59 protein-coding genes and 2 tRNA genes (1 of these 61 running past the window's edge) are annotated in these 54,271 nt (G+C 61.4%); 42 read left to right on the top strand and 19 right to left on the bottom strand.

Annotated elements, in window-relative coordinates; all coding sequences use genetic code 11:
* The 32 genes from Q8O96_RS12225 to recX form a co-directional block, all read left to right on the top strand.
* Window positions 1–118, top strand: partial view of a phage tail sheath family protein gene (locus Q8O96_RS12225; RefSeq protein ID WP_207167144.1) — the final stretch only. It extends 1,049 nt beyond the left edge of the window; the window shows 118 of its 1,167 coding nt (coding positions 1,050–1,167); the start codon falls outside the window, past its left edge; it ends in the stop codon at window positions 116–118.
* 12 nt (window positions 119–130) lie between these two features.
* Entirely contained in the window at window positions 131–640 is a 510-nt protein-coding gene (locus Q8O96_RS12220) for a phage major tail tube protein (protein ID WP_016965333.1), read from the top strand.
* 12 nt (window positions 641–652) lie between these two features.
* Window positions 653–958, top strand: a complete 306-nt coding sequence (locus Q8O96_RS12215; protein ID WP_060842616.1) for a phage tail assembly protein — start codon at window positions 653–655, stop codon at window positions 956–958.
* A 141-nt stretch (window positions 959–1,099) separates the two neighbouring features.
* Window positions 1,100–3,724 carry a phage tail tape measure protein gene (locus Q8O96_RS12210; protein WP_305948854.1) on the top strand — a complete coding sequence of 875 codons (2,625 nt, stop codon included), beginning with the start codon at window positions 1,100–1,102 and terminating at the stop codon, window positions 3,722–3,724.
* Between the two features lie 9 nt (window positions 3,725–3,733).
* Window positions 3,734–4,579, top strand: a complete 846-nt coding sequence (locus Q8O96_RS12205; RefSeq protein WP_103741615.1) for a phage tail protein — start codon at window positions 3,734–3,736, stop codon at window positions 4,577–4,579.
* The gene (locus tag Q8O96_RS12200) at window positions 4,554–4,760 is read left to right on the top strand and encodes a tail protein X (protein ID WP_047302087.1); all 207 of its coding nucleotides are present in this window, start codon (window positions 4,554–4,556) and stop codon (window positions 4,758–4,760) included. Before Q8O96_RS12205 ends, Q8O96_RS12200 begins: the two co-directional genes overlap by 26 nt.
* A gap of 61 nt (window positions 4,761–4,821) precedes the next feature.
* Window positions 4,822–5,865, top strand: coding sequence for a phage late control D family protein (locus Q8O96_RS12195; protein ID WP_305948853.1), 1,044 nt, complete (start codon window positions 4,822–4,824; stop codon window positions 5,863–5,865).
* A gap of 104 nt (window positions 5,866–5,969) precedes the next feature.
* Window positions 5,970–7,121 (top strand): glycosyl hydrolase family 18 protein, encoded by a 1,152-nt coding sequence (locus Q8O96_RS12190; protein WP_305948852.1) that lies wholly within the window; start codon window positions 5,970–5,972, stop codon window positions 7,119–7,121.
* Between the two features lie 181 nt (window positions 7,122–7,302).
* Window positions 7,303–7,803: a fimbrial protein gene (locus Q8O96_RS12185; protein ID WP_305948851.1), complete on the top strand. Its 501-nt coding sequence runs from the start codon at window positions 7,303–7,305 to the stop codon at window positions 7,801–7,803.
* Window positions 7,804–8,000: 197 nt separating this feature from the next.
* Window positions 8,001–8,585: a hypothetical protein gene (locus Q8O96_RS12180; RefSeq protein WP_102861410.1), complete on the top strand. Its 585-nt coding sequence runs from the start codon at window positions 8,001–8,003 to the stop codon at window positions 8,583–8,585.
* Window positions 8,582–8,764: a DUF2635 domain-containing protein gene (locus Q8O96_RS12175; protein ID WP_047302105.1), complete on the top strand. Its 183-nt coding sequence runs from the start codon at window positions 8,582–8,584 to the stop codon at window positions 8,762–8,764. The genes Q8O96_RS12180 and Q8O96_RS12175 overlap by 4 nt, the downstream gene beginning before the upstream one ends.
* Window positions 8,764–10,260, top strand: a complete 1,497-nt coding sequence (locus Q8O96_RS12170) for a phage tail sheath subtilisin-like domain-containing protein (protein WP_305948850.1) — start codon at window positions 8,764–8,766, stop codon at window positions 10,258–10,260. The genes Q8O96_RS12175 and Q8O96_RS12170 overlap by 1 nt, the downstream gene beginning before the upstream one ends.
* 66 nt (window positions 10,261–10,326) lie before the next feature.
* Window positions 10,327–10,674, top strand: coding sequence for a phage tail tube protein (locus Q8O96_RS12165; protein ID WP_305948849.1), 348 nt, complete (start codon window positions 10,327–10,329; stop codon window positions 10,672–10,674).
* Complete coding sequence (locus Q8O96_RS12160) at window positions 10,671–10,967, top strand: phage tail assembly protein (RefSeq protein ID WP_102861412.1); 297 nt, start codon at window positions 10,671–10,673, stop codon at window positions 10,965–10,967. The genes Q8O96_RS12165 and Q8O96_RS12160 overlap by 4 nt, the downstream gene beginning before the upstream one ends.
* Before the next feature lie 130 nt (window positions 10,968–11,097).
* On the top strand, window positions 11,098–12,819 hold the full coding sequence (locus Q8O96_RS12155; RefSeq protein WP_115581717.1) for a phage tail protein: 1,722 nt from the start codon (window positions 11,098–11,100) through the stop codon (window positions 12,817–12,819).
* A complete protein-coding gene (locus Q8O96_RS12150) occupies window positions 12,809–14,053 on the top strand; it encodes a DNA circularization protein (RefSeq protein WP_305948848.1) in 1,245 nt (414 codons plus the stop codon). Before Q8O96_RS12155 ends, Q8O96_RS12150 begins: the two co-directional genes overlap by 11 nt.
* Window positions 14,054–14,056: 3 nt before the next feature.
* Complete coding sequence (locus Q8O96_RS12145) at window positions 14,057–15,097, top strand: phage baseplate assembly protein (protein WP_305948847.1); 1,041 nt, start codon at window positions 14,057–14,059, stop codon at window positions 15,095–15,097.
* Between the two features lie 108 nt (window positions 15,098–15,205).
* Window positions 15,206–15,712 carry a phage baseplate assembly protein V gene (locus tag Q8O96_RS12140; RefSeq protein WP_159896233.1) on the top strand — a complete coding sequence of 169 codons (507 nt, stop codon included), beginning with the start codon at window positions 15,206–15,208 and terminating at the stop codon, window positions 15,710–15,712.
* Window positions 15,713–15,714: 2 nt separating this feature from the next.
* Complete coding sequence (locus tag Q8O96_RS12135; protein ID WP_305948846.1) at window positions 15,715–16,113, top strand: phage GP46 family protein; 399 nt, start codon at window positions 15,715–15,717, stop codon at window positions 16,111–16,113.
* A complete protein-coding gene (locus Q8O96_RS12130; RefSeq protein WP_115581719.1) occupies window positions 16,103–17,143 on the top strand; it encodes a baseplate J/gp47 family protein in 1,041 nt (346 codons plus the stop codon). The genes Q8O96_RS12135 and Q8O96_RS12130 overlap by 11 nt, the downstream gene beginning before the upstream one ends.
* Window positions 17,131–17,730 carry a YmfQ family protein gene (locus tag Q8O96_RS12125; protein WP_016965876.1) on the top strand — a complete coding sequence of 200 codons (600 nt, stop codon included), beginning with the start codon at window positions 17,131–17,133 and terminating at the stop codon, window positions 17,728–17,730. Before Q8O96_RS12130 ends, Q8O96_RS12125 begins: the two co-directional genes overlap by 13 nt.
* A 15-nt stretch (window positions 17,731–17,745) precedes the next feature.
* Window positions 17,746–19,311 carry a phage tail protein gene (locus Q8O96_RS12120; RefSeq protein ID WP_305948845.1) on the top strand — a complete coding sequence of 522 codons (1,566 nt, stop codon included), beginning with the start codon at window positions 17,746–17,748 and terminating at the stop codon, window positions 19,309–19,311.
* Window positions 19,308–19,784, top strand: a complete 477-nt coding sequence (locus Q8O96_RS12115) for a DUF4376 domain-containing protein (protein ID WP_305948844.1) — start codon at window positions 19,308–19,310, stop codon at window positions 19,782–19,784. Before Q8O96_RS12120 ends, Q8O96_RS12115 begins: the two co-directional genes overlap by 4 nt.
* 331 nt (window positions 19,785–20,115) lie before the next feature.
* Entirely contained in the window at window positions 20,116–21,723 is a 1,608-nt protein-coding gene (locus tag Q8O96_RS12110; protein WP_305948843.1) for a phage tail protein, read from the top strand.
* The gene (locus Q8O96_RS12105; protein ID WP_305948842.1) at window positions 21,720–22,085 is read left to right on the top strand and encodes a phage tail assembly chaperone; all 366 of its coding nucleotides are present in this window, start codon (window positions 21,720–21,722) and stop codon (window positions 22,083–22,085) included. Before Q8O96_RS12110 ends, Q8O96_RS12105 begins: the two co-directional genes overlap by 4 nt.
* Window positions 22,086–22,135: 50 nt before the next feature.
* Window positions 22,136–22,699: a glycoside hydrolase family 19 protein gene (locus tag Q8O96_RS12100; protein ID WP_305948841.1), complete on the top strand. Its 564-nt coding sequence runs from the start codon at window positions 22,136–22,138 to the stop codon at window positions 22,697–22,699.
* Window positions 22,700–22,855: 156 nt separating this feature from the next.
* Window positions 22,856–23,362 (top strand): hypothetical protein, encoded by a 507-nt coding sequence (locus tag Q8O96_RS12095; protein WP_102861422.1) that lies wholly within the window; start codon window positions 22,856–22,858, stop codon window positions 23,360–23,362.
* Window positions 23,363–23,432: 70 nt separating this feature from the next.
* A complete protein-coding gene (locus Q8O96_RS12090) occupies window positions 23,433–23,621 on the top strand; it encodes a Com family DNA-binding transcriptional regulator (RefSeq protein WP_102861720.1) in 189 nt (62 codons plus the stop codon).
* A gap of 5 nt (window positions 23,622–23,626) precedes the next feature.
* Window positions 23,627–23,959, top strand: coding sequence for a hypothetical protein (locus Q8O96_RS12085; RefSeq protein ID WP_102861423.1), 333 nt, complete (start codon window positions 23,627–23,629; stop codon window positions 23,957–23,959).
* Between the two features lie 245 nt (window positions 23,960–24,204).
* A complete protein-coding gene (locus Q8O96_RS12080) occupies window positions 24,205–24,705 on the top strand; it encodes a CinA family protein (protein WP_102861424.1) in 501 nt (166 codons plus the stop codon).
* An 83-nt stretch (window positions 24,706–24,788) separates the two neighbouring features.
* A complete protein-coding gene (gene recA / locus Q8O96_RS12075; protein ID WP_011059579.1) occupies window positions 24,789–25,841 on the top strand; it encodes a recombinase RecA in 1,053 nt (350 codons plus the stop codon).
* A gap of 8 nt (window positions 25,842–25,849) precedes the next feature.
* A complete protein-coding gene (recX, locus tag Q8O96_RS12070) occupies window positions 25,850–26,317 on the top strand; it encodes a recombination regulator RecX (RefSeq protein WP_102861425.1) in 468 nt (155 codons plus the stop codon).
* Between the two features lie 40 nt (window positions 26,318–26,357).
* Here recX and Q8O96_RS12065 read toward each other — a convergent pair whose 3' ends face one another.
* The gene (locus tag Q8O96_RS12065) at window positions 26,358–27,476 is read right to left on the bottom strand and encodes an LOG family protein (RefSeq protein WP_305948840.1); all 1,119 of its coding nucleotides are present in this window, start codon (window positions 27,474–27,476) and stop codon (window positions 26,358–26,360) included.
* 452 nt (window positions 27,477–27,928) lie between these two features.
* Between Q8O96_RS12065 and Q8O96_RS12060 the strand changes: the two genes are divergently transcribed.
* Entirely contained in the window at window positions 27,929–28,123 is a 195-nt protein-coding gene (locus Q8O96_RS12060) for a hypothetical protein (RefSeq protein WP_102861427.1), read from the top strand.
* Between the two features lies 1 nt (window position 28,124).
* On the opposite strand, the gene Q8O96_RS12055 is transcribed toward Q8O96_RS12060, so the two are convergent.
* On the bottom strand, window positions 28,125–28,550 hold the full coding sequence (locus Q8O96_RS12055; RefSeq protein WP_102861428.1) for a quorum-sensing-regulated virulence factor family protein: 426 nt from the start codon (window positions 28,548–28,550) through the stop codon (window positions 28,125–28,127).
* 191 nt (window positions 28,551–28,741) lie between these two features.
* On the opposite strand from Q8O96_RS12055, the gene Q8O96_RS12050 reads away from it, so the two are divergent.
* Window positions 28,742–29,452, top strand: a complete 711-nt coding sequence (locus Q8O96_RS12050) for a tRNA-uridine aminocarboxypropyltransferase (protein ID WP_102861429.1) — start codon at window positions 28,742–28,744, stop codon at window positions 29,450–29,452.
* On the opposite strand, the gene Q8O96_RS12045 is transcribed toward Q8O96_RS12050, so the two are convergent.
* Window positions 29,436–30,344, bottom strand: a complete 909-nt coding sequence (locus Q8O96_RS12045; RefSeq protein ID WP_305948839.1) for a DMT family transporter — start codon at window positions 30,342–30,344, stop codon at window positions 29,436–29,438. The genes Q8O96_RS12050 and Q8O96_RS12045 overlap by 17 nt on opposite strands.
* A gap of 237 nt (window positions 30,345–30,581) precedes the next feature.
* Between Q8O96_RS12045 and erdR the strand changes: the two genes are divergently transcribed.
* On the top strand, window positions 30,582–31,232 hold the full coding sequence (erdR, locus tag Q8O96_RS12040) for a response regulator transcription factor ErdR (RefSeq protein WP_102861431.1): 651 nt from the start codon (window positions 30,582–30,584) through the stop codon (window positions 31,230–31,232).
* A 73-nt stretch (window positions 31,233–31,305) separates the two neighbouring features.
* Window positions 31,306–31,668 (top strand): diacylglycerol kinase, encoded by a 363-nt coding sequence (locus Q8O96_RS12035; protein WP_011059587.1) that lies wholly within the window; start codon window positions 31,306–31,308, stop codon window positions 31,666–31,668.
* Here Q8O96_RS12035 and Q8O96_RS12030 read toward each other — a convergent pair.
* On the bottom strand, window positions 31,665–32,591 hold the full coding sequence (locus Q8O96_RS12030) for a LysR family transcriptional regulator (RefSeq protein ID WP_102861432.1): 927 nt from the start codon (window positions 32,589–32,591) through the stop codon (window positions 31,665–31,667). The genes Q8O96_RS12035 and Q8O96_RS12030 overlap by 4 nt on opposite strands.
* 119 nt (window positions 32,592–32,710) lie before the next feature.
* Here Q8O96_RS12030 and fpr point away from each other — a divergent pair, with 119 nt between their 5' ends.
* A complete protein-coding gene (gene fpr, locus Q8O96_RS12025; protein ID WP_016966062.1) occupies window positions 32,711–33,490 on the top strand; it encodes a ferredoxin-NADP reductase in 780 nt (259 codons plus the stop codon).
* A 119-nt stretch (window positions 33,491–33,609) separates the two neighbouring features.
* Here the strand turns inward: fpr and tsaA are convergent, their stop codons facing one another.
* The 5 genes from tsaA to rimO all read right to left on the bottom strand — a co-directional run bounded on the left by tsaA (window position 33,610) and on the right by rimO (window position 37,611).
* Window positions 33,610–34,305 (bottom strand): tRNA (N6-threonylcarbamoyladenosine(37)-N6)-methyltransferase TrmO, encoded by a 696-nt coding sequence (gene tsaA / locus Q8O96_RS12020; RefSeq protein ID WP_207167158.1) that lies wholly within the window; start codon window positions 34,303–34,305, stop codon window positions 33,610–33,612.
* A 76-nt stretch (window positions 34,306–34,381) separates the two neighbouring features.
* Complete coding sequence (locus Q8O96_RS12015) at window positions 34,382–34,843, bottom strand: DUF1456 family protein (RefSeq protein WP_047284181.1); 462 nt, start codon at window positions 34,841–34,843, stop codon at window positions 34,382–34,384.
* A 66-nt stretch (window positions 34,844–34,909) separates the two neighbouring features.
* Entirely contained in the window at window positions 34,910–35,620 is a 711-nt protein-coding gene (locus Q8O96_RS12010) for an rRNA pseudouridine synthase (RefSeq protein WP_207167159.1), read from the bottom strand.
* Window positions 35,621–35,702: 82 nt separating this feature from the next.
* Window positions 35,703–36,176 (bottom strand): GNAT family N-acetyltransferase, encoded by a 474-nt coding sequence (locus Q8O96_RS12005; protein WP_207167160.1) that lies wholly within the window; start codon window positions 36,174–36,176, stop codon window positions 35,703–35,705.
* Between the two features lie 97 nt (window positions 36,177–36,273).
* Window positions 36,274–37,611, bottom strand: coding sequence for a 30S ribosomal protein S12 methylthiotransferase RimO (rimO, locus tag Q8O96_RS12000; protein ID WP_047284184.1), 1,338 nt, complete (start codon window positions 37,609–37,611; stop codon window positions 36,274–36,276).
* A gap of 381 nt (window positions 37,612–37,992) precedes the next feature.
* Here rimO and Q8O96_RS11995 point away from each other — a divergent pair, with 381 nt between their 5' ends.
* Window positions 37,993–39,834, top strand: a complete 1,842-nt coding sequence (locus Q8O96_RS11995) for a potassium transporter Kup (protein WP_371826180.1) — start codon at window positions 37,993–37,995, stop codon at window positions 39,832–39,834.
* A gap of 153 nt (window positions 39,835–39,987) precedes the next feature.
* Here the strand turns inward: Q8O96_RS11995 and Q8O96_RS11990 are convergent, their stop codons facing one another.
* The 5 genes from Q8O96_RS11990 to Q8O96_RS11970 form a co-directional block, all read right to left on the bottom strand.
* Complete coding sequence (locus Q8O96_RS11990) at window positions 39,988–40,263, bottom strand: DUF3077 domain-containing protein (protein WP_305948838.1); 276 nt, start codon at window positions 40,261–40,263, stop codon at window positions 39,988–39,990.
* Between the two features lie 437 nt (window positions 40,264–40,700).
* The gene (locus Q8O96_RS11985) at window positions 40,701–41,999 is read right to left on the bottom strand and encodes a virulence factor family protein (RefSeq protein WP_102861438.1); all 1,299 of its coding nucleotides are present in this window, start codon (window positions 41,997–41,999) and stop codon (window positions 40,701–40,703) included.
* Entirely contained in the window at window positions 41,999–44,647 is a 2,649-nt protein-coding gene (gene mprF / locus Q8O96_RS11980) for a bifunctional lysylphosphatidylglycerol flippase/synthetase MprF (RefSeq protein WP_102861439.1), read from the bottom strand. The genes Q8O96_RS11985 and mprF overlap by 1 nt, the downstream gene beginning before the upstream one ends.
* A 278-nt stretch (window positions 44,648–44,925) precedes the next feature.
* Window positions 44,926–45,002, bottom strand: a tRNA-Met gene (locus Q8O96_RS11975).
* 202 nt (window positions 45,003–45,204) lie between these two features.
* Window positions 45,205–45,281 (bottom strand) — tRNA-Met (locus tag Q8O96_RS11970).
* Window positions 45,282–45,575: 294 nt separating this feature from the next.
* On the opposite strand from Q8O96_RS11970, the gene dinB reads away from it, so the two are divergent.
* The gene (dinB, locus tag Q8O96_RS11965) at window positions 45,576–46,643 is read left to right on the top strand and encodes a DNA polymerase IV (RefSeq protein ID WP_305948837.1); all 1,068 of its coding nucleotides are present in this window, start codon (window positions 45,576–45,578) and stop codon (window positions 46,641–46,643) included.
* A gap of 78 nt (window positions 46,644–46,721) precedes the next feature.
* On the opposite strand, the gene Q8O96_RS11960 is transcribed toward dinB, so the two are convergent.
* The 4 genes from Q8O96_RS11960 to Q8O96_RS11945 all read right to left on the bottom strand — a co-directional run bounded on the left by Q8O96_RS11960 (window position 46,722) and on the right by Q8O96_RS11945 (window position 51,494).
* Entirely contained in the window at window positions 46,722–47,672 is a 951-nt protein-coding gene (locus Q8O96_RS11960) for a hypothetical protein (RefSeq protein WP_115581731.1), read from the bottom strand.
* A gap of 17 nt (window positions 47,673–47,689) precedes the next feature.
* On the bottom strand, window positions 47,690–49,405 hold the full coding sequence (locus Q8O96_RS11955; protein WP_305948836.1) for a proline--tRNA ligase: 1,716 nt from the start codon (window positions 49,403–49,405) through the stop codon (window positions 47,690–47,692).
* A 127-nt stretch (window positions 49,406–49,532) separates the two neighbouring features.
* Window positions 49,533–51,098, bottom strand: a complete 1,566-nt coding sequence (locus Q8O96_RS11950; RefSeq protein WP_102861443.1) for an AmpG family muropeptide MFS transporter — start codon at window positions 51,096–51,098, stop codon at window positions 49,533–49,535.
* Between the two features lie 42 nt (window positions 51,099–51,140).
* Complete coding sequence (locus tag Q8O96_RS11945) at window positions 51,141–51,494, bottom strand: MGMT family protein (RefSeq protein ID WP_102878607.1); 354 nt, start codon at window positions 51,492–51,494, stop codon at window positions 51,141–51,143.
* Between the two features lie 159 nt (window positions 51,495–51,653).
* Here Q8O96_RS11945 and Q8O96_RS11940 point away from each other — a divergent pair, with 159 nt between their 5' ends.
* On the top strand, window positions 51,654–52,661 hold the full coding sequence (locus tag Q8O96_RS11940) for a DUF481 domain-containing protein (RefSeq protein WP_102878608.1): 1,008 nt from the start codon (window positions 51,654–51,656) through the stop codon (window positions 52,659–52,661).
* A gap of 116 nt (window positions 52,662–52,777) precedes the next feature.
* On the opposite strand, the gene Q8O96_RS11935 is transcribed toward Q8O96_RS11940, so the two are convergent.
* Entirely contained in the window at window positions 52,778–52,987 is a 210-nt protein-coding gene (locus tag Q8O96_RS11935) for a cold-shock protein (protein ID WP_002554837.1), read from the bottom strand.
* A gap of 352 nt (window positions 52,988–53,339) precedes the next feature.
* Here Q8O96_RS11935 and dcd point away from each other — a divergent pair, with 352 nt between their 5' ends.
* Both dcd and Q8O96_RS11925 read left to right on the top strand, forming a co-directional pair.
* On the top strand, window positions 53,340–53,906 hold the full coding sequence (dcd, locus tag Q8O96_RS11930; protein WP_016965530.1) for a dCTP deaminase: 567 nt from the start codon (window positions 53,340–53,342) through the stop codon (window positions 53,904–53,906).
* A gap of 105 nt (window positions 53,907–54,011) precedes the next feature.
* The gene (locus Q8O96_RS11925; RefSeq protein ID WP_102861446.1) at window positions 54,012–54,224 is read left to right on the top strand and encodes a hypothetical protein; all 213 of its coding nucleotides are present in this window, start codon (window positions 54,012–54,014) and stop codon (window positions 54,222–54,224) included.
* Window positions 54,225–54,271: the final 47 nt, after the last annotated feature.

The following is a 54,271-nucleotide window of genomic DNA, read 5'->3' as shown; positions in this document are numbered from 1 at the left end:
GCAGGGCAAGGTGTACTGGAACATCCGCTTCACCGACGTACCACCCGCCGAAAACCCCAACTTCCGGGTCGAGGTCACCAACCAGTGGTTGACCGAAGTCCTCGACCAAGCCGCTTAAGGAGCCGCAGCAATGGCAATGATTCCCGAAACCCTGGCGAACATGAACCTGTTCGTCGATGGCATCAGCTTTCAAGGCGACGTGCCGAGCCTGACCCTGCCCAAGTTGACCCTCAAGACCGAGGAGCACCGTGTCGGCGGCATGGATGTGCCGGTGGAACTGGACATGGGCATGGAAAAGCAAGAGGCCGGCTTCACCACCACCGGCGTGCGCCGCGAGTCGCTGAAGATGTTCGGCCTGGCCGATGGCAGCGGCTTCAACGGTGTGTTCCGTGGCGCCTTCAAGGGCCTCAAGGGCAAGGTCACTCCGGTGATCGTCACCCTGCGCGGCCTGCTCAAGGAGGTCGACATGGGCGACTGGAAGTCCGGCGACAAGGCCGAGATCAAGCACAACGTGGCCCTGACCTACTACAAGCTGGAAGTCGACGGCCGCCTGATCTACGAGATCGATGCCCTGGGCATGAAGCGTGTGATCAACGGCGTCGACCAGCTCGCCGCCCAACGTTCGGCCCTGGGCCTGTAAGGAAGACACCCCATGTCTCAAGCAAGCGACAAGACCCCGAGCTGGATGACCCTGAGCAGCGACAGCGTGATGGTGGCGCTGAGCAAGCCGGTGGAGATGAACGGCGTGGTCTGCGACCGGCTCACCCTGCGGGCGCCGACGGTACGTGATGTGCGCGCCGCCAGCGCCGCCGGTGTGGGGGACGATGAACAGCGCGAGCTGATGCTGTTCGCCAGCCTCGCGCAAATCAGCACCAAGGACCTGGAGAGCATGGCGCTCAAGGACTATCAGCGCCTGCAGGCTGGCTATTTTCGCCTGGTGCAAGACGACGAGCTTTGATCCGGCGGTGATGAAGGTGGCGGCGAAACGGCTCGCTCGCGAGCTGCATTTTTCCGCCGAGGAAATCATGACCATGAGGTTTTCCGACATGGTCTGGTGGCTCACGGATTGAGCCCGTCACCCAAGGATCAGGAGAAGCACATGGCGAACAAACTGGTATCGGGGCTGGTGGTAGTGGGTACTGCCCTCAGTTCGACCTGGGACGCCGCCTTCAAGACGGTGGAAGACCGGATCAAGCAGCTGGAGCAGCAGGGCAGCAAGGCCAGGGTTCTGGAAAAGACCATCGGCCAGACCCTGCGCCTGCAGGATGAATGGAAAAAGGCCCATGACACCGGCGCCGCTTCCGCGGCCGGGCTGTTGCGCCGCTTGGAAGAGAGCCGCAACGGACTGCGCCAGCAGGGTATTGAGGTGCGCAAGCTGCGCCAGGAATATCAAGCGCTGGGCAAGGTGGCCCGGGGTTCTGAGCTTCAGGCTCGTGGGCTGCAGCAGGTAGCCCAGGGCAAGGCCGACTTCAAGGCGGCTTATGACTGGGCAAAGTTTGGCGTCGATAAACTGCGCGCCCCGGTCAAGATCAGTGCTGATTATCAAGCGCTGATCCGCGACATGGCGATCAAGGCCAATGTGGTCAACCAGCCTCAGGAAGCGCAGCTGAGCCGCACGGTGATTCAGACCTCCCGTGACACGGGCATGGCCCGTAACGATGTGGCGGCTCTGGTGAGCCAGATGATGGCCAGCGGCATGTCGCTGGACAAGGCGCAAGGCTACACAGGGTTGGCCGCCAAGTTTGCGGTGGGGCAGGGCGCGAGCGTCGACGACACCGCGAAGCTGATGCGGGCCTTGGAGCTCAAAGCTGGAATCAGCGACCCCAAGGTCATGGAGCAGGCTCTTGAGGCCATAGCCCTGCAGGGGCAGGCCGGCAATTTCGAGGCGGCCGACATGGCGCGCTTGCTCCCGGCGCTGCTCAAGAGCGCGAGCGCGGAAGGACTCACCGGTATGGAGGCGGTGAGTCAGTTGGGGTCCATGCTGCAAGTGCAGATGAACACTGCGGGCAGTGCTGATCAGGCCGCTGGCCAATTGCAGAACTGGATCGAGAAAATCGGCTCCAGTGAGGCGGTCAAGGCTTATGAAGACGCCGGCATTGATTATCAGGCTTCGCTGAATACCGGTATCCAGAAGGGCATGTCGAGCCTGGAGGCGAGCTTTGCCCTGGCCATGCGCTACGTCAGGGCCATCGACCCGGCCAAGGCGGCGAAGATGGCCGAGGCCCAGGCGAAGATCAGCCAGGAAACAGACCCGGCCAAGGCCAAGGCCATGCTTGAGGCTCTGGAAGAGTCCCTGCGTACTGGTGACCTGTTTACCGATATGCAGATCAAGGCGGCCTTGCTAGCCCAGACCCAGGGTCGGCAGCAGTATGAGCAAGTGAAGAAGGACTCGTTGAGCGCTTCGGGGGTTATCGACAAGAACCTCGCGGAGCGTCGAGAAGCCTCCAAGCAGTTGTGGGCTGAAGCAGGTTTAGCCATCGATGAAGGCCAGCGGGTCGTGGGGCAGGCCCTGCAACCGGTGACGGATCTGGTGGCCAAAAGCATCACCGTGGTGGTCGGAAAGCTGACCGAGCTGGCAGAGCACAACCCATCGCTGGTGCAGGGTGTGGTCGCTTTGGGCGCCGCGTATGTCGCGGTGCAAAAGCTCATGGCGGTCTACACCATGAGCAAGGGCCTGATCAATGTCTTGCGGGGTGGGTTGAAGATTGACCCCAAGGCGGCAAAGCGAGCGCCTGGCCGCAGTGCGGGAGGCATTGACTGCTGTGAGCTTGCAGGCAAGCCAAAGGCGAGAAAGCGAGCGCCCGGTCGCAATGCGCCAGGCATTGACTGTTGCGAGCCCATGATCGACTGCGGCTTGGACAAGCAACGCCGTCGGGGCCGTGGTGGGCGTAAGGCTGACAGGCGCAGGCCACCTGCGAGGGGGGCGGGCATTCAAGGTGGCAAGAGCCCTTTGACGCCCAGTGGTCTGGAAAAAATGCCCAGAGGGGCGGTCAGGTCTGGCGTGGCCGGTGCCGCACTGAAAGGCGCTGGCTCTGTGGCCAAAGGTTTCGCACCTTTGCTCAAGGGCGGCGCGATCCTATCGGTGCTCGGTGCCGGTTTCCAGGTTGCGGACACCTATCTGAATGCCAAGACCCAGGATGAAAAAGCCGAAGGCTATGGCGAGGCGGCAGGCAATCTTGCAGGCGCCGCTGCCGGAGCAGCAGCAGGGGCCGCCATTGGTTCCGTGGTGCCGGTCATCGGTACTGTTATTGGTGGGCTGGTGGGCGGTGCACTGGGCGCCTGGGGCGGTTCTGCCGCTGGTGGGGCCTTGGGCAAAAAACTGTTTGGCTCCGACGACTCGCTCAAGCAAATGCCCGCAGCCGGTCCGCTGATGATGCGCAACGCCGGGCAGAACATCCCGCCGGTGATGGGCGATATCGCCAAGTCCTTCCAGCCGGGCCAGACGCCTCCGCTGATGGGGCAGGCCGCGCGTTCGCTGGCCAGTCCGGCACCGTCGGCGTCGAGCCTTTCGCTGAGCAATCCTCCGGAGCCGTTCAAATCGGCGGCACTACCGGCGATTGAACAGCAGTTCAGCTTCGCGCCTTACCTGTCGATTTCGGTGCAGGGCGATGTCAGAGATCCGGCGCAATTGGCCCGGGAGCTGGAACCCTATCTGCGCTTTCAGTTCGACGAATACAGCCGTCAGGCGGCGGGTCGTCAGTTGTTCGACGCGGCACACGTTTAAGGAGGCGGCATGGCCTATATGGAACAGCTGCAATCGGGGCTTACGTCCCTGGTGGCGGCAGCAGAGGCAGGGCGGCGCAGCGCCGATGAAATGCTCGGGCCCATGAACGGCGCCATCAGCGACATCACCGGCGCCGCCTCGGAGCTGGAAAATCTGCCCTGGGTCGGCCCGGTGCTGGGCGCCAAGCTGCAACGCACGATGCGCAGCATCGGCGCGGCGCAGTCGGCGGTGGGTGAAGTCGCGGCCAAGTACAGCCAGGCCGTGACCGTGGCGGGGCAGATGCAGCAGCGTCTTGGCGCCCTGCAGGAGCAGGTGGCCAAGGCCGGCGCGGCGATCAACCGCATCGGCGGGCAGATCAGCCCGGCCCTGGGCAATATCTTTCCTTCCGGCGCGCTGGCGCCTCAGGACACCCCGGCGGCGGAGGCGGTGAAACCCTTCCCGCACCTGCTGATCCTGCAGCCCCTGGGGGCCGCGGCCGAGCCGTTCTACTTCAACCTCGATACCGCGGCCTTCGATGAGTTGCGCCGGCAAACCGGCTTTCGCTGGGCGGCCCAGGAGCGCCTGAGCCGCAGCATTGCGCAGCAGGCGGTGGGGCAGGGCGACGACAAGATCTCCCTCAAGGGCGCGATCTTTCCCGGGTTCAAGGGCGGGCTGGGGCAGTTGCAGGCGTTGCGCAGCATTGGCCGGCGCCTGCAGCCCCTGAGCCTGACCACGGGCTACGGCGAAGTGCTGGGCACCTGGTGCCTCACCAGCATCGACGAGGAACAGAGCCACCTGCTGGCGGGCGGCATTCCCCGCAAACAAGGGTTTTCACTGGAGTTTGTGAGCTATGGCAACGACCTGCAGAACCTCTGACGGCGATCTGCTCGACACCCTGTGTCATCGCTACTACGGGCACCTCAATGGCAGCGTCGAGGCGGTGCTGGACGCCAACCAGGGCCTGGCCGACGAGCCACAACCCTTTCGGGCCGGGGTACTGATCCTGCTACCGGAGCTGCCGATCCGCACAGAGGCGATGGTTCAGCTATGGGACTGACCTGGCCTCCACTCAACAGACCCCGCTGCGTGCGGGGTCTTCATTTTCTGGAGCACAGGCCATGACCCCGGTCTTTCGCATCCTGGCCGATGGCCGCGACATCACCGCGCAGATCAATGACCGGCTGCTGACCCTGCGCACCCTGGACAAGCCGGGCATGGAAGCGGACGAGTTCGAACTGCGCATCGATGACCGTGACGGCGCGGTCGCCTTGCCCGGTCGTGGCGCCGCCATCGAAGTGTTCCTCGGCTATGCCGGGCAGGCATTGACTCGCCTGGGGCGCTACACGGTGGATGAAGTGGTGGTCAACGGGCCGCCGGATTCCATCGAGATCCGCGGCAAGGCCAGCGACATGCGCGGCAGTGGCAAGACCACCCGCAGCGGCAGTTGGGAGAACGTGGCGCTGGCGCAGATCGTCCGCGATCTGGCGGCCCGCAACGGCTGGCAGCCGGTCTGTCCGGTGGCGACCAAGGTGCCGCGGATCGACCAGCTCAACGAATCCGACTTCAACTTCATCACCCGCCTGGCCCGACAGTACGACTGCACCGCCAAGGTGGCCGAAGGCAGGTTGCTGGTGCTGCCCCGTCAGTCCGGGTTGAGTGCCAGCGGCAAGGCCCTGGGCGTTGTCAGCCTCAGCCGTCGCGACGTCAGCCGTTATCAGTTCCGCCTCAGTGACAGCAGCACCCACAAGGCGGTGCAGACCAAGCATCAGGACCCGAAGAGCGGCACGCTCAAGGTCATCGACCTGGGCAACAGCGACTCACCGGCCAGCGTGCCGGCGGTGCACACCGATCGGCACCTGTACCCCAACAAGTCCGCCGCCGAGCAAGCGGCCAAGGCCCGTCTGGCTGCCTTCAACCGCAGCAGCGCCAGCGTGCGCCTGGAGATGCCCGGGCGCACCGATCTGTTTGCCGAGCGCCTGATCAATGCCCAGGGCTTCAAGGCCGGCCTGGACGGCGAGTACCTGGTGGACTCGGTAGAGCAGCTGTTCAACCCGTCGGGCTGGAGCACCACGGTCGAATGCAACGGCGGCAAGCAAGGCAAGGCCAAAGCCAAGGCCAAGAAAACCCCCGCCAAAAAACCACTCAGAGTGGTGCAGCTTTGACGCTGCGTCAGCCCCGCGAGCTTTGCCGTAGCCACCCCATGCGCAGCGTTGCGCTGCAACCCACTCTGCCTTTTCAAGTACGCGGACAATCCGCAGGAGTAGTCATGAACCCAGGCATCAGCAGCCCGGCCTCGAAGCGAGGCCTGCGCTTTCTGTTCCAGACATTGATCGTCGGCTGCAGCTTGCTGCTGGCGGCCACAGCCCATGCCGGGCCCTTTGTCCTGGCCTACACCGACGGCCAGGTCGAAGCCTCCTATAGCAACCTGCAAGCGTTCCACGGCAACCTGTCTGCAGTGGGCCTGGGCAGCATCTACGGGCTGACCGTCACCGGCCAGTTGCACCAGGAAGGGATGAACCCGACCAGCGAAAACATCATTCGCTTCGCCCAGTCCAAATCGCTGCCGCTGTACCCCACCGTGTCCGACTACAACCAGGGCATTGCGGATTTCGACCCGGCCATTTCCCACTCCATCGTCAACGACAAGACCTTGAGTGCCGGCAGCATCAAGCAACTGGTGATGCTGGCCAGGGAGGGCGGTTTTGCCGGCATCAACCTGGACTTCGAACAGGTCGAACCGAGGAATGCCAAGGCCTTTTCCACCTATGTCAAAGCCCTGGGCAATGCCCTGCATGCCAGTGGCAAGAAACTGATCATCAGCGTCCCGCCCAAGTCCAGCGACCGCGAGCCCGAGTACCTGCAAGGCTACGACTACAAGGCCCTGGGCGCGGCGGTGGATTACGTCCAGGTCATGACCTACGACCAGGTCGGCCCCGGCTGGAGCAGCGGCGGTTTCCATGACGAAGTCTGGCCCGGCCCGGGCTCCGGCGCCGACTGGCAACGGGCTGTGCTCGGCTACGCGGTATCGCGAGTCGCGCCGGGCAAGGTCCTGGCCGGGCTGCCGGCCTACGGTCAGGACTACAGCATTGGCAACCGGGTGCACTGGTCGGCCTATCAGGAAGTGATTGCCGAGCACCGCGCCGTCACCCACCGGGACGCCGCTTCCGCAACGCCTTACGCCAGCTGGGGGCCAATGAAGAGCTTCGCCGATGGCGTGGAATGGACCCCGGAGCGCGCGCAGCCGGTGCTCTGGTACGACGATGCCACGAGCATCAAGACCAAGACCGCGCTGGTGACCAAGCTGGGCCTGGGCGGCACCAGCGTCTGGGCCATGGGCTATGAAAATGCCGAGTTCTGGACGGCGCTGCAGGCGGGGCTCAATGAAGGTCGAGCACTGCTGCCTGTCGGGCAGGAGTGAGAGGTCGATCAGCGAAAAAACAGCGGCCGTAGAACCGCGTTTCCTGCGGCATCGCAGTCCTTGCCGGCGGAAGTCTATGCGTTGCGCGTAATGTCCCGGGAGTTGCCGGGAGCCTGAGCTTTAACCATACAGGTGCCGGATCAACGTCTATCGGCTCCTGTCGACGTGAAGGAATAGATCAATGGCTTCGCAAAAGCATCTTCAGTTCATGAATTTCCTGGCAAGGGTTGTCGCGCCTGCCTGCAGCATCGACGACGATCTGTGTACCGGTGTGGAGCTTCTGCCATTGCGTGCTCGCGCCGTGGAGTGGGAGCGGTTTGTCGATCTGGGAGCGACATCGGCCTCGCAGATTGACCAGGGGGGCGGCCCGGCGGTCATGTTCGAGGTCTTGCTTGACCCGCAAAAGTGCCACGGCGCGAAGACGGTTCAGGTCTATTTCGATGGTGTTAGCCATGACGGCCTGACACTGGAGAACGAGCGCAGCGGAGCGAGCGCGGCGCGAAATGTCGGTGTGCAGATCCTGGACGCGCTCGGCAATGCCCTGACCCTGGGGCAAGCCGCTGCGCACTACCCCGCGGATACCGACAGGTTGCAGTTCATGGCTCGACTGGTCGGAACTCAAGGGCCGGTCACGGCCGGACTCTACGCCGCGCTGTCCGAGTGCGTGATCGTTTATGCCTGAACCTGGGGTCCTGCGGGCATTCGCAGGACCCTGTCATCGGCCTGGGGCGGATGCTTCAGGCTACTTCTCTCCCACCCGCTGCGGCGGGTTTTTTGTGCCTTGGAGAAACCTATGGCAACTGCTTCCCGAGAGGCCCTGATGCTCGATCGTGGCAGCCCGCAACGGACCTGGATCGGTCCCGGTCCTGGAGCCACTCGATGAAACTCAGCGCTGTTATCAACCAGCTGCACAGCCAGTGTCCCCGTCTCAGCGGGCGCATTCTGGCGGGCATCAACCTCGATACTCTGGGCGGTAACACCAGCCAACCCCTACCGGCTGCGTACTGGGCTCCGATCAACGACTTGGCTTCCGGCAACACTGCCCAGAACGTCCACCGCCAGACCATCCGCGACCGCTTCGAAGTCGCCTTGCTCCTCGACGCCACCGACCCACAACAAGCCCTGGACCAACTCCACGACCTGCGCGCCGAAGTCTGGCGCGCCCTGGTCGGTTTCAAACCCGGCGCCGAGTACAACCCGATCCAATACGACGGCGGTGAACTGGTGTCGTTCGACGCCACCCGCCTGCTCTACCGCCTGCGCTTCTTCGCCGAATTCCAGCTGGGGCGCAATCTGCCCGGGCAGCCGGCGGAAACCTGGCATGAGCGTGAACTCGACGGCTTGCCGTCCTTTACCGGGGTCACGGTGCGGGTCGATGCCATCGATCCGGCGGACCCCAATTTGAAGAAACCGGGCCCCGACGGGCGCCTGGAGCTGACTTTTTCAGGAGAGCTGAAGCAATGAGCAAACGCATCACCGTGCTGCCGGTCGCTGGCCGCGCCGTACCGGACCCGGAAGCAGGCGATCTGCTGCCCGCCTCCGGCCGTGAAGTGCCGGACAACGCCTGGTGGCGCCGGCGTCTGGCCGATGGCGATATCACTAGCAAAGCCGTGAAAGCGGCGAAATCTCAAGGAGCCAAATAATGGCGATCGGTTTCAGCAATATCCCGGCGGACATCCGTGTTCCGCTGTTCTACGCCGAGATGGACAACTCGGCGGCCAATAGCGCGTCTTCGGCCATGCGCCGTCTGATCGTCGCCCAGGTCAATGACAACCAGGCCGGCGATGACCTCGGCAAGCTGCTGCTGGTGTCCAGCGTGGCCCTGGCCAAGAGCATCGGCGGGCAAGGTTCGATGCTCGCCTCGATGTATGAAACCTGGCGCAAGACCGACCCGGTGGGCGAGATCTGGTGCCTGCCGCTGCACAGTACTGAAGGCAGCGTGGCCAAGGCCGAGCTGAAGCTCACCGGTAGCGCCAGCGCCGCCGGCCTGCTCAATCTGTACGTCGGCGGTGTGCGGGTGCAGGCCTCGATCGTCAGCGGCGCCACTGCCGCTCAGGCGGCCAGCGCCCTGGCGCTGAAGGTCAATGCGGCGGTGGACCTGCCGGTGACCGCAGCAGCCGTCGACGGCACGCTGACCCTGAGCGCCAAGTGGACCGGCGACAGCGGCAATGACATCAGCCTGCAACTCAATCGCCTGGGCAAGAGTAATGGCGAAGAAACCCCGGCCGGCCTGACCCTGGTGCTGGGCAAGATGGCCGGCGGCACCGGCGTGCCGGATCAGGTCGCGGCCCTGGCGGCCCTGGGCGACGAGCCGTTCGAGTTCATCTGCATGCCCTGGACCGACACCGCCAGCCTCAATGCCTGGCAAGCGGTGATGGACGACAACACCGGCCGCTGGTCCTGGGCCAAGCAGCTGTTCGGCCATGTCTACAGCGCCAAGCGCGGCACCGTCGGCACCCTGGTGGCGGCCGGTCAGGCGCGCAACGATCAGCACATCACCATCCAGGCCCTGGAAACCGGCGTGCCACAACCGGTCTGGGTTCAGGCCGCAGCCCTGGCGGCGCGGACCTCGGTGTTCATCTCCGCTGACGCCAGCCGTCCGACCCAGAGTGGCAGCCTGCCGGGGATCGATCCGGCGCCGGCCAGCGAACGCTTCACCCTCACCGAGCGTCAGTCGCTGCTCAGCTACGGCATCGCCACCGCCTACTACGAAGGCGGCTACATGCGCATTCAGCGGGCGATCACCACCTACCAGAAGAACGCCTACGGCCAGGCCGACAACTCCTACCTGGACAGCGAAACCATGCACCAGTCGGCGTTCATCGTGCGTCGCCTGCAAAGCGTGATCACCAGCAAGTACGGGCGCCACAAGCTGGCCGCCGACGGCACCCGTTTCGGCGCCGGCCAGCCGATCGTCACCCCGAGCACCATTCGCGGTGAGCTGATCGCCCAGTACGCCAAGCTGGAGCTGGAAGGCCATGTGGAGAACGCCGACCTGTTCGCCGAGCACCTGATCGTCGAGCGCGACGTGCAGGACCCGAGCCGGGTCAACGTGCTGTTCCCGCCGGACTACATCAACGGCCTGCGGGTGTTCGCGCTGCTCAACCAATTCCGTCTGCAGTACGACGCCGCGGCCTGAGCCGGACCTGCATCACTGCGCTTTTTCAGCCCGCCTTGAGCGGGCTTATTTTTTGGGAGAAACATCATGGCTCAACTGATTGCGGGCACCTGCTACGTCAAAGTGGACGGCGCTCAACTGACCATCAGCGGCGGCTGCGAAGCACCGCTGATGGCCGTCAAGCGGGAAACCGTGGTTCCGGGTTTCTACAAGGAAACCGACCTCACCCCCTCGTTCAAAGTCACCGCGCTGCACACCCCGGACTTTCCGCTCAAGCAGCTGATTGCCGGCTCCGACATGACCGTCACCTGCGAGTTCGCCAACGGCAAGGTCTACGTGCTGGCTGGCGCCTACCTGGTGGACGAGCCTATTGCCAAGGGCGACGACGCCAGCATCGAGCTGAACTTCGAAGGGCAGAAGGGGACCTGGCAATGAGCAATACGGTGAAGCTGCAAGTGCCGATCGAGGCCCACGGCGAGCCCCTGGCCGAACTCACCCTGCGCCGCCCGACGGTGCAGGAAGTGCGGGCGATCAAGGCGCTGCCGTACAAGATCGACAAGAGCGAAGAAGTCAGCCTCGACATGGACGTCGCGGCCAAATACATCGCGGTCTGCGCCGGTATTCCACCGTCCTCGGTGAACCAGCTGGACCTGGTGGACCTCAACGCCCTGAGCTGGGCGGTGGCGAGTTTTTTCATGAGTGCGGCATCGCAGCCATCGCCGACCTGATCGCTGTCGCCTATGACCTGGCCTGGTTCTGGAAGGTCGACCCCGAACAGATGATGGCCAGGCCACTGGATGTGCTCCGGGAATCCCTGGAGCACGCGCAACGGATCAATGCGATGCAGCAGGTGCAGTGATGGCAGACACACAAACCGTAGAGAAGAAGTCGGTGCTGTTGACCGGCATCGACGAACTGTCACCCAAACTCGTCGCCCTTCAAGGCAAGGTCGACTCTTTCAAGAAAAAACTTGAGCAGACCGGGCTGGGCAAGCTGGATATCAGTGGTCTGTTCAAGGGTGGCAGCCTGATCACCCCGTTTCTCGACGGGATCAAGGCCTGCGACGCGTTCAAGGGCAAACTGGCCGAGGTTGGCGATTCCAGCGCGTCGGCCGACGCGGCCAAAGGCATGAATGTATTCAGTCAGTCCATGGCCAAGGTGTCCTCGGCCATTGATGCTGCGCTGGCGCCGGCGGTGGGGGCACTGGTGGTCGGTCTGGAGCCCATGCTCAACAGCGTGGGGACGCTGCTCGACGACAACCCCAAGCTGGTTGAGGGGCTGGCGATGGGTGCCATTGCCTTCTCGGCGATGCAAACCGCCGTGACGGGTGCGACCCAGGTGCTCGACCTGATGGGCACCGTGGCCAAGGCCAACCCGGTGATGCTGATTGCTATGGGCATTGCCCTGGCGGCCGGTGTGATCATTGCCAACTGGGGGCCGATCTCGGCCTTTTTTGTCAGTCTCTGGGAGGGCGTAAAGAATCTTGCGGCGCAGGCGTTGGAAGGGCTGAAAACCCTGTTCAGCTGGACGCCCTTGGGCATGCTGATCGGCAACTGGGGGACCATCACGGCGTTCTTTGCCGGGCTCTGGGACAGTATCAAGGCGATGACGGCTTCGGTCGTTGGATTCCTCAAAGAAGTGTTCTCCTGGTCACCTCTGGGACTGATCATCGATAACTGGGCTGGATTGACGGGCCTGTTCGCATCCATCTGGGAGTCGCTCAAGGCCTTGACGGTACCGGCGATGGCCTTTCTAAAAGGCCTGTTCGACTGGGTGCCGATGGACATGATCACCAAGAGCTGGGGCGCGGTCACCGGTTTCTTCGCGTCGATCTGGGGAGTGTTGCAAACGGGCATTCAGGCGATCAAAACGGTGTTCCAGACGCTGTTCGACTTTTCTCCGTCCGTGTTGCTTTACAACAACTGGGGGGCTGTCAGCAGCTTCTTCAGCTCGATCTGGGCGGCGCTGCAACCGGGTATCGACGGGGTCAAGAAGGTCCTGCAAACCCTGTTCGACTTCTCTCCGCTGGTGATTCTTTACAACAACTGGGGCGCGGTTACGGGCTTTTTCAGTTCGATCTGGGCCGAATTGCAACCGGGTATCGACTCGATCAGGAAGGCCATTGAAGCCCTGTTCGACTGGTCGCCGATGGAGCTGATCATGACCAATTGGGCCCCCATCGCCGATTGGTTTTCCGGGCTGTGGAGCAAGCTTCAAGAGCTGATGGTGCCGATCAAGGAGCTGTTCGAGGGCGGTTTCGGAGGGCTGATTGCCACGGTCACCGGCAAGGTCGAAGGCTTTACCGAGGCGCAAAGGCAAATCAACGCCGAGGGTAAAGGCGGGCTGGCATCACCCTTTGCCGCAACCCAGGGCAGCTCGCTGACCCAGAACTCCAGTGCCCTGATCCAACAGAACGCTGCCAACAATCGCACGCAACTCGAAGGCGGGTTGACCGTGCGTTTCGAAAACGCCCCGGCGGGCCTGCGTGCCGAACAGGCCAAGACCAATCAACCAGGCCTGAACGTGGCTTCGACCCTGGGCTATCGCTCACTTTCCCTAGGAGGTTCCAATGGCGGATAACTGGCGTGATCGTTTGTTGCCCGCGTCCTTTCGCGGCGTGCCGTTCTGGGTCGATCAGGCGAAAACCCCGGTGGGCCAGAAAGGTCAGTTGCACGAGTACCCGCAGCGCGATCAGCCGTTTTTCGAGGGCCTTGGCCAGCAGGCGAAAATCCACGATCTGACGGCCTTTATCGTCGGCGCCGATTGCCTGGCGCAGCGCGACAGGCTGCTCAAGGCTCTGGAAGAGGGCAGCGGCGAGCTGGTGCACCCTTGGCTCGGGCGGATGCAGGTCAAGGTCGGCGAATGCGAGATGACCCAGAGCCGCCAGGACGGCGGCCTGGTGACTTTCAGCCTGAAGTTCTACCCGGACCAGCCGTTGCGCTTTCCCTCGGCGGTGGTCAATACCCAGCAGCAGGTGCTGGTGGCCAGCGATACCTTGCTGGGGGCGGCGGTGCTGCGGTTCGAGTTTGCCACCAACCTGATCAAGCAGGCGCGGATCGGCGTGGCGTCTTTGCGCCAGGGGCTGGCGGACGTGTATCAGGTCATCGAGCACGAGTTCAAGCCGTTGATCGAGTTCTATGGCGATCTCAACACCCTGGTCAAAGCGGTCAAGGAAATACCCAAGGAGCTGAGCACGGAGTTCAAGGGGTTGCTGGACGATGTACGCGGGCTCAAGGACTTTGCCCGTACCGGCTATCGGCAGATGCTGGCCGATATTTCCCAACAGGTGGAGGCGGCCCGGCGCATCGATGCGCCGAAGCTGACCACCGGCAAGGACACCACGGCGGCGGCCGAGGCGGTGGCCAACCTGGTGCAGGATGCGCTGCTGGTGCAGATCGCCCGGCTGGTGTCGGCGTTACCGGTGGCCACGCCCGTGGTGAAGCTCAAGAACACGCCGCCCTTGGCGCAGCAGGCCAGCCGGCCGGTGCAGCGCCTTGAAGTGCCGGTGGCCGACGATGTGCTGGCGCTGCGCGATCAGTTCAATGAGCTGATCTGGCAAGCCGCGCTCAAGGCCGACGCGGTGCATTACCAGGCGCTCAACACCCTGCGTCAGCAGGTGCAGGGGCACCTCAATGCGGTGGCGTCCTCGGGGGTGCGGCTGGTCAGCCTCAGCCCCAAGAGCAGCCTGCCGGCGCTGGTGCTGGCCTATCAGCGGTTTGCCGATGCGACGCGGGTCGGCGAAGTGGTGCAGCGCAACCGGGTGGCTCATCCGGGCTTCCTGCCGCCGGCTGATCTGCAAATCGCTCGGGAGTGACCCATGGACGAATTGGCAAATATCGTCACCCTGACGGTGGACGGGCTGGACTACAGCGGCTGGAAGAGCGTGGAGATCAGCGCCGACCTGGAGCGTCAGTTCCGCACCTTCAGCCTCAACATCACCTGGCAATGGCCGGGGCAGGATGCGCAGGTGCGGATCCGCCCGGGCGCTCGCTGCCAGGTGCGCATCGGTTGCGACCTGGTGCTCACCGGGCATGTCTACAAGGCGCCGATCAGTTACGACGGCAAGCAGATCAGCCTGAGCATCCAGGGCGGTTCGCTGACCCAGGACCTGGTGGATTGCGCGGCCATCAACCGGCCGAGCCAGTGGCGCCAGCAGGACGTGCTGAGCATCGTCCGCGCCCTGGCCGGCTCCTATGGGGTCGGGGTGCGCAGCGAGATCGCTCCAACCAGCAAGCTGCACACCCACAGCATCGTGCCGGGGGAGACGGTGTTCGCCTCCATCGACCGTTTGCTGACCCTGTACCGGGTATTTTCCACCGACGACGCCGACGGTTACCTGCTGCTGGCGGCGCCGGGCAGCGGTGGGCGCGCCAGCGATGCCCTGGAGCTGGGCAAGAACATCCTCTCGGCCAATGCACCGATGGATTTTTCCGCGGTGTTTTCCGAGTACCGGGTGATCGGCCAGCACAAGGGCAGCGACCAGAGCAGTGGGGCTGCAGTCAGCGAAGTATCCGGCCAGTCCAGCGATGCCAGTGCTTCACGCAAACGGGTGACGGTGATCAGCGAGGCGGCGCAACTGAGTGCCGAGCTGGCTCAGCAGCGCGCTGACTGGGAGTGCGGCACCCGCACCGGCAAGGCCCTGACCACCACCTACCAGGTGCAGGGCTGGCGCCAGAGCAATGGCGATTTGTGGCGCCACAACACCTTGGTGCGAGTGATCGACCCGGTGCTGGGGTTCGACCGGGACATGCTGATCTCCAAGGTCACCTGGTCGCTGTCCGAGCAGGGCTCGATCACCACCCTGCAGGTGGCGCCGCCGCAGACCTTCGACTCCAACCCGACACCCGGCAACACCTGAAACCCGCGCCCATCCGTAGGCGCCGGGTGGCCGGCGAAGGCATCCGGCCCGAAACCGCGCAACCCCTGTTCGCCGGCAAGCCGGCTCCTACCCTCCAAGGAACTCAGCATGAGCCTACTGACACGCCTGTTGGCGCGGGGCACCGTGGTGCTCGCCAACTCGGCCAACAAACTGCAATCGCTGCAAATGCGCCTTACCGCCGGCGAGGTCAACGACGACATGGAGCATTTCGAGCCTTACGGTTTCACCAGCAATCCCCTGGCCGGCGCCGAGGGCATCGCCACCTTCCTCGGCGGCGACCGGTCACACGCGGTGGTGCTGGTGGTGGCGGACCGGCGCTATCGCCTCAAGGCCCTGGCTGCCGGCGAAGTGGCGATCTACACCGACGAGGGCGACAAGATCCACTTCAAGCGCGGGCGGGTCATCGATATCGACACCGCGACCTTGAATATCCGCGCCAGCAGCGGCGTCAACATCGACAGCCCGACCCTGAGCATGAGCGGCAAGATCGTCTCCCAGGGCGATCAGGTCGCCGCCGGCATCAGCCAGATCAACCACGTCCACAGCGGCGTGCAACCCGGCCCGGGGCAGACCGGCGCGCCGGTGGGAGGTTAAGCATGTTCGCCACCTATGACCTGAAGAACGCCCTGACCCGGGCCGTGGAAATCAGCCTGTTCACCTGGCGCCGCGCCGCCGATGACGATGCCCTGGACGACGATCAGCGCTATGGCTGGTGGGGCGACAGTTTTCCCACGGTGGCCGACGACCGCATCGGTTCGCGGCTGTGGCTGCTGCGCCGGGTCAAGCTGACCCGGCAGACCCAGCTCGACGCCGAGTTCTATGCCCGCGAGGCCTTGCAGTGGCTGATCGACGATGGCCACTGCAACGCCGTGGAGATCATGACCGAGCGCCTCGACGCCCAGCGTCTGAACCTGCGCACGGTGCTGATCCTGGCCGACGGCGAACGCCTGGACCTCAACCCCACTCACAGTTGGCAGGTGACCTATGCCGTTTGAAACCCCTTCGCTGCCGGTGCTGATTCAGCGCACCCAAAGCGACCTGGCCAGCGACTCGCTGCGCCAGTCCGATGCCCAAGTGCTGGCCCGCACCCTGAGCGGTGCCGCCTTTGGCCTGTATGGCTACCTGGATTGGATCGCCGAGCAGATCCTCCCGGACAAGGCCGATGAGTCGACCCTGGAACGCATCGCTGCGCTGCGCCTGAACCAGCCGCGCAAGGCCGCCCAGGCGGCCCGTGGCAGCGTCAGCTTCAACGCCGCGGCCGGTGCCGTGCTGGATGTCGACACCCTGCTGCAGAGCAGCGACGGTCGCAGCTACAAGGTGACGGCCGCCCGCACCGCCATCGCGGGGCTCAACAGCACCACTATCCAGGCGGTCGATGGCGGGACCCTGGGCAATGCCGATGCGGGCCTGGAATTGACCGCGGTGCAGCCGGTGCAAGGCATCGGCAACGCATTCACCGTCCTGGCCCCGGGGCTGACCGGTGGCGTAGCCCGGGAAAGCCTCGAGTCCCTGCGCTCCCGGGTGATCCGCTCCTATCGGATCATTCCCCACGGCGGCTCGGCGGACGACTACGAAACCTGGGCCCTGGAATGCCCGGGGATCACCCGTGCCTGGTGCCGGCGCAATTACCTGGGGCCGGGCACTGTGGGCCTGTTCGTCATGCGTGACGATGATCCGCAGCCGATCCCCAACGCCGAGCAACTGGCGCAGGTTCAGGCGTATATCGAGCCGCTGCGCCCGGTGACCGCCGAAGTGCATGTACTGGCCCCGGTGATGCTGCCGGTGACCTACACGTTGCGCCTGACCCCCGACACCAGCGCGGTGCGCGCCGCGGTCGAGGACCAGCTGCGCGATCTGCACAGCCGCGAGGCCGGCCTGGGCCAGACCCTGTTGCTCAGCCATATCCGCGAAGCCATCAGCAGCGCCACCGGCGAGCAGGATCACCAACTGCTGGCGCCCTTGGCCGATGTGCCGGCGGCGAATAATCAGTTGCTGGTATTCGGAGGTTGCCAATGGCAGCAATAAGAAGCGCCGCCCAGTACCAGGATCAGTTGCGCAGTCTGCTGCCCAGCGGCCCGGCCTGGGACCCGGAGCGGGTGCCGGAGCTTGAGCGAGTGTTGCAGGGCATCTCCCAGGAGCTGGCGCGCATCGACGCCCGGGCCGTGGACCTGCAAAACGAAATGGACCCGGCCAGCGTCAGCGAACTGGTGACCGATTGGGAAAAGGTCATGAACCTGCCCGATCCCTGCCTGGGCCTGACCCCGCTGTTCGAAGACCGGCGCCTGGCCGTGCGCCGCCGTCTGTTGGCGGTGGGCAGCCAGCGCGCTGCCTACTTCGTCGAAATCGCCCGCAGCCAGGGCTACCCCAATGCCAGCGTCACTGAGCTGAGTACCCCGCGCATGGGCCGCTCACGCTTTGGTCATGCGCATTTCGGCACCTGGCGCGCGAACTTCATGTGGACCCTCAATACCGGCGGCCGCCTGCAACTGGGCCGGCGTTTCGGCGCGAGCTATTGGGGCGAACGTTTTGGCATGAATCCGGGGAGCGCCCTGGAGTGCCTTATCCATCGCAGTACACCGGCGCATACCCAGGTGTACATCAACTATGACTAGAGAAGACAAGAACAAGTGGATTATCCGAAAAGTGTTCCCAGCGTAGGGCTGGTGAACGGCAAGTTTGTCGACGAGAACCCGGTCACGGGGCAAGTCGGCTCACTGATTTCCTCGCAATGGGGAAACGCGGTTACCGACGAATTGCTCAATGTGATTCGTGCGGGTGGGAAGGAGCCGGCCGAGGCCGAGCACGACCAGTTGCTGGCGGCGATCAAGGCGATCGTCCGGGATTCGATACCGCCAGAGAAGATTCGCAGCACCTTGGCCGAGTACGGCATCACCGACGCCTACACCAAGTCGGTGACCTACACCAAGGCCGAGATCGAGGCACTGTTGAAGAACATGTCGGCCCTGCCGGTGGGGGCCATGGTGCCGTTTCCCAAGGGCACGGTGCCGGCGGGGTTCCTGGAGGTGGATGGTAGTGTGCAGAGCGCTGCGACTTATCCGGATCTGGCGGCTTATTTGGGAACGACCTTCAACACCGGTGGTGAAGGGGCGGGGAATTTCCGTTTGCCGGAGTCGCGGGGGGAGTTTCTGCGGGGTTGGGATCATGGGCGGGGGGTAGATGCTGGGCGGGCTCTGAGTAGCTGGCAGCCCGACGAATTGAGGAGTCACAAGCACGCGCTTGACGCCAACGTCGTTACCGAAACAGGGGCTGGATACGCTGGCGGTATTGCTACCGATGGCAACAAGTACCTGACAGAAACCGCATTCTCAGGTGGCATGGAAACCCGACCTAGAAACCTCGCGGTGATGTGGTGCGTCAAAGCCTGGAACGCACCGACCAATCAGGGAAACATCGATGTTGCTGCTCTGGCCGTTGATGTTCGTAATGCACAGAAAAATGCTGTGGTCGGGATTTGTAAAGGTCTGAAGGTTTCTGCTTCCGGGCTCAGTTCGATCGTTAATGTGGTGGCTGAGCAGTTGGTGGTCGGTAACGATTTGTCGTTCAAGACACTGGGTGATGTGACTCTCAAGATCAACGCTACGGCCATCGGCGCCAACGGACTGGATACAGGGGTGCTGACCGGTTCCACCTGGTACAGCGTCTGGGTGATATGGGGTGGTGCTGGGGTTGCGGGTTTGCTGTCGCTCAGTGAGAAAGCTCCTGTGCTACCTGTGGGTTACACCCACAAGGCCCGGGTCAGTTGGACGCGAACCGACCCCACGGCAAACAAGTTTCTGTTGTCGTTTATTCAGGCGGGTAACTGCGTTCAGTACAAGGTGGTTCCGGGTTCCAATGTGCAAAATCTGCCGGTCATGGCTTCTGGGGTTGTCAGCCCCGCTGCGGATGTTGCCGTCTCTGCTTTTGTTCCGCCGACGGCGGCAAAAATTTCACTGACTGCCGGTACCAACAACGGCTACGTTGGCTTTGCCCCCAGCAGTGGCTATACCGCGCAAGCACCTGTTTATTTGAATACCGCAACGCTCAATGCTGCGCCCTTTGTCGGCGGTTATAACCCGTCTTCGCCGGTACCTACTGCTAATGGTCAGTTTTTGCTGGAAGGACCAACGATTCGATTCGGATCTTTTGCGGCGACAGGTGTTTTGCAATGTATTGGATGGGAGGACAACTTATGAATGGTTTTGCAGTTCGAGCCGATGGCCGGGGTTGCAGGGCGGTGGACGGTGTCGAGCACTTGCTGGAAGGGGAGGTTTTCTCAGTCGAATATCCGACTCTCGCTCTTAACGCTACCGATAGGTTGGCATTGATTGCCGATGAACGATTCAGGCGTGAGGAAGCCGGTATCGTTGTACAAGGCTTGGCTATTCAAACGGATCGTGCAAGCCAGGCAAAGCTCACTCGAGCCGCAGTATGGGCAAGTCGAGATGCCAACTACGTAATCCACTGGAAGTTGGAAAATGGCTCTTTCGTACAGCTCGATGCACGTCAGGTACAGGTTTGTGATAGTGCCGTTGATGCTTACGTACAGGCTTGCTTTATGCGTGAGAGCGAGTTGGTTGATGCTGTTGATGCTGGCTTGTATGAGGCGTCGATGCTCATTGCAGGTTGGCCGGCTGTTGAGTTTTCCGCAGCGCCCGAATTGTTGTGACAGCGCTTCATTGATGTTTTTGGTGGTTTGCGAGTTACCTGTTTCAACCCTCTGATTACCTGGACGATGCTAAAGGCATTGTTTCCGACTCCTCGTCCTTCGATGGGGCATTTCACCTTTCTTACCTTTTGATAAGTCCCGATGCGGATCTCTCTAGTCAACTGTCGATGCGATTCAGTTCGTTATCGGTTTGACCAGAGTTCGGCATCTGGGCGAGTTGATGCACACGGCACATTGAGATCGTTCCAGGCCTAGGCCTGGGGTCTCTGACTTATTGGTTACCCATCTACCTTGCGTTGGTGGGTTTCAATTTCAACTAGAGGACAGACGAGTGGATTATCCAAAGAGTGTGCCCAGTGTCGGGCTGGTTAATGGGAAGTTTGTCGACGAGAACCCGGTCACGGGGCAAGTCGGCTCACTGATTTCTTCCGACTGGGGAAATGCGGTGACCGATGAATTGCTCAACGTGATTCGTGCGGGTGGGAAGGAGCCGGCCGAGGCCGAGCATGATCAGCTGCTGGCGGCGATCAAGGCGATCGTCCGTGATTCGATTCCGCCGGAAAAGATCCGCACCACCTTGGCGGAGTACGGGATTACCGATGCTTATACCAAGTCGGTGACCTATACCAAGGCGGAGATTGAGGCGCTGCTGAAGAACATGTCGGCCCTGCCGGTGGGGGCCATGGTGCCGTTTCCCAAGGGCACGGTGCCGGCGGGGTTTCTGGAGGTGGATGGCAGTGTGCAGAGCGCTGCGACTTATCCGGATTTGGCGGCCTATTTGGGCACGACCTTCAACACCGGAGGCGAGGGCGCGGGTAACTTCCGTTTGCCGGAGTCGCGGGGAGAGTTTTTGCGGGGTTGGGATCATGGACGGGGGGTGGATGCGGGGCGAACGCTTGGCAGTAGCCAGACGGATGCGTTGCAGAACATCACGGGTGAGTCGTCAACGTTTCCTACAGGGAGCACCGCGCCACTAAACAGTTCGGGAGTGTTCAAAACGAATGCTCGCTCTGGTGTACCTACTGGTATTGCTGGAGGTGGGGCCTGGAGTTCCGCATCCATTGATTTTGATGCAAGCCGAGTGGCCAGAACGGCTGCAGAAACCCGCCCTCGCAACCTGGCGGTTATGTGGTGCATCAAGGCCTGGAACGCTCCCGTCAATCAGGGAAATATCGACATTGCTGAGTTGGCTTTGCAGGTCCAGAGGCAGAAACCGATAGCGATCGTCGGCGGGTATAAGAGTCTGGCCGTTTCGGCTTCGGGTCTGAGTGCGCTGGTAAATGTTGCGGCTGACCAGTTGATTGTCGGGGCAGGTCAGTCAGTGTATTCACTGAGCGGTGTCAATTTGAGCTTCAGTGGCCTAGCCTCGGGGGAAAACGGGATAGATGTCGGAGAATTGCTCCCATCGACCTGGTATAGCGTTTGGGTGATCTGGAACGGTAATGCACCGGCCGGCTTGCTGTCACTGAGCGCGACGGCCCCGAAGTTGCCGGCTGGCTATACGCATAAAGCACGAGTCAGCTGGGTTAAAACAGATGCGACGGCCAACAAATATCCGCTGAACTTTATCCAGAATGGCAGGCGTTGCAGTTACAGAATAACGCCCGGCAGCAACGTCCCTGGCAATGTCGTCATTTCGGCGGGAGTACAGGGGCACATCAGCATTCCGACCTATGTCGCGATTCCAGTAGCGCCATTTGTACCCCCTACAGCCGTCACCATTCATATGGCGATGACGGGGACCAACAGCACGCAGATGGTTGCCCCCAATGATAGTTATGGTGGGTACACGAGCCTTACCAATCAGCCATTGGTGTTTTATGCAGCATCTCAACACCTTGCGCAGTACCAGCTACAACTGGAAGGCCCGAACATCTATCGCGCCGCCCAGTACGCTGGAGATCGTTTGACCTGTTTGGGATGGGAGGACAGTTTATGAGTTTTGCAGTTCGTAATGATGGTCAAGAATGGCGTCCGGTTTCGGGGGCTGACCAGGTGGGCTCTGATGAGTGGTACTGCATTGGCATTCCCCCTGATCCAGTTCCGCTCCCGCTGACAACAGAAGAGCTGGCCGCCGCCGAGCGCTCCTGCCGTGACAAAGAACTGGCGAGGGTCGCGTGGTTGCGGGATCGTCATCGCGATCAAATGGAGATATCGATGGCCTCCACGCTTTCTTCTGAGCAGTTCGTGCAGTTGCTGGTGTACATGCAGGCACTGCGCGACTGGCCGCAGTCAGTGGGGTTCCCTGAATTATCTTCGCGACCGGTTGCGCCATCCTGGATTGCCGAACAGGCCCAATAAACGCCCCGCACCGCCGGGGCGTTTTCTTATCCGACTTACAAACACAGAACATGCTTATTACCGAACAACAACTGCAACAAATTATGCCTAACGCCCGCCGCAAAGCGGGCGTTTTTGTTTCTCCACTCAACACCGCCATGGCTCATCGGCAGATCGATACGCCGAAGCGCCAGGCGGCCTTTCTTGCCCAGATCGGTCACGAATCCGGGCAACTGCAATACGTGCGCGAGCTGGGCAGTGATCAATACCTGAGCAAGTACGACACCGGCACGCTCGCGGCACGCCTGGGCAACACCCCCGAGGCCGATGGCGACGGCCAGCGGTATCGCGGGCGTGGGCTGATCCAGATCACCGGGCGTAGCAACTATCGCCAGTGCAGCCTCGGGCTGTTTGGCGATGAGCGCCTGCTGGAGTTGCCCGAGCTGCTGGAGCAGCCGCAATGGGCCGCCGAGTCGGCGGCCTGGTTCTGGGAGCGCGGCGGGCTCAATGCCCTGGCCGACCGCGATGAGTTCAACAGCATCAGCCGTCGCATCAATGGCGGTTTGAACGGCTTGCAGGATCGCCTGCAACTCTGGGCCAGGGCGCGGGCGGTGCTGTGCCTGCCCGTGGTCTGAGTTCATGGGGAGACGGGCACCTTCTGTAGCCGCTGCCGTAGGCTGCGATTGGACCTGGAGGGAAGGTCCTGCGGACCTTTTCGCAGCCTGCGGCAGCGGCTACAGGGATTTTTGCAGGCCATTTGATGCATTTCACATCGGTCAAGGGAGGGCGTGATGAATATCCGCAGTTGGCTGGCTCTCGCCGTCGTAGCTGGGTTGCTCTATGCCCTTGGCTTCGTCAGCGGTGCCGGCAGCGAACGCAGTAAGCAGCAGCGCCTGGACGAGGCTCGACTGCAACAATCCTTCGAGCAGGGCCAGGCGTTGGGCAGGGTCAAGGAGAAGGTGGTGGTCGAGTACGTCGATCGCGTCGTCAAGGTCTATCAGGCGGGCGCCACTATCACCAAGGAGGTTCCTATCTATGTTTCGAAAGCGGCTGATAACGCCTGCGTTGTACCTGCTGGTTTTGTCCGGGTGCACGACGCCGGTGCCGCCAACCTGCCCGTGGCCGCAGGCCCCGGCGTCGCTGATGACGCCGCCTCGGGCCTTGCACTCTCTACCGTCGCCGCCAGCGTCGTCGACAACTACAGCCAATGCCACGCAAACGCCGAGCAACTGAAAGCGTTGCAGCAGTGGGTGCGAAAGTCTCAGGCGTTGTTGCAAGGTGCCCCGGCGATGCACTGACGGCCTTGAGACATTTATGAGATGGATCGCTGCCGCGGTGTGGGGCAGTTGAAATCAAATGGACTTGTCGATGTTAAAAGAATGCAGATGTGGTCATTGCAAACGACTGCTCGCCCGTGTGGGTGACTTTACCGAGCTCCAGATCAAATGTTCCCGCTGCGGAACCTTGAATCATGTGAAGGCCTCGAGCCTTGGGCAATCGCCTTTGAGCGACATGAAAACGCCACTCTCAGTGACGGACCATTCCACTCAAAGGTGAAAAATATGAACGCAGTAACCATGGGCAAGCACTTCATTACCGTATTCCCAAAAGGGATTGTGGAGATCGTTTCGGCCGCTCAAAACACCGGTGGCTTGATCATCCAGACGGGGTTGATCAAGACCTCGACCGGTGTTGTCGATCTGTATGTGGGACCGACCGGCTCTTCCATCTCCAATTCGGCCGTCATCTTCTCTGGCAACGGCTCTAGCATTTCCGGCAGCGACTCCGAGATTGTCATGCCGTACCCGATCCGTATTCCCGCAGGCCAGGCATTGTGGGCATACGCATCCACTCCGGGTGGCGCGATAGCTTTGACTTGGGACTTGCTGGCCTGACCTGGCTGCGCAGAGAAGAGGGATCAACGGGCGCCGGTGCTTTTGCTCATTTCGGCAGGCTTTGATCGCTGGACTAGCCGCGTCAGCTTGGTGGCTGGCGCTGTTCCTGACGCAATGATGGACTGTTCGCGCCAGATCCTCTGAAGCCTTGTTCCAGAGCCGTTGGTTTTCCTGACAGCTTGTCACTTGCAAGCCTTCTTTCCTGGTGTACGGTAAGCACACGCCAGCCCCATCAGGAGAGAACTGTGAAAGAAATTACCCAGCTTGCCGCTGAACTCGGTCGGCGTCTGCAGGTTCTGAATGCCCACGTCACCACGGCGGAGTCCTGCACTGGCGGCGGGATTGCCGAGGCGATCACGCGGATCCCGGGCAGTTCGGCCTGGTTTGAGGCCGGTTATGTCACCTACTCCAACCGCCAGAAGACCCTCCAATTGAATGTGCCGGCCGATTTGTTCAATTCGGTTGGTGCGGTCAGTCGTGAAGTGGTAGAGGCCATGGTCCGTGGGGCACAAGCCAAGAGTCATGCGCATTTTGCGGTGGCGGTCAGTGGTATCGCTGGGCCGGATGGCGGTTCTGCGCAGAAGCCGGTGGGTACGGTTTGGCTGGCCTGGGGCGCGGGAGAGACGTTGACCTCCGAGTGTCGGCACTTCCCCGGGAATCGCGATGAGGTTCGCCGACAAACGGTGAAGGCCGCGCTAGAGGGGTTGCTGCAACACGCTGCAGCAGAAATCGCAAATCAGGGGTAGGCGATCCTCGAGCGCTGTGGAATAATACTGGCTACTTATACAGGTGTTGGCCGTCAGGCCTTATTGATTACGTGAGGACTTTAATGGACGACAACAAGAAGAAAGCCTTGGCTGCGGCCCTGGGTCAGATCGAACGTCAATTCGGCAAGGGTGCCGTAATGCGTATGGGCGATCATGACCGTCAGGCGATCCCGGCCATTTCCACTGGCTCTCTGGGTCTGGACATTGCTCTGGGCATTGGCGGTCTGCCAAAAGGCCGTATCGTTGAAATCTACGGCCCTGAGTCGTCCGGTAAGACCACTCTGACCCTGTCGGTCATTGCCCAGGCGCAGAAAGCCGGTGCCACTTGTGCCTTCGTCGACGCCGAGCACGCTCTGGATCCGGAATACGCCGGCAAGCTGGGTGTCAACGTCGACGACCTGCTGGTTTCTCAGCCGGATACCGGCGAGCAGGCCCTGGAAATCACCGACATGCTGGTGCGCTCCAACGCGGTTGACGTGATCATCGTCGACTCCGTGGCGGCCCTGGTGCCCAAGGCTGAAATCGAAGGCGAGATGGGTGACATGCACGTTGGCCTGCAAGCCCGCCTGATGTCCCAGGCGCTGCGTAAAATCACCGGTAACATCAAGAATGCCAACTGCCTGGTGATCTTCATCAACCAGATCCGTATGAAGATCGGCGTGATGTTCGGCAGCCCGGAAACCACCACCGGTGGTAACGCGCTGAAGTTCTACGCTTCGGTTCGTCTGGATATCCGTCGTACCGGTGCGGTGAAGGAAGGCGACGAGGTAGTCGGTAGCGAAACCCGAGTCAAGATCGTCAAGAACAAGGTGGCTCCGCCGTTCCGTCAGGCCGAGTTCCAGATTCTTTACGGCAAGGGTATCTACCTCAACGGCGAAATCATCGATCTGGGCGTGCTGCATGGTTTCCTGGAGAAATCCGGTGCCTGGTACAGCTACCAGGGCAACAAGATCGGCCAGGGCAAGGCCAACTCGGCCAAGTTCCTGCAGGACAATCCGGAAATCGGCAACGCGTTGGAGAAGCAGATCCGCGAGAAGCTGCTGACCGCTTCGCCAGACGTCAAAGCCAATCCGGTCAAAGAGACCGAAGACGATATGGCCGACGCTGATATCTGATTGATCCAATGACCGCCGTACTCGATACCCTCGTCGCGGTGCGGCGAACAGCAATGGACCTGCTCGCGCGACGCGAGCACGGTCGAGTCGAGCTGACGCGTAAACTGCGTCAGCGCGGCGCTCCTCCTGAAATGATCGAAGTCGCCCTGGACCGTTTGACGGAAGAGGGGCTGCTGTCCGAATCCCGTTATCTCGAAAGTTTTGTTTCCTATCGTGCGCGCTCAGGTTACGGGCCGATGCGTATTCGCGAAGAGCTCAGCCAGCGTGGCTTGCAGCGAGGTGATATCGATCTTGCGCTGCGCGAGTGCGGTATCGACTGGCAAGAGCAGTTGCGAGACGTCTGGCAGCGCAAGTTTGCCGGGCAGTTTCCTGTGGATGCCCGTGAACGGGCCAAGCAAGGGCGCTTTCTGAGTTATCGCGGGTATTCTATGGACATGATCGGCCGTCTATTGAGCGGCCGAGGGATGGATGACTGAAGTTGTACCCGCTGCCTGGTGCAGCGGGTGATGGTGCAGGTCAGCTGACTTTGCTGGTTTCTCGTGCGCGCTGGCGGGTCTCGGATTGTTGCCTGGTCCAGTTCTCCGGCAGGTTGATAAAGTCGATCAGTTCCCGCAGGCGGCCGTTGTCACGAGCTTTGAAAACGAACGATAGCCGCGTCAGATGGCTGAACTGAACTTCGTCGTGCTCCTCTCCACTGTAGGTATGTTGCCGAAACTGGCCACTCAGGCACAGGTCGGCGAATGCTGTCTGCATGTGTTCCAGCGCCTGCTCATTGAGGCTGTGGTTCATGCGGATGACAAACTCCTGTTTCAGCCAGCGGCTGGAGTGGAAGTTGGCGTAGAACTGCTGGATTTCCTTAACTGCTTCTTCGGTGCTGTGTACCAGGCGCACCAGCTTCATGTCGCTGGGCAGGATGTAGCGATTGGCCTCCAACTGGTTGTGGATGAAGTCCAGAGCGCCTTGCCAGAACTGCCCACCAGGTGCGTCCAGTAATACCACCGGTACCAGAGGGCTTTTGCCGGTCTGGATCAGGGTCAGGACCTCCAGGGCTTCGTCCAGGGTGCCGAAACCACCAGGGCAAAGCACCAGGGCATCGGCTTCCTTGACGAAAAACAGCTTGCGTGTGAAGAAAAAGTGGAACGACAGCAGGTTTTCCGTGCCGCCCACAGTGGGGTTGGCATGCTGTTCGAAGGGCAGGGTGATGTTGAAGCCCAGGCTGTGCTCCAGCCCTGCGCCATCATGAGCCGCTGCCATGATGCCGCCGCCAGCGCCGGTGATCACCATCAGGTCCGAGCGGGCCAGGGCCGCTCCCAGTTCCTTGGCCATGGCATAAAGCGGATGTTCGCTGGGCGTTCGCGCCGAGCCGAATACCGTCACTTTGCGCCGGCCCTTGAACTGTTCCAGTACCCGGAAGGCATGTTCCAGCTCGCGTAGCGCTTGCAGGGTAATCTTGGCGTTCCAGCGGTTGAGGTCGTCCTCGGCCATGCGCAGGACGGTGAGAACCATGTCGCGGTAGAGGGGGATATTCGGGCTGTTGGGGGCAATCTGGTTGAGTTGCGCTTCGACCTGGCTTGTGAGGTCGACGCCCTTGCTTTGGAAATGACGAGTTAACAGGTCATTCGATTGGTAAGGCATTCAGCTTCTCCTTCTGCACAGAACCTTGTGCACGGCCGAGGTATTCGAACGTGCCACGACACAGCCTGTGTCGCTGCCTGCTCAGCCCAGCGTGTGAGCAACTCTCTTGACCCGATCACTGCTGACCGTCGCTGGGCAGCAATCGAGGTATCCACAGAGGTTCTGCTTTCCTTTATTAAGAAAAAATGCACTGCAAGACGCACAAGAACGGCCTCCTGAACCGTCCTGGAACAGTCGATGGGAACCTTCGGACATGACTTGATCATGTGCCCATAAAGTCTTGGCTGGCAACCGCTTCTTAGTGAATTTAGCGGTCTTGGCACCATTGGTCAGGCGCCGCGGCAAGGGCTCGAGCCTCTGATTTACTAAAGTGCAGCGCTTGGTTCAGGAGCCGGCTCCAGGAAGGGGGCGCGGCCATCCGTCCGTGCAAGCCGAGGGCAGGGAGGCAAGGGATGACCACTGTCGTGTTGGAAGTCGATCCGCAGTTGTACCAGCTGTTGCAAGCTGCGGCGGCAGCCCATCATTTGAGTCTTGAGGAAGAGTGCCGGCGTCGCTTGGCGGGGGAGGAGCGGCCTTCGCGATATCTGCAGGCCCTGGTAGCGGAGTTGCGCGCCGATGATCAGCAGCGGCGCGCGTCCCGTCCTTGATTCACTTCTTCTTGGGCGTGTTTTGGGAAGGGCAATCCGATTCCTGGAAGCGCGCCGAGGCTACAGGGCGATTGGTGCGGTTTTCGGTGAACTCGTAGCGCATGACTGCGCCTTTGGCCATCAGCTTGCGGTAGTTGGGGTTACGGCAGACGCTGGCACCCAGCTGCAAGTAGACGGCCTTGGGGTTGGCGCGCATTTGTTCGGCGTGGCCGGCCTGGACGCTGAGGTGATTGATCAACTCCTTGCCTTCAACGGTATAACCCTGATCGAGAATGTTCTCGTTGACTTCCCGGGGAGTGCCGACGTTGCTTTCCGCAGCGACCTTCTCCAGCATTTTGCTCAGTTCGAACTCTTGCAAGGACGCAGCCTGGACACCCAGGGGCAAGGCCAGCAGAAGGGCGACGGTAGGGATGGTAAAGCGCAACATGAAACTCTCCTGGTGCAGTGACTGATGCTTCGACCAGCCACTCGACTGTGCGTTCAGTGGCGACGAATTATAGGGGGAGAGCTAGGAAGGCGGTACAGGTTTGAACAGATGGCTCTGATAAACTTGTCCGACTTTTTACCCCTTCGAGTTATTTCCGTGTCTATTCCTGTCCTTTGCCGGTGTGCTCAGCGATGAGCCATGCGGTATCCCGTCTACGTGATCTGCGCATGGCTCGTGCGGTCAAACCCTTTTTTGCGCGGGGCTCACGCGCTGAGCGCTGCCCGCGTTGCCGAGTGATTCCCAGCCATTGCCTGTGTGCCTGGCGGCCCAAGGTCAGCGCCGAGTCGGCCATGTGCCTGGTGATGCACGATGTGGAGCCGCTCAAACCGAGTAATACCGGCTGGTTGATCGCTGATGTGATTGCCGATACCTGGGCGTTTCACTGGTCCCGTACCGAAGTCGATCCGCAATTGCTGGCCTTACTGGCTGATCCGCAGTGGCAGCCTTATATCGTCTTTCCCGGAGAGTTCGTGGCCCCCGAGCGAGTGGTCAGCGAGGTCCGGCAGGAGGAAGGCAAGCGCCCGCTGTTCATTCTGCTGGATGCCACCTGGAGCGAAGCCCGCAAGATGTTTCGAAAGAGCCCCTATCTTGAGCACTTGCCGGTGCTTAGCCTGTCATCGGAGAAGCTCTCGCGCTACAAGTTGCGGCGCTCCAAGCGTGATGACCATTTCTGTACCGCCGAGGTAGCTGCCCTGTGCCTGGAGTTGGCGGGGGACGAGCAGGTTAGCCAGGTCATGGACGCCTACCTTGACGTATTCAGCACTCATTACCTGTCGGCGAAGTTCCAGAAGGCCATCGATCCTCTGGATGAAGTGCACTCCCGGCTCAAGCCCTTTGTGTAGTGGCGGCGCTGGCCTGGGGTTTTTGCTGCCATAGCTGGGCCACCAACATGCCGCTGAGCATGAGTGCGCAGCCGAAGTAACCGCGCAGCTGCAGTGATTCATCCAGCAGCCAGGCCCCGGCGATGGCGGCAAACACGGCTTCGAGGGACAGGATGATTGCCGCGTGGGAGGCGATCGCGTCCCTCTGGGCAATCACTTGCAGGGTGTAGCCGATGCCGACAGCAATCACGCCCCCGTAAAGAATGGCCGGACCGGCGGCGACAATCGCGTTCCAGTGAATCGGCTCCAGGCACAGCGCAAGGATCAGGCTCACCACCGAACAGGTGGCAAATTGTAGGAAGGCCAGGCGAATCGGGTCGTGGCGGCTGGCGAATACGCCCACCAGAATCACGTGTGCGCCCCAGACAAAGGCGCCGATCAATTGCAGCCAGTCGCCGGACGCAACGTGAAAGCTGTCGCTGACGGTCAACAGGAACATGCCCACCACGGCCAGCACCGCGCCGAGCCAGGTACCTAGTCCCGTCTTGTGGCCGATCAGCAGTCCCAGCAGCGGCACTACAATGACGTAGAGCCCGGTGATGAACCCAGCATTGGTTACGCTGGTAAACATCAGACCGACCTGCTGCAGGTTGATCCCCAGAGTAAGGGCCAGGCCCATGAGTACGCCGCCCAGCAACAGGCCACGATTGAGCAGGGGGGCGGGGTGGCGATCGGCGGGCGTTCTGCGTAGTACCAGTGGTAGCAGGCAGAGTGAGCCCAGAGCAAAACGCAGGCCGGAATAGAGGAAGGGGCCGATATGATCCATGCCGGAGGATTGTGCGACAAACGCAGCCCCCCAGATGACAGCGGTGATCAACATCAGGACATCGGCACGCAAGGCTTGGCTTCGCATGAGGGCTCTCTTATTAGTTAGCTGGCTAAGATGCCGCAAAGCTTCACGCTTGACCACCCTGGCTTCGCTGGGCATGCTTGGCGCCGATTAGGGCGCCAGCGCTGTTTGAACCACCGTTTTGCTCAGGCTTTTCGCGGTGTTCGTGCTCTTTGGGTATCGCATTCTGGCGAGCCCCCATGTTGCTGGGTGAGGGCTGAATGCATCAGTCCTGCCATGAAAAACAGGATCATTTGAAAAATGGCCACATACGAAATCCTGATTGCCGATGACCACCCGCTTTTTCGCAGTGCACTGCATCAAGCTGTCACTCTGGGCTTGGGTCCTGATGTGCGTCTGGTGGAAGTGGCGAGCATCGCCGAGCTGGAAGCCCGCCTCACCGAAAAAGCTGACTGGGATCTGGTGCTGTTGGACCTGAACATGCCTGGTGCCTACGGTTTTTCTGGCCTGGTGCTGTTGCGCGGGCAGTATCCGCAGATTCCGGTGGTGATGGTTTCGGCGCAGGAAGAAGCGTCCGTCATGGTTCGTTCCCGCGAGTTCGGGGCCAGCGGTTTCATTCCCAAGTCCAGCTCCCTGGAAGTCATTCAGCAGGCGGTGCGCAGCGTCCTTGATGGTGACGTCTGGTGGCCGCCGCAAGCTTTTGAAGAAGTCAGTGTTTCGGCGGAAGCCAAGGCCGCGAGCGAAGGCCTGGCAAGCCTGACGCCTCAGCAGTTTCGGGTACTGACCATGGTCTGCGAGGGGTTGTTGAACAAGCAGATCGCTTATGAGCTGAGTGTTTCCGAGGCGACGATCAAGGCTCACGTGACGGCAATTTTCCGCAAGCTCGGGGTTCGCACCCGTACCCAGGCGGCCTTGCTCTTGCAACAACTTGAGTCAATTTCCAGCCATTAACCCACGGGTTGTTCACGCTTTTTTGACTTTGGTTGAACTAGTTTCCCCACTCCTTTTTTCAGTTGCTCAGCTTATGTCGCCTTTCAAAGGTCAAACCGGTCTTAAACGCATCCTTAACGCCGCCGGCTATTCGTTCGATGGCTTGCGCGCCGCCTTCACCGGCGAGGCGGCATTTCGTCAGTTGGTGTTGCTCAACGTGATTCTGATTCCCTTGAGCTTCCTGCTCAACGTCAGCCGGGTCGAGCGCGCGCTGCTGATTGCCGTGTGCCTGCTGGCGCTGATCGTCGAATTGCTCAACTCGGCGGTGGAGGCAGCGATCGACCGGATTTCCCTGGATCGTCACCCGTTGTCGAAGAACGCCAAGGACATGGGCAGCGCGGCGCAGTTTGTCGCCCTGAGCATGATCACCATCGTGTGGGCCGTGATCCTGATCTAAGGAATGCTCGGCAGGACGATTTCGTCGCTGCGCTGTACCCCGGCGGTAAAGGAGCGGCACAGTTCGAGGAACTCGCGCATGGCTGAAGTCTGATACTTCTGTTTATGCCAGATGAAGTAGAACTGCCGGGCCAGATCCAGGCCCGGTGTTTCCACTGGCACCAGGCTGCCACGACGAAAGGCATCTCGCAGCGCCAGCCTGGAGATGCAACCAATCCCCAATCCCGACTCCACTGCACGCTTGATGGCCTCGGTGTGCTCCAGTTCCAGGCGGATGTTCAGCGCGCTGCGATGATGACGCATGGCCTGGTCGAAGGTCAGGCGGGTCCCGGAACCCTGCTCCCGGAGAATCCAGGCTTCGTGGGTCAGCTCCTCCATGGTGGCGTGGCCGCGTTTGGCCAAAGGGTGCTGGGGCGCGCAGAACACCACAAGCTCATCCTCGACCCAGGTTTGCACCTCGATATCCGGGTGACTGCAGTCGCCTTCGATTAGACCCAGATCAATTTCGTAGTGGGCCACCTGTTGCACGATATGCGCAGTGTTTTGCACATGGAGCTTCACCTGGCTTTCCGGATGCACCTGCATGAAGCTGCCGATCAGCAGGGTCGCCAGGTAGTTGCCAATGGTCAGGGTCGCGCCCACCGACAGCGAGCCGAATCCGGACTTGCCATTGAGCAGGTCCTCGATCTCCTTGGCCTGGTCCAGCAGTGCCACCGCTTGTGGCAAAAGCTGTTTGCCCAGGGCGTTGAGGCTCAGGCGCTTGCCGGCGCGATCAAACAGCTGGCAACTGGATTGGCGCTCGAGTTCGGTGATCGAGGTGCTGGCCGCCGATTGCGACAGGGCCAGAAGCCCGGCAGCACGAGAAACGCTCTCTTGCTGGGCGACGGCGACGAAGACTTGCAGTTGACGGAGAGTAAATCGCATATCGATATAACCGATAACCCTTATCTTAATAATCCAGTTAACAGATATTGTCGCCGCCATTAGAATGCTGTGCAATTGCGCTCATGGTTAGCGCAGGCAATTTCTAGGAGCCCCCGTACATGAGCAACATGAACCACGAGCGTGTCCTCAGTGTTCATCACTGGAATGACACTCTGTTCAGCTTCAAGTGCACCCGCGACCCGGGTCTGCGCTTCGAGAACGGTCAGTTCGTGATGATCGGCCTGCAACAGCCCAATGGCCGTCCGCTTATGCGTGCCTACTCCATTGCCAGCCCGAACTGGGAAGAGCATCTCGAATTCTTCAGCATCAAGGTTCCAGACGGTCCGTTGACTTCCCAACTGCAGCATCTGAAGGAAGGCGACGAGATCATCATCAGCAAAAAGCCTACCGGCACCCTGGTGCTGGATGACTTGAAGCCGGGCAAACACCTGTATCTGCTCAGCACCGGCACCGGACTGGCGCCGTTCATGAGCGTGATCCAGGATCCGGAAACCTACGAGCGTTTCGAAAAAGTGATCCTGTGCCACGGCGTTCGCTACGTCAACGAAGTCGCCTACCGCGAGTTCATCACCGAGCACTTGCCGCAGAACGAGTTCTTCGGCGAAGCGCTGCGTGAGAAGTTGATCTACTACCCCACCGTGACCCGCGAGCCGTTCGAGAACGAAGGCCGCCTGACCGACCTGATGCGCAGCGGCAAGCTGTTCCGCGACATCGGTCTGCCACCCATCAACCCGCAGGACGACCGAGCCATGCTGTGCGGCAGCCCAAGCATGCTGGAAGAAACCAGCGAAGTGCTCAACAGCTTCGGCCTGACCGTTTCGCCGCGCATGCGTGAACCGGGCGACTACCTGATCGAGCGCGCCTTCGTCGAGAAGTAGAAGCGAGCTTGCTCGCGAAGACCGTCCAGGCAGCGCATTGGTGCTGACTGGGCGGCTAGCAGACACAGAAAAGCCCGCGTTGCCTGGGAAGGCAACGCGGGCTTTTTCGTTTCCGGGGTTCAGCCCGCCGGGACCACTTCCAGCACCCGGATCAGCCCTGGCTCGGGGTAATGCCAGCGCACATCCAGATCCCAGAACTGCGCACCGTATTCCCGCTCGGCAGTGGGCACCTGATAGGCCGGGCGCGGGTCCTGGGCCAGGCACTGCTCGATGAGTTCCACCAAGGGCTCCTGCAGGCGCTGAGCGTGGGTCTGAGCCTGTTGCAAAGCAATGTCCTGCCACTGCACTGGTATCAACTGTGGTGCAGCGCTGGCGATGTCATTGCTCGCCGTGGCAATGATGTCGGCGTAAGGCACATAGGGCTTGATATCGAGGATCGGCGTGCCGTCCAGCAGGTCGATGCCGGAGATCCACAGGCGGTTGGCCTCGACCTTGTCCAGCTTGACCACCGATTGGCCGATGCCGTTGGGGCGGTGGGTGGCGCGGGTAGCGAAGACCCCCATGGACTTGTTGCCCCCCAGGCGCGGCGGGCGCACCTTGAGCCGCGGCTTGTCTTCCAGGGCCTGGTGAAACAGGAACAGCAGCCAGACGTGGCTGACCTGCTCCAGCCCTTGCACCGCGTCGCCCTGATCGAAGGGCGCCACCAGCTCCAATACGCCGCGAGCGGCCGGGGCCAGTTGCGGTTGGCGCGGGATGGCGAACTTCTCCTTGAAACAGGAGCGCACGAAACCGATGGGCGAAACGCTGTAGGTCATTTGGCAAGCCTCAAGCTTTGAGCGATAAGCCGCAAGCTACAAGCCTTGAACTTGCAGCTTGAAGCTTGCAGCTGCCTTAAGCTCTAACCCGCAGGGTCAGGCCCTTGAGGAAGTTGCGCAGCAACTGGTCGCCGCAAGGGCGGTAGTTGGTGTGGCCGAACTTGCGGAACAGCGCGCTCAGCTCGGGCTTGGACACTGGGAAGTCGGCGGCCTTGAGCACGGCGTGCATGTCGTCTTCCTTGAGCTCGAAGGCCACGCGCAGCTTCTTCAGGATGATGTTGTTGGTCACCGGCAGTTCGATCGGCAGCGGCGGACGGCTTTCATCCTTGCCGCGCTTGAAGATCACCAGGCCGTCGAGGAAATGCGCCATGACTTCGTCCGGGCAGTGCACGAAGCCTTCTTCCTCGTCCTTCTTCAGGTAGCTGACGATGTCGTCCAGGCTGACCTTGAAGCCGGTGAGCTTGATGATCTCCACGACCTTCTTGTCGCTGATGTCGAGCATGTAGCGCACGCTGCGCAGTACATCGTTATGAATCATGGTTACAGTCCTGATCAATGCGCGTTGAGCGCCGCGCCAGGGCACGGCGTCTGAATGGGGGCGGCTTTAGAACTTCTCTTTGGCCGACAGGTAGCGCCACTGGCCCAGCGGCACTTTGCCGATGGACACGCCGCCGATCCGGATGCGGCGAATGGCGACGACCTTGAGGCCGACGGCTTGGCAAAACAGTGCGATCACACCCGGCTGCGGATTCTTCATGGCGAAGCGCAGGCGGTTCTCGTTCTGCCAACTGGCCTTGACCGGCGGCAGCTCGCGGCCCTTGTAGGTCAGGCCGTGGTTCAGGCGGTTGAGGCCGTGGTCGATCATCTCGCCTTCGACCTCGACCACGTATTCCTGCTCGATCTTGGCCGCATCGGCCGTCAGCTTGCGCAGCACTTTCCAGTCCTGGGTGAACACCAACAGGCCGCTGGCATTGGGTTGCAGGTCTTCACTGGCGGTCAGGCGCAGGAAATGCCCGCGCAGCGGACGTTTGCCGTAGCGGTGCTCGTCCGACAGGCTGTCGGCGCTGATGGACTGCATGGCGCTGTCCAGATCCTGGCCGGCGGGCACGTTGAGCAGGATGGTTACCGGCTCCGGGGCGGTGGCCTTGGCCTCGGGGTCGAGGACGACCTTTTGCGTGCCGACCTTGAACTGCGGTTCGTCGATGACTTCGCCGTCTACGGTGACCCAGCCGCCCTCGATGAACAGCTCAGCCTCCCGGCGGGAGCAGCCGACCAGTTCGATGAGGCGTTTGGAGAGACGAATCGGGTCAGTCATGTCAGGGGCCGTATCAAAAGAGGGCGGCTATTGTACCTGCCTGGCGCCGGTTAATCGCGGGTCCATTTGCCCGCTGTGGCTTTTAGCCGCGTCGGGCCTGCAGTTGTGGTTGTTTCAGGCGCATGTGCAGCAACGGGTAGGGCTGGCCCATGCCGTCCTGTTCGGAGCGGCCGACCACCTCAAAGCCCTGCTTGAAGTAGAAGCCCAGCGCTTGAGGGTTCTGTTCATTGACGTCCAGTTGTTGGGCGTTCAGGTGTTCCACTGCATAGTGCAGCAGTTGCCGGCCCAGGCCCTGGCCGCGATGGGCCGGGTCGATGAACAGCATCTCGATCTTGCCCGCTGCCACGCCAGCGAAACCGGTGATGCGTTGCCGCTGATCCCGGGTACAGATCAGCATCACCGCATCCAGGTAGCGGGTCAGCACCAGGTTTCTCAGCAGCTCTATATAGCTGTCCGGGAGAAAGTCGTGGGTGGCGCGAACCGAGTCTTCCCAGACACGGACCAGTTCCGGGTAGTCGCTGACTTTCGGTGTGTGGATGACCGAGTGGTGGCGCATGCCGCTTGTCCCTGAGGTGATTGGCAAGGGCTAACGATAGACCGAAAAAAGCCCCGCATCTCGTGGCGAGAGCGGGGCTTGGCAGTTTTTTTACGCCTTACAGGGTTTCGGCCCAGAGGTCGTATTCGTCGGCGTCGGTGACCCGGCACCAGACCTTGTCACCCGGCTTCAGGTCGCCCGCACCGTCGATGAACACGTTGCCGTCGATCTCCGGCGCATCGAAGAAGCAGCGGCCCACGGCGCCATTCTCGTCGACTTCATCGATCAGCACTTCGATTTCCTTGCCGATGCGCTGTTGCAGGCGTGCCGAGCTGATTTCCTGCTGGTGCGCCATGAAGCGCTCCCAACGGTCCTGCTTGACCTCGTCCGGGACCACTTCCAAGTCCAGGTCGTTGGCCGGTGCGCCTTCCACCGGCGAGTACTGGAAGCAACCAACACGGTCCAGCTGGGCTTCGGTCAGCCAGTTCAGCAGGTACTGGAAGTCTTCCTCGGTTTCGCCAGGGAAGCCGACGATAAAGGTCGAACGGATGATCAGCTCCGGGCAGATCTCGCGCCAGGCCTTGATCCGCGCCAGGGTCTTGTCTTCGAAGGCCGGACGCTTCATGGCCTTGAGCACTTTCGGGCTGGCGTGCTGGAACGGGATGTCCAGGTACGGCAGAATCTTGCCGGCGGCCATCAGCGGAATCAGCTCGTCCACGTGCGGGTACGGGTACACGTAGTGCAGGCGCACCCACACGCCCAGAGTACTCAGGGCCTCGCAGAGCTCGGTCATGCGGGTCTTCACCGGCGCGCCGTTCCAGAAACCGGTGCGGTACTTGACGTCCACGCCATAGGCGCTGGTGTCCTGGGAGATCACCAGCAGTTCCTTGACCCCGGACTTGACCAGGCGCTGGGCTTCGTCGAGCACATCGCCCACCGGACGGCTGACCAGCTTGCCGCGCATCGACGGGATGATGCAGAAGCTGCAGCTGTGGTTGCAGCCTTCGGAAATCTTCAGGTAGGCGTAGTGCCGTGGGGTCAGCTTGATGCCTTGCGGCGGCACCAGATCGATCAGCGGGTTGTGGTCCTGTTTCGGCGGCACCACTTCGTGCACGGCGTTGACCACTTGCTCGTACTGCTGCGGGCCGGTCACGGCCAGCACGCTAGGGTGCACGTCACGGATATTGCCTTCTTCCACGCCCATGCAGCCGGTGACGATGACCTTGCCGTTTTCCTTGATGGCTTCGCCGATCACTTCCAGGGATTCGGCCTTGGCCGAGTCGATGAAACCGCAGGTGTTGACCACCACGACATCGGCGTCCTGGTAGGTGGACACCACGTCATAGCCTTCCATGCGCAGTTGAGTGAGGATGCGCTCGGAGTCGACCAGAGCTTTTGGGCAACCCAGGGATACGAAGCCGACTTTCGGGTTGGCCGGCGCGGAGGGGGTGGACATGTCTAACCTCGGTATTGGGTATCGAATCACTTGGGGGGCAAGTGCGACGCTTGGGCGCTGGCTGCGCCTCTGATCAAAAAGTGCGCAATTCTAGCGATGGTCGAGGCGCTTGACCAGCTTTATACGGGGGAAATACGACCAGCGCTGGACTATGCTTCTTCCCGTTATGCCCGGTTGCTTTCATACGACGTTAGTTGGCGCCTTAGTGGTAATAAGAATCTGCAAATTACATGGCAAACTGCGCAACTTAAGAGAATAGCGCTTGTATAACCTTGCGCTTTCTATATAAGAAGCCCCGGTCTTGAGTAGTGGGAGTCATTGATGGGTCAGGCAAGTAGTCAGGCGGCGAGTGGCGAGCACTCCGGGGGCAAGCCTCTGGGGATGCTGGTGGCGGCGGTCGGGGTGGTGTATGGCGATATCGGCACCAGTCCGCTCTACACCCTCAAGGAGGTGTTTGCCGGCCATTATGGGGTTCAGGTCAATCATGACGGGGTGTTTGGCATCCTCGCGCTGATTTTCTGGTCGTTGGTCTGGGTCGTCTCGATCAAGTACGTACTGTTCGTCCTGCGGGCCGACAACCAGGGCGAGGGCGGCATCATGGCCTTGACCGCACTGGCCAGGCGGGCTGCCGGTTCCTATCCGCGCTTGCGTTCGATGCTGGTGATTCTGGGCCTGATCGGGGCGGCGCTGTTCTATGGCGATAGCATGATCACCCCGGCGATTTCCGTGTTGTCGGCGGTCGAGGGGCTGGAGCTGGCATTCAGCGGCCTGGAACACTGGGTGGTGCCGATGGCGCTGGTGGTGCTGGTGGCCTTGTTCCTGATCCAGAAACACGGCACTGATCGCATCGGCAAGCTGTTTGGTCCGGTGATGGTGGCCTGGTTCGTGGTCCTTGGCGGGTTGGGGGTCAACGGCATTCTCCAGCACCCGGAAGTGCTGCAGGCGCTGAACCCGATGTGGGGCGTGCGTTTCTTCATCGTTCATCCGGGCATGGGGGTCGCCATTCTCGGGGCGGTGGTGCTGGCATTGACCGGTGCTGAAGCCTTGTACGCCGACATGGGTCACTTCGGGCGCAAGCCCATCGCCCGGGCCTGGTTCGCCCTGGTGCTGCCGGCGCTGGTGCTGAATTACTTCGGCCAGGGCGCGCTGCTGCTGGAAAACCCTGAAGCCGCCCGCAACCCCTTCTACCTGCTGGCGCCGAGCTGGGCCCTGATTCCGCTGGTGGTGCTGGCCACCCTGGCCACGGTGATCGCGTCCCAGGCCGTGATTTCCGGCGCCTTCTCCCTGACTCGCCAAGCAATCCAGTTGGGTTACATCCCGCGGATGCACATTCAGCACACTTCCAGCGCCGAGCAGGGGCAGATCTACATCGGCGCGGTGAACTGGGCGCTGATGGTGGGGGTGATCCTGCTGGTGCTCGGTTTCGAGTCCTCCGGTGCCCTGGCTTCGGCCTACGGCGTGGCGGTGACCGGGACCATGCTGATCACCAGTATCCTGGTGTCGGCGGTGATCCTGCTGCTGTGGAAGTGGCCGCCGATGCTGGTGGTGCCGCTCCTGCTGGGATTCCTGTTGGTGGATGGGCTGTTCTTCGCCGCCAACGTGCCGAAGATCTTCCAGGGCGGCGCCTTCCCGGTGCTGGCGGGGATCGTGCTGTTCCTGCTCATGACCACCTGGAAACGCGGCAAGGAATTGCTGGTGGATCGCTTGGACGAAGGCGGGCTGCCGCTGCCAATCTTTATCGGCAGCATCCGCGTACAGCCGCCGCATCGGGTGCAGGGCACTGCCGTGTTCCTCACGGCCCGACCAGACGCCGTCCCCCACGCCTTGCTGCACAATCTGCTGCATAACCAGGTGCTGCACGAACAAGTGGTGCTGTTGACGGTGGTCTACGAGGATATTCCGCGGGTGCCTGCAAATCGGCGCTTCGAGGTGGACGCCTACGGCGAAGGTTTCTTCCGGGTGATCCTGCACTTCGGTTTCACTGACGAACCGGACGTGCCGGAGGCCCTGAAGCTGTGTCACCTGGACGAGCTGGACTTCAGCCCCATGCGCACCACCTACTTCCTCAGCCGTGAAACCGTGATCGCCTCCAAGCTGGTGGGCATGGCCCGCTGGCGCGAAGCGCTGTTCGCCTTCATGTTGAAGAACGCCAACGGCAACCTGCGCTTCTTCAAGCTGCCGGTGAACCGGGTGATCGAGCTGGGTACTCAGGTCGAGATGTGATTCTGACCAGACAAAAGCCCCCGTTGCCTTGCGGCAGCGGGGGCTTTTTCGTTTCTACGGTTCTGCTCGCGATGACGGACTGGCCATCGACATCGATACTGATGCCTGAACGGTTTCTCTCGGAGCCCACCGGCCCCGTGATCGCCCCGGCCTTTACGCGGCTAGCGCCTGCACCACATCGTCCAACACCGCCTTGCCCATGGCGGTCAGGTAGTGCGCGGCCCAGGCGTGACGATCGCTATCCTTGCTGTAGGCGGCGTCCTCAGCAAAGGCCTTGGCCAGGGACAGCAGGTCGGAGGCTTGGGCCAGGGCTTCGCCGATGGGGAGGCCGGGGCTGACCTGGAATAGCGGGCGTTCCGAGCAGTAAAGGAAAGTGATTAAGCCGACTGTTTTCAGATTTGAAAGTTGAGGCGGGTTTGTATTGTTCATGGTTCAACTCCAAGGTTTGAGGAGTTACCACGTTCGTTTCCAAGCGAATGGGTGGCAGCTATGCGCAGGTTGGAAAACCGGAAACCCAGGAAACCGGCAGACCCGAAGGCCTCCCACGCACAGCCGCCATAACAGATGGATTGCAGGCGCAAAATTTATCTGCAATCAAGCGGGGCGCTAGTTGCCAAGGTTCTTCGGGTTTCCAAGCCCGGCCGCTGAATGCTCAGCGACACCCGGAGCCTAGCCCGTCGAAGCGCAGGCCAACAAGGCAGCAAAGTGCCCAAAACGCACCCCTTACACAACTCTCGGAGTTTGCCTACAACCTGCGCGGGAGTCATCCGCCATTACGCGGTCTTCAACGAGGCAACTGAGACCGCTGATGTAAAAAAGCCCCCGCAACCTCAAGGCTGCGGGGGCTTTGTCGGGCGAGGCTCAGCTCATTCTTGAGCGGTCGCCTGATCCTTGGCCTGGCGCTTTTCGATGGCATCCACCAGGCGCTTGGCCAGTGCCGGGTAGTTCTCATCGAAGTGATGGCCGCCCGGCAGCTTCATGGCTTCACCGACCGCAGTCTTGTCGGTGCAGCCGCTTTCGTCGACTTCTTCCTCACCGTAGATGCACACCACCTTGGCGGCGGGCAGCTTGGCCATTTCCGGGCCGGTGGCAGCTTCCTTGCCAGCATTGCCCAGCCAGCCTTCGACTTCGATCTCGAAGCTGCCGGTACGGGCGAAGGCCAGCAGGATAATGGCGTCGACCCGCTGCTGCTCGGCTTCCGGCAGGCGGTTGTAGATCGCCGGCAGCACGTCGGCGCCGAAGGAGTAGCCGGTCAGCACGAAGCGCTTGGTGCCCCACTTCTGCCGGTAGTGCTGCATCAGTTCGGTGAGGTCAACGGCGCTTTGCTCAGGCGTCTTGTGCTGCCAGTAGTAGCGCAGGGTGTCGATGCCCACCACCGGGTAGCCGATCTTGGCCATCTCGCCAGCCACGTCGCGGTCCAGGTCGCGCCAGCCGCCGTCGCCGGAGAGGAACAGGGTCACGGTGTCCTTGGCCTGGCCGGCCGGGACTTCCACCACGGGAATGTTCAGGCCGCCGTTTTCAGAACCCACCAGCAGCTTGCGCAGCTCGTTGTTCAGCACTTGGGGCAGGTGGATGTCGTAGTCGCTGATGCTGGTGGTGGCGTTGGGGGTATCACGCACGAAGCCGGCACTTTCGTCATCCGGGTTGTCGTTCCAGGCCACCAGCCAGTGGCCGTGGGCCAGGGTCTTGGGCAGTGGATCGGTGCAGCCGGGCGCCGGGTTGATGGTGAAGCCCACCGACACGGCCTGGGCCTTGTCGTCGTTCTGGGTGGCGACCCAGCGCCAGGCCAGGGCCGCGCCCGGGCCGATGCCGCTGACCAGGGTGGCCGGGCCGTTGAGCTGGGGCAGGGCGCTTTGCAGGGCTTGTTCCTGCAGTTTGCAATCGTCCTTGGGCAGGATCACCTGGACGATCTGCGCCGCGCCACTGCGGCTCAGGGCCAGCAGTTGTTTGTCGGTCAGGGTCGAATCAGGCAACACCGCCACCACCACCCTGGCCTTGGCCTTGGTGCCCGGGGTCACACGGGTCAGGGTCGAGCCGTCGGCCTGGGTCAGTTGTTCCAGGGTCGGTTCAGGGGCGGGGCGGTTCCACCACCAGTAGCCACCACCCGCAAGCAAAGCCAGTACCACCAGTGTGGCCAGCAGATACCGCCAAGAGCGTTGAATCATCAGCGTTTCACCAATCCAGTCAGGCCGCCTGCGATCAGGGCGGCGGTGTCGGCCAGTGCCACCAGCGGGTCGAGCCCGGCCGGCACGGCCATGTAACGGGGTTCCCAGTCGGGCTGGAACTTGTCTTTGAAGCGGCGCAAACCTTGGAAGTTATACAGTTGCTCGCCACGGCGGAAGACCATCGAGCCGAGGCGTTGGGTCAGCGGCGCGCCACGCCGGGGTTGCAGGCCGGACAGCGGCACCATGCCCAGGCTGAAGCGGGCGTATCCATGATTTTTATAATGCTGGATCAGGCCGACCATCATGAACTCCATGGTCAGCTTCGGCGCGTCCGGGTGCGCACGCATCAAGTCGAGGCTGGCCAGGTCATGGCTGTAGGTCTCGAGCAGGTTGGCGAAGGCCACCGGGCGTCCTTCAAAACGGATGATGGCGATGCGGAAGTGCTTGAGGTAGTCGTCGCTGAAGCGGCCCAGGGAGAAGCCTTTCTCGCGGACGTTCTTGCCGGTCAGCCAGGCATCGGAGATGACCTTCAGCTCATCCATCGGCGCTTGCCCAGGTTCGTGGATCTCCAGCGACAGGCCGTCGCGGGTGCCGCGGTTCCAGGTGTAGCGCAGGTCCTTCATCTCCTTGCCCTTGGCTTCCAGATCAAAGCGCTTGAGATCGACCCGGGCTTCTTCGCCGAGCTTGATCGCGGTCAGGCCGATGTCCATGTAGTAGGGCAGGTTTTCCGCCCGTACCTGGTAGAACACCGGGCGCGCGTGGTGCAGGTCGCACAGGTCGCGGAACTGCCAGATCATTTCCGCGCGCTGCTGGGTCGGGCCGATGGGGTCGTACAGCGCCACCAGGCTGCGGCCGCGGCGAGCGTACATCAGGAAGGCATCGTCGTTGGGGTGGAACAGCAGCGCCTTGTCACCGGTCAGGGCCAGGCCACCATCGGGTTGGGACGAGGCCATGAGGATCTTCGCAGCCTTGTCCAGCTCGTCGCTGGTGGGCAGGTGGATGACCGGGCGTGCGGTACGCAGCAGCCAGGTCAGGGACACCACCAGCAACAGCACCGCAGCCCCCAACAGCGAACGCAGGCCCCGAGGGGCGTCGGCGTCGAGGGTGAACTGCCACCACAGTTGATGGCTGTAGGGCACGTCCTGATAGGCGAACAGCAGCAGCCAGGTGGAGGCGCCGAGCACGCAGACGCTGGCCACCAGGTACAGCGGCGAGAAGGGCAGTTCGGTGAGGCGGCTGGGGCGATAGAACGAGCGCCGGAACACGGCCAGCAGGCTGGCGGTGAGGGTCATCAGGCAGGCTTCTTCCCAGTCAAAGCCTTTAAGCAGCGAGAGCAGGGCGCCCACCAGCAACAGAATGGTGGTGAGCATCCAGGCGGCGGAGAGGCGCCGGCGCAGGCCTTGGGCCAGCAGCAGGCAGAGCACGCCGATCAGGCTGGCGCCGAAGTGCGAAGCGTCCACCAGGCGGTGAGGAATCAGGAAGCCGATGTGTTGCAGGCGGGTATCGATTTCCGGGGTGGCGCCGGAGAACAGCAGCACCACGCCGGAGAGAAACACCAGCACCGCCAGGATCGGCGCCGCCAGGCCGGAAGCTACCCGCAGGGATTGTCGGGTCTGGAACAGGCGCTGGGCTTCGTTGATCAGCAGCAGGACGCAGGCCACCAGCATCGGCAGCACCACGTAGATCAGGCGATAAAGCAGCAATGCGGCCGCCAGGGGCGCGGCCCCGAGCTTGTCGGCGAACGCCGCCAGCAGGATGGCTTCGAACACCCCGACGCCGCCGGGTACGTGGCTGAGCACACCGGCGGCCAGGGCCAGCAGGTACACCAGCAGGAAGGCGCCGAACGGCGGCGCTTCGGGCAGCAGCAGGTAGAGCACGGTGGCGGCTGCGGCGACGTCCAGGGCGGTGATGATCAGTTGCAGGAAGGTCAGGCGCCGTCCAGGCAGGCGCAGGGTGCGGCGTCCGACCCGGACCAGCAGGTTGTCGCGCAGAGGCTGCTCTGGCAGGCGTCGGCGATAGATGCCGACGGCCAGTACCGCGCCCAGCAGCAGGATGGCCAGGGCAATACCGCCCAGCAGGCTTTCAGGCAGGCGCAAGGCCGCCGAGGCTGCCGGCAAGTTACTCAAAGTGGCCAGGGCCGCTAGCGGTGGCAAGGCACACCCCAGAGAGAGGCTGGCAAACAGGGTCATGTGCGCGACGTCGGAGGCCCCTAGCCCATGACGTGCATACAGGCGATAACGTACCGAGCCGCCCGACAGCAGCGACAGACCGATGGCGTTGCCGATGGCGAAGGCGGTGAAGCCACCCAGGGCCAGGGTACGGCCGGGCAGGTTGACTCCGGCATAGCGGCTGGCGGACCACTCGTATCCCAGCAGAATGATGAAGCCGACGATGGTCGCGCCCAGGGCGCCGAGCAGGGCCGGCTTGGGCACTTCGAGGATCGAGTCGTGCAGGGCGTAGAAGTCCAGCTCGCTAAGCAGGTGACGGCAAGCGATCAGGGCAATGGCGAACAGCAGCAGCGTTATGGCCAGGCCCAGGGGTTGGCGGTACTTGCTCAACAGGTCCAGCCAGCGCAGGCGAGTGGTTGTCACAGGTTGAGTGGCGGTAGTGGTATCGCTGTCTTGCGAATCAGACGTGTTGGCGCGCATCAATCACCTCGTGGATTGTGCGCGACAGGATGGGGGTATCCGGCCAAGTTACCAATCCCTGTAGAAAAAATAGTTTCAAATATTAACGCGTCTCACCGTGGCCCGGCGACCCTGGGCGATGGCCGCCGGGTGGTTGCTCGAGACAGAGCATAGCTCGCATCTTGAAGGGTCGAAGCATCGCTAAAAGGCTCGCAACACTTTGCCAGGTCATTGTTGCGAAAGGACTTTTTCAACAGATACAAAAAAGGCCACTCTTTCGAGCAGCCTTTTTTGATGTTTGGTTGCGGGAGCCGGATTTGAACCGACGACCTTCGGGTTATGAGCCCGACGAGCTACCAGACTGCTCCATCCCGCGTCTGTGTGGCGGCATTCTACAGGCGAACGACTGAGTGTCAACCATTAATGGTTCGACAGGTCAAATAAACGTCGAATGGCCGGTTCTGTCTTTTAAGTCATCGACAGCTAAAGAGTTTTGCCGCTCTGGTGGTGAGTGCGTGAAGGGCAAAAACAGGCGGGCACAAAAAAGGCCACTCTTTCGAGTAGCCTTTTTTGATGTTTGGTTGCGGGAGCCGGATTTGAACCGACGACCTTCGGGTTATGAGCCCGACGAGCTACCAGACTGCTCCATCCCGCGTCTGTGTGGGCGGATTCTACAGCGTCGCTGGCGTCTGTCAATCACTAATTTTAAAAAAAGGCTTCCTGTTCAATCGCTTAGCGTGCTTCCAGGAGCGTTTTTCGAGGCTTTGGCCCAGGTAGACCGTGGCTTTCAGCTCTATGGAACGCTTGGTGCTCATTAAGAGAATAAATGTCTCATGGCGCTTTGCCGATTGATCCGAGATGCAAGGTACTGGTGCTATATACAGGTGCCGGTAGATACTGATCGTCCGCTTTGATTCCGACTTCAGCTTTTAATGATCTCTGCCTTTATATGATGCAGCGCAAAATCATCCACATTGACTGTGATTGCTTCTACGCCGCCATCGAAATGCGCGACGACCCACAGCTGGCCGGCAAGCCGTTGGCAGTGGGCGGCTCCGCGGATCGACGGGGGGTGATTGCGACCTGCAACTATGAGGCGCGGGCCTATGGCGTGCGCTCGGCCATGTCGTCGCGGCACGCGTTGACCCTGTGCCCGGACCTGGTGATCGTCAAGCCGCGCATGGATGCCTATCGCGAGGCGTCGAAAGAGATTCATACGATCTTTCGTGATTACACCGAGCTGATCGAGCCCTTGTCCCTGGACGAGGCCTACCTGGATGTTTCCGACAGTCCGAACTTCGCCGGCAGCGCCACGCGCATTGCCCAGGACATTCGTCGGCGGGTTTCCAATCAGTTGCATATCACGGTGTCGGCCGGGGTCGCGCCCAACAAGTTTCTGGCCAAGATTGCCAGCGACTGGAAAAAGCCCAACGGCCTGTTCGTGATCACTCCGGATCAGGTGGAGGATTTTGTCTCCGAATTGCCAGTGAGCAAGTTGCATGGGGTGGGCAAGGTCACGGCGGACAAACTGGGTCGCCTGGGGATTGTCGACTGCCTGCAGTTGCGCGACTGGAACAAGCTGGCTCTGGTGCGCGAGTTCGGCAGTTTCGGCGAGCGCCTTTGGAGCCTGGCCCGGGGGATCGATGATCGGCCGGTGCAGAATGACAGCCGGCGGCAGTCCATCAGCGTGGAAAACACTTACGACGTTGACCTTCCCGATCTGGATAGCTGCCTGCAGAAGTTACCGGAGCTGATGGAGACTCTGGCAGGGCGCATTGCGCGTATCGACAGCAGTTATCGGCCGGGCAAACCCTTCGTCAAAGTGAAGTTCCACGACTTTACCCAGACCACTCTTGAGCAGGCGGGGGCCGGACGGGATCTGGAGAGTTATCGGCAACTGCTGACCCAGGCCTTCAAGCGTGGCGGCAAGCCAGTGCGGCTCTTGGGAATTGGCGTGCGATTGCAGGATCTACGCGGTGGTCACGAACAGCTGGAGCTGTTTCGGGGCGTGTTGTAGGCGCTGGCTGGCTGGCGAAGGGAGCACCGCGATTGATCCGCGGCGTGACATTCGCCGGCAAGCCGGCTCCTGAGGCAATCAGTGACCGGGATCGGCGACCAGGCGGCCGGCGTTCTTGGTCAGGGACTTGAGAAACTCGCTCTGCAATTCCGGATCGTTGCGTGTCAGCTCGATCAGGCTCTGCTCCAGCTCGCTGGCCTCTTCTTCCAGACCCAACTCCGACAGGCGCTTGACCCGGTGTACCCACTGGCTTACTTCGTCATCTTCCAGATCGTCGTAAATCAGTGCATGGGCTTCCAGTAGCTTGCCGCGCAGGCTGCTGCTCAGGCTCAGGGACGAGTCGGAATGCACTTCGTCCTGAGCATCCTCGACACTGATCTGCAACTTGCCGATGTGGTTCAGGTCCTGTTCGGAGAATGGCGCGTCCAGCAGGTTCAAGCGCAGCACGCCATTACGATCGGTGCTCATGTCGTAGGTTTGCCTGCCGGCCTTGACCTGCACCGGGCGCTCGCTCCAGGGCAGGCTCGAATACTCCAGGCGCTTGTCACGCTGGACTTCATCGATGGCTGCCAGGTTCTGCTGGGCCCGACCGTGGGACGGCATGTTCATGAACGGGTTGAGCCCGGACACGCCATAGCTGACCCAGTCCTTGGTGACGCTGTCCGGCAGGTTGCCCAGGGCAAACACGTTGACCACATTGGCGCCGACGCCGGCCACCAGGGCTACCGCGCCCAGCGGGATCTCGTAGATTTCCCGCCAGGGTTGATAAGGCGTATAGCGATCGTAGCGCCGAGTGACCTCGAACTCGGTCACTTCGAAGGTCTTCTGCTCGTGGATGCGTACCCGGCGTTGCGGCAGCTCAAGCACCTTAGGCTCACCGACATCGATCTGCAGGCTGTGGTCGAGCAGTTTGCGCTCGACGCGTTCCTCGTGTTCGCTGCGTTGCGACATCTGGTTGGCGCAGCCGCTGACCAGCAGGGCGCCGCATAGAGCGGCGCCCCCGAGGCTTAAGGTGTTTCGCTTGAACATGACTTCTCTATCTGGTTTCAGCGACGGATACGGGCTTGGAGGAAGGACAGGACGTCGGCCACGGGCAGCGCTTGTGCCTGGGCTTCGGTACGGCTCTTGTATTCCAGGTTGCCTTCGGCGAGGCCGCGGTCACTGACCACGATCCGGTGAGGAATGCCGATCAGCTCCATGTCCGCGAACTTGATGCCCGGGCTGGTTTTCTTGTCGCGGTCGTCCAGCAGCACTTCGAAACCGGCGGCAGTCAGTTCTGCGTAGAGTTTGTCGGTGGCTTCGCGAACCTGCTCGGTTTCGTAGCGCAGCGGTACCAGGGCGATCTGGAACGGCGCCAGGGTATCGCTCCAGATGATGCCGTTTTCATCGTTGTTCTGCTCGATGGCGGCCGCCACCACGCGGGACACGCCAATGCCGTAGCAGCCCATTTCCAGGGTCACTGGCTTGCCGTTCTCGCCCAGCACTTCGCACTTCATCGCCTTGCTGTACTTGTTGCCCAGCTGGAAGATGTGCCCGACCTCGATGCCGCGCTTGATTTCCAGGGTGCCCTTGCCGTCCGGGCTCGGGTCGCCGGCCACCACGTTGCGCAGGTCGGCAACAGTCGGAACCGGCAGGTCGCGTTCCCAGTTGACGCCGAAGTAGTGCTTGTCGTCGATGTTGGCACCGACGCCGAAGTCGCTCATCAGTGCCACCGAGCGGTCGATGATGATCGGCAGTGGCAGGTTCACCGGGCCCAGGGAGCCGGCGCCGGCGCCGATGGCGTCACGCAGTTCAGCTTCGCAGGCCATGACCAGCGGGCTGGCAACGCCAGGCTGGTTGGCGGCCTTGATTTCGTTCAGTTCGTGGTCGCCACGGATGATCAGGGCGATCAGCTTGCCGGCTTCTTCGGCATGCACCACCAGGGTCTTGACGGTCTTCTCGATCGGCAGGTTGTAGCCTTCCACCAGCTGGGCGATGGTTTTCGCGTCAGGGGTGTCAACCAGGCGCATCTCTTCGGTCGGAGCCGGGCGCGAGGTTTCGCGCGGCACGGCTTCAGCCTTCTCGATGTTCGCTGCGTAGTCGGAACCGTTGCTGAAGACGATATCGTCTTCGCCGGACTCGGCCAGTACGTGGAATTCGTGGGAACCGGCGCCGCCGATGGAACCGTTGTCTGCTTCAACCGGGCGGAACTTCAGGCCCAGGCGGGTGAAGACGTTGCAATAAGCCTGGTGCATGCGGTCGTAGGTGACCTGCAAGGACGCCTGGTCGGCGTGGAAGGAGTAGGCGTCCTTCATGATGAACTCGCGGCCGCGCATCAGACCGAAGCGTGGGCGGATTTCATCGCGGAATTTGGTCTGGATCTGGTACAGGTTCAGCGGCAGCTGCTTGTAGCTGCTCAGCTCGTTGCGGGCCAGATCGGTGATCACTTCTTCGTGGGTCGGGCCGGCGCAGAAATCGCGACCGTGACGGTCTTTGAAGCGCAGCAGCTCAGGGCCGTACTCTTCCCAGCGACCGGATTCCTGCCACAGCTCAGCCGGTTGAGTGCTCGGCATCAACACTTCAAGCGCGCCCGCGGCGTTCATTTCTTCGCGAACGATGGCTTCAACCTTGCGCATCACTCGCAAGCCCATCGGCAGCCAGGTGTACAGGCCGGAAGCCAGTTTACGGATCATGCCGGCGCGCAGCATCAGCTGGTGGCTGATCACGACCGCGTCGGAAGGCGTTTCTTTCTGTGTGGCGAGCAAATATTGACTGGTACGCATGGTAGGCCGTTGTCGGTTGCTTAGACTGGAAGTGACGGAGCATTGTACGGGCGAGTTCCGCTGGCGTACAGGATTGCGCTTTGAGGGGACGGGAGCCGCGGAGAAAAGCCGCAACTCCCGGGATTTTCTAGGATTCCTCGCCCACGACAGCGCCCTTGGCGGGCTGCTCCGACGGGTCTTTCGGTCCGTCGCGGCGGCTCTCCTGGAACCAGTGAATGGCGATCAGAATCAGGGTCGGCACCCCGAGTATTGCGGTGATGAGGAAGAAGTCGTGATAGCCGTATTTTTCCACCATGACTCCGGAATAGCCGCCGATCAGGCGTGGAAGCAGGAGCATGATGGAGCTGAGCAGGGCGTACTGAGTGGCCGAGAACTTGAGGTTGGTCAGGCTCGACAGGTAGGCGACGAAGGCGGAAGTGGCCATTCCCGAACTGAAATTGTCCAGGGAAATGGTGGCAATCAGCATTTTCAGGTTCGGGCCCATGTCGGCGAGCATGAGGAACAGCAGGTTGGTGCCGGCGGACGCGGCACCGCCGATGAACAGGATCGGCAGGATGCCGAAGCGCACGATCAGCAGGCCGCCCATGCCGGCCCCAAGCAGGGTCATGATCAGGCCGAAGATCTTGCTGACCCCGGCAATCTGGTCCTTGGTGAAACCCTGGTCGATATAGAAAACATTGGCCATCACGCCCATGACCGTGTCCGACATGCGATAGGTGGCGATCAGACCCAGTAGCAGGAAGGCTTGCCAGCGGTAGCGCAGGATGAAGTCGTTCACCGGGGTCAGCACCGGCGCCAGGCCTCGACGGCCCATCGCCGACAGGCACAGGGTGCTGAGGGTGATGTAGAGGATCGCCCGCAGGAAGGCCCGGTCTTCCAGCAGCAGGTCCAGCAGGCTGACGCCGTCGAAGATCACGCTGGCGAAGTCGGTGTTGTACAGCTGGGTAAAGGTGGCAGGCACTGAAACCAGAAGCACGATCAGGACGAACACCGAGATCAACTGGTGGGCGAAGCTGTAGCGCCCTGCCGACAGTTGAGTGCGCAATGGCACTGCTGGTTCACGCATCAGCAGGGTGGTGAGCAGTGCTGGAATCATCAGCACGCCGAATAGCACGTAGGTACCGGTCCAGGCCGAATGTTTGTAGCTGAAGCCGGTGGAGCCAAAGCCTTCGGCGAAGAACAGCGCGCCGGCGGTGGCCAGCAGTACCGCGACCCGGTAGCCGGACATGTAGCTGGCGGCCAGCGCGGCTTGTCGACTGTCGTCGGCGATTTCCAGGCGATAGGCGTCGATGGCGATGTCCTGGGTCGCCGAGGCAAAGGCCACGACCACCGCAATGGCGATCAACCAAGACAGGTGTTTTTGCGGGTCGCAGAAGCCCATGCCGATCAGACCGAGAATCACCAGGACCTGGGCCAGTACCAGCCAGGAGCGGCGTCGGCCGAGCTTGCCTAATAGAGGCAGGCGCCATTGGTCGAGCAGTGGCGACCACACCCATTTAAAGGCATAGGCCAAACCGATCAGGCTGGCGTAGCCGATGGTTTCGCGGGCCACACCGGCCTCGCGCAACCACACCGAAAGAGTCGAGAACACCAGCATGTAAGGCATGCCGGCAGCGAAACCAAGCAGCAACAGCACGAGCGTCGAGGGGCTGGCATAGGCGGCAAGTGCGGCGCGCCAGGTTTTACGGGGCATGGGCTGAAGTCTGCCTCAGATTACGGAAACAAAGCGCGCACTCTAACCGCTGTGCTCTACCGGGCGCCAGCCATGGCGCTGAATATCCACGCGATTGTTCAGGATAGACACGCCTTCGCCGCGCAGTCTGGCGCGCTGCTCGTCGCCTGATGGGCTACCGACGGGCAGGCTGATGCGGCCTCCAGCACCGAGTACCCGGTGCCAGGGCAGGCTGGTATCGGCGGGTAGCTGACTGAGGGTGCGTCCAACCCAGCGCGCGGCCCGGCCCAGGCCGGCCATTTCTGCCAGTTGGCCATAGCTGACGACCTTGCCTTCGGGGACTTGGGCCAGGGTCAGGTACAGCGCCGTGCGTCGGATTTGCGCGGGGGTTTGCGAGTCTTCGCCGTGTTCGGTCACATTCGCGGTTCCAGATCAATGAAGAGGCGTTGGTCGGTTCAGGGGATGAGGGGGGGATGCATATTGAACTCACTCTCAATACCCGGGTCAGTCCTGACTAAGGCGTGTTCAGCAGGAATAATGCCGTTTTTTTTCGCAAGATCGAGCCCTGTATTACCTATGTTGCCTAGAACGTTGTTGTGTTTCGCGGTGCTCAGCGCCTCCATGCCTGCTCTGGCCGATACCGTCTGGTTGAAGAACGGTGACCGGTTGAGCGGCAAGATCAAGGTTTTCGACGGCGGTAAGCTGTTGATCCAGACCGATTACGGTGGCGCCATTTCCATTGATTGGAAGCAGGTCAAGACCCTGGAAAGCGATCAGGAGTTGCTGGTCAAACAGGATGCCTACACCGGGGAAAAGGCCAAGTCGCTGCAGGCGGCGGAGGAGGGCAAGGTTGTCCTGGCCAACGGTGAGGCGCCCAAGACTGTGGAGTTGGCCAGTATCCAGCAGATCATGAAACCCAAGCCGCTGGTGGAGGATGTGGTCTGGAAGGGCAATGTCGACGTGGCCATGGATTACAAGCGTGCTGAAAAGGACACCGATGACTATGACATCGACTTCAAGACTTCGGCGCGCCATGGTGCCTGGCGTCACAACGCCCAGGGTGAGTACAACCGTGAGTTCCAGAATCAGGTGGTGACTACCGACAACTGGAATGCCGAGTACGCTCTGGACCGCTTCATTACCGAGAAGTGGTTCTGGGAAGGGCGCCTGACCTACAAGCGCGACAAAGTAGAAGATCTTGCGCGGCAACGGGTGGTGGGTACGGGTCCCGGCTACCAGTTCTGGGACGATGAGCTGGGGGCGTTCTCCTTGGGCTCGCTGCTCAACCGCACGGATTACGAGTACGCCGATGGCGGTAAGGACAGCTTCTACTCACTGGCGATGAAGTGGGATTACAACCGTTACCTGATCGGCAAGCGGGTGGAGTTCTTCACTAATGGCGAAGTGGGCAGGCCGTTTTCCGGCGTCGCCGATTACGCGCTGGATGCGGAGATGGGGCTGCGCTACAAGGTCACGGACTGGGCGTCGCTCAACCTCAAGGCGGAAAAGGATCTGATCCGCGGTACCGAGGACAGCGACCTGGATAAGACCCGCTATACCGTGGGCTTTGGCGTGACCTGGTAACGGGGTACCAGCCAGGTGCATTCGCGAGGATGCGCCTTGGCTGCGCGCCGCAAAAACCTGCGGGCACAAAAAAGCCCCGCTGTTGAGGGCGGGGCTTTTTACTGGATCAGTACAAGTTAGATAACTTGAACTTCTTCAGCTTGCATGCCTTTCTGACCGCGGGTAGCGATGAAAGAAACCTGTTGGCCTTCTTTCAGGCTTTTGAAGCCGTCGGATTGGATAGCTTTGAAGTGTACGAACAGGTCGTCACCGGATTGTGGAGTGATGAAGCCGAAGCCTTTTTCATCGTTGAACCACTTAACGGTACCGGTTTGGCGATTAGACATGGTGTATCTCCTTGGACAAAGTTAACTGCGACTCAGGAAAAGCCCTGGCCGAGACTGAGTGCAAAGAGCAGGAAAAATTCTTGGAGATGGTTGGATCGAAATTCAACATCGTGTAGAGATTCTCAGTGACACAAGCAGCACAGTGGCGCCACCTTAACCCTTTTTCCTGAACGTGCCAATGGCTAGGGCCAAGGTTTCTCGGTTTTCGTGACTGACGGCCCGTCGTTCGTCGCCGAACCCTTGAAAATCCTGGTGTCAGGCGAGAAAAACGTCCCGGACTTTGAACCCAACCCCGCGCCCCGGTAAGATGCCGGACAGAATTTTTTCACCTCGTTATTTCAGGACACCCGCCATGAGCATCAAATCGGACAAGTGGATTCGCCGCATGGCGCAAGAGCACGGCATGATCGAGCCCTTCGTAGAGCGCCAGATGCGTGGCGAAGGCCCGGATCGGCTGATCTCTTTCGGGGTGTCGAGCTACGGCTACGATGTGCGTTGCGCCGATGAATTCAAGGTGTTCACCAACATCAATTCGGCCACCGTCGACCCGAAAAACTTCGATGAAAAGAGCTTCGTCGACATCAAGAGCGACGTCTGCATCATCCCGCCAAACTCCTTCGCCCTGGCCCGTACCGTCGAGTATTTCCGCATTCCGCGCAACGTGCTGACCATCTGCCTGGGCAAGAGCACCTATGCCCGTTGCGGCATCATCGTCAACGTGACTCCGCTGGAACCCGAGTGGGAAGGCCACGTGACCCTGGAGTTCTCCAACACCACCACCTTGCCGGCCAAGATCTACGCCAATGAAGGCGTGGCGCAGATGCTGTTCCTGGAGTCGGACGAAGAGTGCGAAGTTTCCTACAAGGACCGTGGGGGCAAATACCAGGGCCAGCGTGGCGTGACCCTACCGCGTACCTGATTGCGTCCGTCTGACAAATAGCGGGAATTCCTGAGCACACCCACACTCTATTGGGTGTATTTCCGGTATGCGCAAGGCGTACCGGGCACAGCTCAGGAGTGCCCCATGAAGATAGATCCGCGAATCAGCGCCACCTTGGCCAGGCTGGAACCCAATCAGGTTGGGGTATTGGCCTGGACCCTGCTGGCACATCCGCCTGTCAACATGGCAGGCGGCATTCCCGGTCAGCCCGACCCTGACTCTCCGCAACCCCCAGAACCTACCGAACCTGGTGAGCCCACTTTGCCGGACGAGCCGCCGCCCGCGCCTGTGGCTTGAACTCACTGGATACCTTCAGTCGCCCCGTCCGCGACAATCTTGCGCGG

The organism is Pseudomonas sp. LPH60, assembly GCF_030718165.1.
Classification (GTDB): Bacteria; Pseudomonadota; Gammaproteobacteria; order Pseudomonadales; family Pseudomonadaceae; genus Aquipseudomonas; species Aquipseudomonas danubii.
The sequence above is the reverse complement of the archived record's forward strand: the minus strand, read 5'-3'. Positions and strand labels throughout refer to the sequence as shown.

Excerpts from the sequence above, each read along its gene's own strand:
- Q8O96_RS12105 (WP_305948842.1), top strand. The coding sequence starts at position 21,720 with ATGAGTTTTGCAGTTCGTAATGATGGTCAAGAATGGCGTCCGGTTTCG.
- Q8O96_RS12065 (WP_305948840.1), bottom strand. The coding sequence starts at position 27,476 with ATGCCTTACCAATCGAATGACCTGTTAACTCGTCATTTCCAAAGCAAG.
- mprF (WP_102861439.1), bottom strand. The coding sequence starts at position 44,647 with ATGCGCGCCAACACGTCTGATTCGCAAGACAGCGATACCACTACCGCC.
- Q8O96_RS12015 (WP_047284181.1), bottom strand. The coding sequence starts at position 34,843 with ATGATTCATAACGATGTACTGCGCAGCGTGCGCTACATGCTCGACATC.
- Q8O96_RS12145 (WP_305948847.1), top strand. The coding sequence starts at position 14,057 with ATGGACGAATTGGCAAATATCGTCACCCTGACGGTGGACGGGCTGGAC.
- Q8O96_RS12140 (WP_159896233.1), top strand. The coding sequence starts at position 15,206 with ATGAGCCTACTGACACGCCTGTTGGCGCGGGGCACCGTGGTGCTCGCC.
- Q8O96_RS12035 (WP_011059587.1), top strand. The coding sequence starts at position 31,306 with ATGTCGCCTTTCAAAGGTCAAACCGGTCTTAAACGCATCCTTAACGCC.
- Q8O96_RS12090 (WP_102861720.1), top strand. The coding sequence starts at position 23,433 with ATGTTAAAAGAATGCAGATGTGGTCATTGCAAACGACTGCTCGCCCGT.
- Q8O96_RS12100 (WP_305948841.1), top strand. The coding sequence starts at position 22,136 with ATGCTTATTACCGAACAACAACTGCAACAAATTATGCCTAACGCCCGC.
- Q8O96_RS12060 (WP_102861427.1), top strand. The coding sequence starts at position 27,929 with ATGACCACTGTCGTGTTGGAAGTCGATCCGCAGTTGTACCAGCTGTTG.
- Q8O96_RS11960 (WP_115581731.1), bottom strand. The coding sequence starts at position 47,672 with ATGTTCAAGCGAAACACCTTAAGCCTCGGGGGCGCCGCTCTATGCGGC.
- Q8O96_RS12190 (WP_305948852.1), top strand. The coding sequence starts at position 5,970 with ATGAACCCAGGCATCAGCAGCCCGGCCTCGAAGCGAGGCCTGCGCTTT.
- Q8O96_RS12180 (WP_102861410.1), top strand. The coding sequence starts at position 8,001 with ATGAAACTCAGCGCTGTTATCAACCAGCTGCACAGCCAGTGTCCCCGT.
- Q8O96_RS12160 (WP_102861412.1), top strand. The coding sequence starts at position 10,671 with ATGAGCAATACGGTGAAGCTGCAAGTGCCGATCGAGGCCCACGGCGAG.
- Q8O96_RS12130 (WP_115581719.1), top strand. The coding sequence starts at position 16,103 with ATGCCGTTTGAAACCCCTTCGCTGCCGGTGCTGATTCAGCGCACCCAA.
- Q8O96_RS12095 (WP_102861422.1), top strand. The coding sequence starts at position 22,856 with ATGAATATCCGCAGTTGGCTGGCTCTCGCCGTCGTAGCTGGGTTGCTC.
- tsaA (WP_207167158.1), bottom strand. The coding sequence starts at position 34,305 with ATGACCTACAGCGTTTCGCCCATCGGTTTCGTGCGCTCCTGTTTCAAG.
- Q8O96_RS12125 (WP_016965876.1), top strand. The coding sequence starts at position 17,131 with ATGGCAGCAATAAGAAGCGCCGCCCAGTACCAGGATCAGTTGCGCAGT.
- Q8O96_RS11995 (WP_371826180.1), top strand. The coding sequence starts at position 37,993 with ATGCTGGTGGCGGCGGTCGGGGTGGTGTATGGCGATATCGGCACCAGT.
- Q8O96_RS11935 (WP_002554837.1), bottom strand. The coding sequence starts at position 52,987 with ATGTCTAATCGCCAAACCGGTACCGTTAAGTGGTTCAACGATGAAAAA.
- rimO (WP_047284184.1), bottom strand. The coding sequence starts at position 37,611 with ATGTCCACCCCCTCCGCGCCGGCCAACCCGAAAGTCGGCTTCGTATCC.
- Q8O96_RS12195 (WP_305948853.1), top strand. The coding sequence starts at position 4,822 with ATGACCCCGGTCTTTCGCATCCTGGCCGATGGCCGCGACATCACCGCG.
- Q8O96_RS12055 (WP_102861428.1), bottom strand. The coding sequence starts at position 28,550 with ATGTTGCGCTTTACCATCCCTACCGTCGCCCTTCTGCTGGCCTTGCCC.
- Q8O96_RS11990 (WP_305948838.1), bottom strand. The coding sequence starts at position 40,263 with ATGAACAATACAAACCCGCCTCAACTTTCAAATCTGAAAACAGTCGGC.
- Q8O96_RS12005 (WP_207167160.1), bottom strand. The coding sequence starts at position 36,176 with ATGCGCCACCACTCGGTCATCCACACACCGAAAGTCAGCGACTACCCG.
- Q8O96_RS12165 (WP_305948849.1), top strand. The coding sequence starts at position 10,327 with ATGGCTCAACTGATTGCGGGCACCTGCTACGTCAAAGTGGACGGCGCT.
- Q8O96_RS12215 (WP_060842616.1), top strand. The coding sequence starts at position 653 with ATGTCTCAAGCAAGCGACAAGACCCCGAGCTGGATGACCCTGAGCAGC.
- recA (WP_011059579.1), top strand. The coding sequence starts at position 24,789 with ATGGACGACAACAAGAAGAAAGCCTTGGCTGCGGCCCTGGGTCAGATC.
- Q8O96_RS11985 (WP_102861438.1), bottom strand. The coding sequence starts at position 41,999 with ATGATTCAACGCTCTTGGCGGTATCTGCTGGCCACACTGGTGGTACTG.
- Q8O96_RS12115 (WP_305948844.1), top strand. The coding sequence starts at position 19,308 with ATGAATGGTTTTGCAGTTCGAGCCGATGGCCGGGGTTGCAGGGCGGTG.
- Q8O96_RS11955 (WP_305948836.1), bottom strand. The coding sequence starts at position 49,405 with ATGCGTACCAGTCAATATTTGCTCGCCACACAGAAAGAAACGCCTTCC.
- Q8O96_RS11925 (WP_102861446.1), top strand. The coding sequence starts at position 54,012 with ATGAAGATAGATCCGCGAATCAGCGCCACCTTGGCCAGGCTGGAACCC.
- Q8O96_RS12170 (WP_305948850.1), top strand. The coding sequence starts at position 8,764 with ATGGCGATCGGTTTCAGCAATATCCCGGCGGACATCCGTGTTCCGCTG.
- Q8O96_RS12050 (WP_102861429.1), top strand. The coding sequence starts at position 28,742 with ATGAGCCATGCGGTATCCCGTCTACGTGATCTGCGCATGGCTCGTGCG.
- Q8O96_RS12150 (WP_305948848.1), top strand. The coding sequence starts at position 12,809 with ATGGCGGATAACTGGCGTGATCGTTTGTTGCCCGCGTCCTTTCGCGGC.
- Q8O96_RS12135 (WP_305948846.1), top strand. The coding sequence starts at position 15,715 with ATGTTCGCCACCTATGACCTGAAGAACGCCCTGACCCGGGCCGTGGAA.
- Q8O96_RS12220 (WP_016965333.1), top strand. The coding sequence starts at position 131 with ATGGCAATGATTCCCGAAACCCTGGCGAACATGAACCTGTTCGTCGAT.
- Q8O96_RS12155 (WP_115581717.1), top strand. The coding sequence starts at position 11,098 with ATGGCAGACACACAAACCGTAGAGAAGAAGTCGGTGCTGTTGACCGGC.
- Q8O96_RS12175 (WP_047302105.1), top strand. The coding sequence starts at position 8,582 with ATGAGCAAACGCATCACCGTGCTGCCGGTCGCTGGCCGCGCCGTACCG.
- Q8O96_RS12085 (WP_102861423.1), top strand. The coding sequence starts at position 23,627 with ATGAACGCAGTAACCATGGGCAAGCACTTCATTACCGTATTCCCAAAA.
- recX (WP_102861425.1), top strand. The coding sequence starts at position 25,850 with ATGACCGCCGTACTCGATACCCTCGTCGCGGTGCGGCGAACAGCAATG.
- dinB (WP_305948837.1), top strand. The coding sequence starts at position 45,576 with ATGATGCAGCGCAAAATCATCCACATTGACTGTGATTGCTTCTACGCC.
- Q8O96_RS12210 (WP_305948854.1), top strand. The coding sequence starts at position 1,100 with ATGGCGAACAAACTGGTATCGGGGCTGGTGGTAGTGGGTACTGCCCTC.
- erdR (WP_102861431.1), top strand. The coding sequence starts at position 30,582 with ATGGCCACATACGAAATCCTGATTGCCGATGACCACCCGCTTTTTCGC.
- Q8O96_RS12010 (WP_207167159.1), bottom strand. The coding sequence starts at position 35,620 with ATGACTGACCCGATTCGTCTCTCCAAACGCCTCATCGAACTGGTCGGC.
- dcd (WP_016965530.1), top strand. The coding sequence starts at position 53,340 with ATGAGCATCAAATCGGACAAGTGGATTCGCCGCATGGCGCAAGAGCAC.
- Q8O96_RS12205 (WP_103741615.1), top strand. The coding sequence starts at position 3,734 with ATGGCCTATATGGAACAGCTGCAATCGGGGCTTACGTCCCTGGTGGCG.
- Q8O96_RS12185 (WP_305948851.1), top strand. The coding sequence starts at position 7,303 with ATGGCTTCGCAAAAGCATCTTCAGTTCATGAATTTCCTGGCAAGGGTT.
- Q8O96_RS11950 (WP_102861443.1), bottom strand. The coding sequence starts at position 51,098 with ATGCCCCGTAAAACCTGGCGCGCCGCACTTGCCGCCTATGCCAGCCCC.
- Q8O96_RS12200 (WP_047302087.1), top strand. The coding sequence starts at position 4,554 with ATGGCAACGACCTGCAGAACCTCTGACGGCGATCTGCTCGACACCCTG.
- Q8O96_RS12045 (WP_305948839.1), bottom strand. The coding sequence starts at position 30,344 with ATGCGAAGCCAAGCCTTGCGTGCCGATGTCCTGATGTTGATCACCGCT.
- Q8O96_RS11940 (WP_102878608.1), top strand. The coding sequence starts at position 51,654 with ATGTTGCCTAGAACGTTGTTGTGTTTCGCGGTGCTCAGCGCCTCCATG.
- Q8O96_RS12030 (WP_102861432.1), bottom strand. The coding sequence starts at position 32,591 with ATGCGATTTACTCTCCGTCAACTGCAAGTCTTCGTCGCCGTCGCCCAG.
- fpr (WP_016966062.1), top strand. The coding sequence starts at position 32,711 with ATGAGCAACATGAACCACGAGCGTGTCCTCAGTGTTCATCACTGGAAT.